This is a genomic window from Mesorhizobium qingshengii, assembly GCF_900103325.1.
Classification (GTDB): Bacteria; Pseudomonadota; Alphaproteobacteria; order Rhizobiales; family Rhizobiaceae; genus Mesorhizobium; species Mesorhizobium qingshengii.
In genome coordinates, this window is the sequence record NZ_FMXM01000012.1 from 173,015 (window position 1) to 225,773 (window position 52,759).

At 63.8% G+C, this 52,759-nt stretch carries 49 protein-coding genes and 1 pseudogene (1 of these 50 only partly in view); 26 read left to right on the top strand and 24 right to left on the bottom strand.

Going from position 1 to position 52,759, the window contains the following annotated elements; translation table 11 throughout:
* A protein-coding gene (locus BLS48_RS19935) for a TRAP transporter large permease (protein ID WP_167365158.1) crosses the window boundary here: on the top strand, nucleotides 1-625 show its end. The gene continues 1,151 nt to the left of window position 1, outside the view; the window shows 625 of its 1,776 coding nt (coding positions 1,152-1,776); the start codon falls outside the window, past its left edge; it ends in the stop codon at nucleotides 623-625.
* 19 nt (nucleotides 626-644) lie between these two features.
* Nucleotides 645-1,673: a zinc-dependent alcohol dehydrogenase family protein gene (locus BLS48_RS19940; protein WP_167365164.1), complete on the top strand. Its 1,029-nt coding sequence runs from the start codon at nucleotides 645-647 to the stop codon at nucleotides 1,671-1,673.
* 54 nt (nucleotides 1,674-1,727) lie between these two features.
* Here the strand turns inward: BLS48_RS19940 and BLS48_RS19945 are convergent, their stop codons facing one another.
* On the bottom strand, nucleotides 1,728-2,837 hold the full coding sequence (locus BLS48_RS19945; RefSeq protein WP_091580947.1) for a TRAP transporter substrate-binding protein: 1,110 nt from the start codon (nucleotides 2,835-2,837) through the stop codon (nucleotides 1,728-1,730).
* Nucleotides 2,838-3,100: 263 nt separating this feature from the next.
* On the opposite strand from BLS48_RS19945, the gene BLS48_RS19950 reads away from it, so the two are divergent.
* The gene (locus BLS48_RS19950) at nucleotides 3,101-3,874 is read left to right on the top strand and encodes a gamma-glutamyl-gamma-aminobutyrate hydrolase family protein (RefSeq protein WP_091581088.1); all 774 of its coding nucleotides are present in this window, start codon (nucleotides 3,101-3,103) and stop codon (nucleotides 3,872-3,874) included.
* Here BLS48_RS19950 and BLS48_RS19955 read toward each other — a convergent pair whose 3' ends face one another.
* From BLS48_RS19955 to BLS48_RS19975, 5 genes are all read right to left on the bottom strand, one after another.
* The gene (locus tag BLS48_RS19955; protein WP_091581091.1) at nucleotides 3,875-4,279 is read right to left on the bottom strand and encodes a hypothetical protein; all 405 of its coding nucleotides are present in this window, start codon (nucleotides 4,277-4,279) and stop codon (nucleotides 3,875-3,877) included. It lies immediately after the preceding gene.
* Nucleotides 4,280-4,361: 82 nt separating this feature from the next.
* A complete protein-coding gene (locus BLS48_RS19960; RefSeq protein ID WP_091580950.1) occupies nucleotides 4,362-5,345 on the bottom strand; it encodes a 2-hydroxyacid dehydrogenase in 984 nt (327 codons plus the stop codon).
* Complete coding sequence (locus BLS48_RS19965; protein ID WP_091580953.1) at nucleotides 5,342-6,364, bottom strand: LacI family DNA-binding transcriptional regulator; 1,023 nt, start codon at nucleotides 6,362-6,364, stop codon at nucleotides 5,342-5,344. The genes BLS48_RS19960 and BLS48_RS19965 overlap by 4 nt, the downstream gene beginning before the upstream one ends.
* 66 nt (nucleotides 6,365-6,430) lie before the next feature.
* On the bottom strand, nucleotides 6,431-7,315 hold the full coding sequence (locus BLS48_RS19970; RefSeq protein WP_167365159.1) for a DMT family transporter: 885 nt from the start codon (nucleotides 7,313-7,315) through the stop codon (nucleotides 6,431-6,433).
* Nucleotides 7,316-7,513: 198 nt separating this feature from the next.
* Nucleotides 7,514-7,921: a DUF2000 family protein gene (locus BLS48_RS19975; RefSeq protein ID WP_091580957.1), complete on the bottom strand. Its 408-nt coding sequence runs from the start codon at nucleotides 7,919-7,921 to the stop codon at nucleotides 7,514-7,516.
* Between the two features lie 51 nt (nucleotides 7,922-7,972).
* Between BLS48_RS19975 and BLS48_RS19980 the strand changes: the two genes are divergently transcribed.
* Entirely contained in the window at nucleotides 7,973-8,845 is an 873-nt protein-coding gene (locus BLS48_RS19980) for an AraC family transcriptional regulator (RefSeq protein WP_091580960.1), read from the top strand.
* A gap of 22 nt (nucleotides 8,846-8,867) precedes the next feature.
* Here the strand turns inward: BLS48_RS19980 and BLS48_RS19985 are convergent, their stop codons facing one another.
* The 3 genes and pseudogenes from BLS48_RS19985 to BLS48_RS36695 all read right to left on the bottom strand — a co-directional run.
* Nucleotides 8,868-9,338 carry a MarR family winged helix-turn-helix transcriptional regulator gene (locus tag BLS48_RS19985; RefSeq protein ID WP_032921461.1) on the bottom strand — a complete coding sequence of 157 codons (471 nt, stop codon included), beginning with the start codon at nucleotides 9,336-9,338 and terminating at the stop codon, nucleotides 8,868-8,870.
* A 213-nt stretch (nucleotides 9,339-9,551) separates the two neighbouring features.
* Nucleotides 9,552-9,758 (bottom strand): peptidase associated/transthyretin-like domain-containing protein, encoded by a 207-nt coding sequence (locus tag BLS48_RS36690; RefSeq protein WP_342028522.1) that lies wholly within the window; start codon nucleotides 9,756-9,758, stop codon nucleotides 9,552-9,554.
* Between the two features lie 36 nt (nucleotides 9,759-9,794).
* Nucleotides 9,795-10,037 (bottom strand): annotated as a pseudogene (locus BLS48_RS36695) (dioxygenase family protein); the annotation flags it as partial.
* Nucleotides 10,038-10,502: 465 nt separating this feature from the next.
* Between BLS48_RS36695 and BLS48_RS19995 the strand changes: the two are divergent.
* The 4 genes from BLS48_RS19995 (at nucleotide 10,503) to BLS48_RS20010 (ending at nucleotide 13,805) form a co-directional block, all read left to right on the top strand.
* Nucleotides 10,503-11,561 (top strand): CobW family GTP-binding protein, encoded by a 1,059-nt coding sequence (locus BLS48_RS19995; RefSeq protein WP_091580963.1) that lies wholly within the window; start codon nucleotides 10,503-10,505, stop codon nucleotides 11,559-11,561.
* 9 nt (nucleotides 11,562-11,570) lie between these two features.
* Entirely contained in the window at nucleotides 11,571-11,945 is a 375-nt protein-coding gene (imm45, locus tag BLS48_RS20000) for an Imm45 family immunity protein (protein WP_091580965.1), read from the top strand.
* Nucleotides 11,923-12,897 (top strand): WD40 repeat domain-containing protein, encoded by a 975-nt coding sequence (locus BLS48_RS20005; RefSeq protein WP_091580968.1) that lies wholly within the window; start codon nucleotides 11,923-11,925, stop codon nucleotides 12,895-12,897. The genes imm45 and BLS48_RS20005 overlap by 23 nt, the downstream gene beginning before the upstream one ends.
* A 98-nt stretch (nucleotides 12,898-12,995) precedes the next feature.
* Nucleotides 12,996-13,805, top strand: a complete 810-nt coding sequence (locus BLS48_RS20010) for a hypothetical protein (protein ID WP_091581096.1) — start codon at nucleotides 12,996-12,998, stop codon at nucleotides 13,803-13,805.
* A gap of 23 nt (nucleotides 13,806-13,828) precedes the next feature.
* Here BLS48_RS20010 and BLS48_RS20015 read toward each other — a convergent pair whose 3' ends face one another.
* Nucleotides 13,829-14,281, bottom strand: coding sequence for a hypothetical protein (locus tag BLS48_RS20015; RefSeq protein ID WP_091581099.1), 453 nt, complete (start codon nucleotides 14,279-14,281; stop codon nucleotides 13,829-13,831).
* 156 nt (nucleotides 14,282-14,437) lie between these two features.
* Here BLS48_RS20015 and BLS48_RS20020 point away from each other — a divergent pair, with 156 nt between their 5' ends.
* The 4 genes from BLS48_RS20020 (at nucleotide 14,438) to BLS48_RS20035 (ending at nucleotide 20,015) form a co-directional block, all read left to right on the top strand.
* Nucleotides 14,438-15,808: an aspartate aminotransferase family protein gene (locus BLS48_RS20020; protein ID WP_091580971.1), complete on the top strand. Its 1,371-nt coding sequence runs from the start codon at nucleotides 14,438-14,440 to the stop codon at nucleotides 15,806-15,808.
* An 11-nt stretch (nucleotides 15,809-15,819) separates the two neighbouring features.
* Complete coding sequence (locus BLS48_RS20025; protein WP_091580973.1) at nucleotides 15,820-17,226, top strand: glutamine synthetase family protein; 1,407 nt, start codon at nucleotides 15,820-15,822, stop codon at nucleotides 17,224-17,226.
* An 87-nt stretch (nucleotides 17,227-17,313) separates the two neighbouring features.
* Nucleotides 17,314-18,549 carry a putative DNA modification/repair radical SAM protein gene (locus BLS48_RS20030; protein ID WP_091580976.1) on the top strand — a complete coding sequence of 412 codons (1,236 nt, stop codon included), beginning with the start codon at nucleotides 17,314-17,316 and terminating at the stop codon, nucleotides 18,547-18,549.
* Nucleotides 18,550-18,551: 2 nt separating this feature from the next.
* A complete protein-coding gene (locus tag BLS48_RS20035) occupies nucleotides 18,552-20,015 on the top strand; it encodes a UdgX family uracil-DNA binding protein (protein ID WP_091580979.1) in 1,464 nt (487 codons plus the stop codon).
* A gap of 1 nt (nucleotide 20,016) precedes the next feature.
* On the opposite strand, the gene BLS48_RS20040 is transcribed toward BLS48_RS20035, so the two are convergent.
* The 4 genes from BLS48_RS20040 to BLS48_RS20055 form a co-directional block, all read right to left on the bottom strand.
* Nucleotides 20,017-21,282 carry a glycerate kinase type-2 family protein gene (locus BLS48_RS20040; protein WP_091580982.1) on the bottom strand — a complete coding sequence of 422 codons (1,266 nt, stop codon included), beginning with the start codon at nucleotides 21,280-21,282 and terminating at the stop codon, nucleotides 20,017-20,019.
* A complete protein-coding gene (locus BLS48_RS20045) occupies nucleotides 21,279-21,782 on the bottom strand; it encodes a heme-degrading domain-containing protein (RefSeq protein WP_091580984.1) in 504 nt (167 codons plus the stop codon). The genes BLS48_RS20040 and BLS48_RS20045 overlap by 4 nt, the downstream gene beginning before the upstream one ends.
* A 78-nt stretch (nucleotides 21,783-21,860) precedes the next feature.
* A complete protein-coding gene (gene guaD, locus BLS48_RS20050) occupies nucleotides 21,861-23,174 on the bottom strand; it encodes a guanine deaminase (RefSeq protein WP_091580987.1) in 1,314 nt (437 codons plus the stop codon).
* A 2-nt stretch (nucleotides 23,175-23,176) separates the two neighbouring features.
* A complete protein-coding gene (locus BLS48_RS20055; RefSeq protein WP_091580989.1) occupies nucleotides 23,177-24,394 on the bottom strand; it encodes a urate hydroxylase PuuD in 1,218 nt (405 codons plus the stop codon).
* Between the two features lie 137 nt (nucleotides 24,395-24,531).
* Between BLS48_RS20055 and BLS48_RS20060 the strand changes: the two genes are divergently transcribed.
* The 3 genes from BLS48_RS20060 to BLS48_RS20070 all read left to right on the top strand — a co-directional run bounded on the left by BLS48_RS20060 (nucleotide 24,532) and on the right by BLS48_RS20070 (nucleotide 27,832).
* Nucleotides 24,532-25,452, top strand: a complete 921-nt coding sequence (locus tag BLS48_RS20060; protein ID WP_091580992.1) for a LysR family transcriptional regulator — start codon at nucleotides 24,532-24,534, stop codon at nucleotides 25,450-25,452.
* A gap of 104 nt (nucleotides 25,453-25,556) precedes the next feature.
* Nucleotides 25,557-26,570, top strand: a complete 1,014-nt coding sequence (locus BLS48_RS20065; RefSeq protein ID WP_091580995.1) for an LLM class flavin-dependent oxidoreductase — start codon at nucleotides 25,557-25,559, stop codon at nucleotides 26,568-26,570.
* Nucleotides 26,567-27,832 (top strand): LLM class flavin-dependent oxidoreductase, encoded by a 1,266-nt coding sequence (locus tag BLS48_RS20070; protein ID WP_091580998.1) that lies wholly within the window; start codon nucleotides 26,567-26,569, stop codon nucleotides 27,830-27,832. The genes BLS48_RS20065 and BLS48_RS20070 overlap by 4 nt, the downstream gene beginning before the upstream one ends.
* A 12-nt stretch (nucleotides 27,833-27,844) precedes the next feature.
* Here the strand turns inward: BLS48_RS20070 and BLS48_RS20075 are convergent, their stop codons facing one another.
* The 9 genes from BLS48_RS20075 to uraH form a co-directional block, all read right to left on the bottom strand.
* Entirely contained in the window at nucleotides 27,845-29,032 is a 1,188-nt protein-coding gene (locus BLS48_RS20075; RefSeq protein ID WP_208604645.1) for a class I SAM-dependent methyltransferase, read from the bottom strand.
* Complete coding sequence (locus BLS48_RS20080; RefSeq protein ID WP_167365161.1) at nucleotides 29,029-29,670, bottom strand: DUF3726 domain-containing protein; 642 nt, start codon at nucleotides 29,668-29,670, stop codon at nucleotides 29,029-29,031. The genes BLS48_RS20075 and BLS48_RS20080 overlap by 4 nt, the downstream gene beginning before the upstream one ends.
* Nucleotides 29,667-31,325 carry a hypothetical protein gene (locus tag BLS48_RS20085; protein ID WP_244529709.1) on the bottom strand — a complete coding sequence of 553 codons (1,659 nt, stop codon included), beginning with the start codon at nucleotides 31,323-31,325 and terminating at the stop codon, nucleotides 29,667-29,669. Before BLS48_RS20085 ends, BLS48_RS20080 begins: the two co-directional genes overlap by 4 nt.
* Nucleotides 31,322-32,338: a membrane dipeptidase gene (locus BLS48_RS20090; RefSeq protein ID WP_208604646.1), complete on the bottom strand. Its 1,017-nt coding sequence runs from the start codon at nucleotides 32,336-32,338 to the stop codon at nucleotides 31,322-31,324. The genes BLS48_RS20085 and BLS48_RS20090 overlap by 4 nt, the downstream gene beginning before the upstream one ends.
* A gap of 113 nt (nucleotides 32,339-32,451) precedes the next feature.
* Nucleotides 32,452-33,285, bottom strand: a complete 834-nt coding sequence (locus BLS48_RS20095) for a PhzF family phenazine biosynthesis protein (RefSeq protein WP_091581007.1) — start codon at nucleotides 33,283-33,285, stop codon at nucleotides 32,452-32,454.
* Nucleotides 33,286-33,384: 99 nt separating this feature from the next.
* Nucleotides 33,385-34,281 (bottom strand): xanthine dehydrogenase accessory protein XdhC, encoded by an 897-nt coding sequence (gene xdhC, locus BLS48_RS20100; protein WP_091581108.1) that lies wholly within the window; start codon nucleotides 34,279-34,281, stop codon nucleotides 33,385-33,387.
* Between the two features lie 62 nt (nucleotides 34,282-34,343).
* Nucleotides 34,344-36,689: a xanthine dehydrogenase molybdopterin binding subunit gene (gene xdhB / locus BLS48_RS20105; RefSeq protein WP_091581111.1), complete on the bottom strand. Its 2,346-nt coding sequence runs from the start codon at nucleotides 36,687-36,689 to the stop codon at nucleotides 34,344-34,346.
* Complete coding sequence (gene xdhA, locus BLS48_RS20110; RefSeq protein ID WP_091581010.1) at nucleotides 36,689-38,170, bottom strand: xanthine dehydrogenase small subunit; 1,482 nt, start codon at nucleotides 38,168-38,170, stop codon at nucleotides 36,689-36,691. The genes xdhB and xdhA overlap by 1 nt, the downstream gene beginning before the upstream one ends.
* A 3-nt stretch (nucleotides 38,171-38,173) precedes the next feature.
* Nucleotides 38,174-38,548 carry a hydroxyisourate hydrolase gene (gene uraH / locus BLS48_RS20115; protein WP_091581012.1) on the bottom strand — a complete coding sequence of 125 codons (375 nt, stop codon included), beginning with the start codon at nucleotides 38,546-38,548 and terminating at the stop codon, nucleotides 38,174-38,176.
* Nucleotides 38,549-38,742: 194 nt separating this feature from the next.
* Here uraH and puuE point away from each other — a divergent pair, with 194 nt between their 5' ends.
* From puuE to BLS48_RS20170, 11 genes are all read left to right on the top strand, one after another.
* Nucleotides 38,743-40,161 (top strand): allantoinase PuuE, encoded by a 1,419-nt coding sequence (gene puuE, locus BLS48_RS20120; RefSeq protein ID WP_091581015.1) that lies wholly within the window; start codon nucleotides 38,743-38,745, stop codon nucleotides 40,159-40,161.
* Nucleotides 40,162-40,171: 10 nt separating this feature from the next.
* Nucleotides 40,172-41,035, top strand: a complete 864-nt coding sequence (locus tag BLS48_RS20125) for a bifunctional allantoicase/(S)-ureidoglycine aminohydrolase (protein ID WP_091581017.1) — start codon at nucleotides 40,172-40,174, stop codon at nucleotides 41,033-41,035.
* Nucleotides 41,032-41,523, top strand: a complete 492-nt coding sequence (locus BLS48_RS20130) for an ureidoglycolate lyase (RefSeq protein WP_091581020.1) — start codon at nucleotides 41,032-41,034, stop codon at nucleotides 41,521-41,523. Before BLS48_RS20125 ends, BLS48_RS20130 begins: the two co-directional genes overlap by 4 nt.
* A 68-nt stretch (nucleotides 41,524-41,591) precedes the next feature.
* Nucleotides 41,592-42,185: a nucleoside deaminase gene (locus tag BLS48_RS20135; RefSeq protein ID WP_091581022.1), complete on the top strand. Its 594-nt coding sequence runs from the start codon at nucleotides 41,592-41,594 to the stop codon at nucleotides 42,183-42,185.
* An 82-nt stretch (nucleotides 42,186-42,267) separates the two neighbouring features.
* Nucleotides 42,268-44,253, top strand: a complete 1,986-nt coding sequence (locus tag BLS48_RS20140) for a CocE/NonD family hydrolase (protein WP_091581025.1) — start codon at nucleotides 42,268-42,270, stop codon at nucleotides 44,251-44,253.
* 165 nt (nucleotides 44,254-44,418) lie between these two features.
* Nucleotides 44,419-46,005, top strand: coding sequence for an ABC transporter substrate-binding protein (locus BLS48_RS20145; protein ID WP_091581028.1), 1,587 nt, complete (start codon nucleotides 44,419-44,421; stop codon nucleotides 46,003-46,005).
* A gap of 16 nt (nucleotides 46,006-46,021) precedes the next feature.
* The gene (locus BLS48_RS20150; protein ID WP_091581030.1) at nucleotides 46,022-46,981 is read left to right on the top strand and encodes an ABC transporter permease; all 960 of its coding nucleotides are present in this window, start codon (nucleotides 46,022-46,024) and stop codon (nucleotides 46,979-46,981) included.
* Between the two features lie 10 nt (nucleotides 46,982-46,991).
* Nucleotides 46,992-47,816 carry an ABC transporter permease gene (locus BLS48_RS20155; protein ID WP_091581031.1) on the top strand — a complete coding sequence of 275 codons (825 nt, stop codon included), beginning with the start codon at nucleotides 46,992-46,994 and terminating at the stop codon, nucleotides 47,814-47,816.
* Nucleotides 47,816-49,471, top strand: coding sequence for an ABC transporter ATP-binding protein (locus tag BLS48_RS20160; RefSeq protein ID WP_091581034.1), 1,656 nt, complete (start codon nucleotides 47,816-47,818; stop codon nucleotides 49,469-49,471). The genes BLS48_RS20155 and BLS48_RS20160 overlap by 1 nt, the downstream gene beginning before the upstream one ends.
* A gap of 205 nt (nucleotides 49,472-49,676) precedes the next feature.
* A complete protein-coding gene (locus BLS48_RS20165; RefSeq protein ID WP_091581036.1) occupies nucleotides 49,677-51,266 on the top strand; it encodes an ABC transporter substrate-binding protein in 1,590 nt (529 codons plus the stop codon).
* 97 nt (nucleotides 51,267-51,363) lie between these two features.
* Nucleotides 51,364-52,203, top strand: coding sequence for an alkaline phosphatase family protein (locus BLS48_RS20170; protein ID WP_091581113.1), 840 nt, complete (start codon nucleotides 51,364-51,366; stop codon nucleotides 52,201-52,203).
* Nucleotides 52,204-52,456: 253 nt separating this feature from the next.
* On the opposite strand, the gene BLS48_RS20175 is transcribed toward BLS48_RS20170, so the two are convergent.
* Nucleotides 52,457-52,759: IS30 family transposase (locus BLS48_RS20175; RefSeq protein WP_143019448.1), on the bottom strand; the 303-nt coding region annotated here is incomplete at its 5' end.

The window sequence follows — 52,759 nt, forward strand, 5'->3', positions numbered from 1 at the left end:
CATCTGGGTCGAGCATCTCCTGACGTCCCTGCCGGGCGGCGAGGTCGGCTTCCTGATCGGGGTCAACCTGCTGGTCTTCTTCCTCGCCTTCTTCCTCGATTTCTTCGAACTCGCCTTCATCATCGTGCCGCTGCTGGCGCCGGCCGCCGACAAGCTCGGCATCGACCTGATCTGGTTCGGCGTGCTTCTGGGCGTCAACATGCAGACCAGCTTCATGCACCCGCCCTTCGGCTTCGCGCTGTTCTACCTGCGCTCGGTGGCTGCCCGCGTACCCTATCTCGACCGCCTCACCGGCAAGCAGATCGCGCCGGTCACCACCGGCCAGATCTATTGGGGCGCGGTTCCCTTCGTCTGCATCCAGGTCATCATGATCGGACTGACAATCGCCTTCCCGCAGATGGTGATGCACTACAAGGGCACAACCGTCGACCCAGGCACCATCGACTACAAGGTGCCGGAGATGCCCGGCCTGTCGCCACTCGGCGCACCACCGGCCGGCGGCGGCACGGCACCGGCGGCTCCCGCCGCCCCCGACCTGTCGCAGCCGCCGAGCTTTGGCGACACGCCGCCAGCCCAGCCGGCGGCACCGCAGCCGGACCTGTCGCAACCGCCAAGCTTCAACTGAAACCGGCATGGCGACGATCATGAAAGCGGTGCGGCTTGAAGCGGTGGGCAGCATTGCGCTCCGCGAGGTCGACAAGCCTGACATCGGGCCGGATGAACTTCTGGTACGCGTCGAGGTCTGCGGCGTCTGCGGCACCGACCGGCATCTGTTCCACGGCGAATTTCCGTGCACGCCGCCGGTGACGCCCGGGCATGAGTTCTCCGGGATCGTCGAAGCGATCGGAACGTCCGTCTCGGGCTTTGCCGTTGGCGACCGCGTCACCGGCGACCCCAACATCGCCTGCGGGCGTTGCGCGCACTGTCATGCCGGGCGGGTCAATCTGTGCAGCAATCTGCGCGCCATCGGCATCCATCGCGATGGCGGCTTTGCCGAATATCTCGCCATGCCGCAGAAACAGGCCTTTATCCTGCCTGCCGGCCTGAAGCCTACCCATGGCGCGTTCTGCGAGCCGCTCGGCTGCTGCCTGCATGGTGTCGACCTTGCCGAAATCAGGCCGGGCAGCTCGGTGGTCGTGCTTGGCGGCGGCGTGATCGGCCTGCTCACCGTCCAGCTGGCGCGACTGGCCGGGGCAAAGACCATCATCCTGTCGACAAGGCAAGCCTCGCGGCGCGCGCTCGCCAGGGGTCTCGGTGCCACGGCGACCGTCGATCCGACCGCCGCCGACGTCGTCGACGCCATCGCCGGGCCAGCGGGGCTGGCGCCCGGCGGTGTCGACGTCGTCTTCGAATGCGCCGGCGTGCGGGAAACCGTCGAGCAGTCGATGCGGCTGGCCCGGGCCGGCGGCACGATCGTCATCGTCGGCGTGACGCCGCAAGGCATGAAAGCGGAATTCGAACCCTTCGACCTGCTGTTCCGGGAACTCAGGGTGCTGGGCTCCTTCCTCAATCCCTACACTCATCGCCGCGCGGCCGAGCTTATCGCGTCGGGCGCGATCGAAATCGACCGGCTGATCTCCAGGCAGGTGCCGCTCGAGGACGCGCCAGCGGTGATCGCCAATCCGCCGGCTCCGGGCGAGGTCAAGGTGCTGGTGGTGCCCAGCCTGAAATGAAAGACCCCGGGCGAGCCGGCCCGGGGTCCTGCTTAACGAATGCAATGAGACGGTCTACAGCTTGCCGTTGCGCTGCTGGACCATCATGAATGTGTCGTAGTTGTACTCGGCCACCTGCGCCCAGAGATAATGCTCCTTGCGGAAGCCCTTGATCGATTCCCAGATCTTCTTGAAGGGCGCGTTGGAGGCTTCCATTTCGGCGTAGACTTCGTTGGCCTTTTCGAAGCAGGCGACCATGATGTCCTGGCTGAACGGGCGCAGCTTGGCGCCGCCGGCCACCACCCGCTTCACCGCTGCCGGATTCAAATAATCGTATTTCTGCAGCATGTTGGCATCGGCCGCCTGGGCGGCGGTGCGCAGCAGCGACTTGTAGGCCGGCGAAAGCTCGTCGTATTTCGCCTTGTTGAACATCAGATGGACCGTCGGGCCGCCTTCCCACCAGCCGGGATAATAGTAATAGGGCGCGACCTTGTAGAAGCCGAGCTTCTCGTCGTCATACGGGCCGACCCACTCGGCGGCGTCGATGGTGCCTTTTTCCAGCGCCGGGTAGATGTCGCCGCCGGCGATCTGCTGCGGCACGACACCGAGCTTCTGCACCACCTTGCCGGCAAAGCCGCCGATTCGCATCTTGAGACCGGCAAGGTCGGCGACCGTGTTGATCTCCTTGCGGAACCAGCCGCCCATCTGCACGCCGGTGTTACCGCCCGGAAGGCCGAAAAGGCCCTGCGTGGCGAGAAACTCGTTGAACAGGTCGATGCCGCCGCCATGGTAGTGCCAGGCATTCATGCCGCGCGCGTTGAGCGAGAAGGGAACCGCCGCGCCGAGCGCCCATGTCGGGTCCTTGCCCCAGTAATAATATGCCACCGTGTGGCAGGCCTCGACAGTGCCGGCCGTGGTGGCGTCGGCGGCCTGCAGGCCCGGCACGAGCTCACCAGCGGCGAAGACCTGGACCTGAAAGTTGCCGTCGGTGGCTTCCGACAGCATCTTGGAGAACACCTCGGCGCCGCCATAGATGGTGTCGAGCGATTTCGGAAAGGACGACGCCAGCCGCCATGTCACCTTGGGGTTGGACTGGGCAATGGCGGGTGCCGCCAGCGTTACGGCGGCGGCAGCGGCGCCGACGCCTGAGACGCCAGCCTTGCGGATGAATGTACGACGATCCATGAAGTTCCTCCCTTTTGGACCAACAGACCGACGTTGGGGAATCCTCGGCTCCCCGCATCGGTCGCTCGAACAATACACAGGCGAAAAGTCGAGTCCAGCGCGGTGGCCGGATTTGATGGCGAAGCCACGTGGCCCTGCAACTATAGTCTAACAGGCCGGTTCGTGGCCCATGCGACACGCTGAAACTTGCCATGGAAAAATATCCAGGGATGGCCTATTTTGGAGGCAGGACATTCCTTGCCCAGATGGAAAACAGAACCAAAATGTACCAGCCGCTCGTCGCCATATCGACCGACGTCCGTCAGTTCGACAACTACACCTGGCATGCCGCTCCGCAGCAATATCTGGAGGCGGCGATAACAGGCGCCGGCGTATTCCCGGTGCTGGTGCCATCGTTCGGCGACAGGCTCGACTTCGACGAACTTTTGTCGTCGGTCGACGGCGTCATGGTCACCGGCTCGAAATCCAATGTGCATCCCTCGCTCTATGGCGGCGATGCCAGCGAGGCCAACGGCCCCTATGACCCGGCGCGCGACGCCACCACGCTGCCGCTGATCCGCAAGGCGGTGGAGCGCGGCGTACCGCTGCTCGCCATATGCCGCGGCATCCAGGAGATGAACGTGGCGCTGGGCGGAACGCTGGCCACCGAGATCCATGAGCGCGATGGCTCGCTCGACCATCGCGCGCCGGCAAGCGACAATCAGGACGAACGTTTCGGCATCCGCCAGAAGGTGACGATCGCACCTGGAAGCTGTCTGGCGGGTGTGTTCGGTGCCGGTGACATTTTGGTGAACTCGGTGCATCGCCAGGCCGTCGACCGGCTCGGCCCGAACCTGCAGATCGAGGCCGTCGCCACCGACGGCACGGTGGAAGCGGTTTCGGTGAAGGACGCCCGCGCCTTCGCCGTCGGCGTCCAGTGGCATCCGGAATACTGGGTCAAGTCGGACGGCAACTCGGCCAAGATCTTCCGCGCCTTCGGCGATGCGGTGCGCCTGCACGCGGCGGCGAGATCCGGCGCGCGCGCCGCGGCGGAATAGTCAGTCGCCAGGCCTCAGATCACCGGTGGCCGCAAGCGACAGCAAGGGCGTGGCAGGCGCATAGGATTCGTAACCATCACCATCCGCAACCGCGAAGGTGACGATCGGATCGACGCCATTGGCGCTGAAGGCGACCGTGCCGTCCTGCTTCTCCCGCCAGAACTTTGCCCGCTCGATGCCCGGCAAGAGCCGACGGCAGGTCGGGGCGACGGTGAGCAGCGACAGGCCATCCGAAATTGCGGCGCCGCGACTGACCGCGCAGTCCGCCTCGTCGCCATTGGCGACCAGCCTGTAGCCGCTGGACGGCGTGACCTCGTCGGCGGCACTTTCACCGCTGCCGTCATGAAACAGCTGAACGCCGCCGAACAGCGCGGTGGCGGCAATCAATGCGGAAAGCGCTTTCATTCTGTTCATCCAGGCACACCGACAGGATGAAGAATGATTTCAAAGGGTTAAGCTGACGTTAATACATGTGGCAGCCCGCCACTCAGCTTCGTGCCCTGACATGCACCGTCTCGGGCACCGGTGTCAGCGGCCGGCGATCGGTGAACCAGGAGACCAGATTGTCGACGCACAGGTCGGCCATGGCGCGGCGGGTGTGGTCGGAGGCGGAGCCAACATGCGGCAACAGCGAGGTGTTCGGCGCGTCGAGCAGCGCCTTGGGCACGTTCGGTTCGTCGGCAAAGACATCGAGGCCGGCGGCGGCGATGGTGCCGTTGGCAAGCGCCGCCGCAAGTGCCGCCTCATCGACCGTGCTGCCCCGGCCGATGTTGACGAAGACGCCGTTCGCGCCAAGCGCCGACAGGATTTCGGCATTAACCGCCTTTTCCGTCGAGGCGCCGCCGGGCGCTACCGAAATCAGCGTATCGACCGCTTCGGCGAGAGCCTTCAGCGTCGGGTGGTACTGGTAGGAAAGACCGTCGACCTTGCGCCGGTTGTGGTAGGCGACAGCCAGTCCGAACGCTTCCAGCCGGCGGGCTATGGCTTGCCCGATGCGGCCCATGCCGAAGATACCGGCCGTGCGGCCACGCAAGGTCAGCCGGCTCAGCGGATAGTTGCCCTTGCGCACCCAACTGCCGTCACGCAGCCAGGTCTCGGCACGCGGCAGGTCACGGACGGTGTTGATCAGCAGCCCGATCGCGGTGTCGGCGACCTCCTCGGTCAGCACATCAGGCGTGTTGGTGACCATGATGTTTTTCGCGGCCGCATGGCCGACATCGACCGAATCGTAGCCGACCCCGAAGGAGGCGATGAGTTCGAGATTGGGCAATGCATCCATCATCGCCGCGCTGATACCGGCGAACGAAGCGATGCCACGCACGCCACGACGCATCTCATCAGTGACGAGCGCCGGATCGGGGCGCTCGATCCTGAGGCATTTGAACGTTCGGTCGATGCGCTCGACTGCGTGGTCGCTGAAGTCGCGCGGCACCAGAATGGTGACCGCTTGCAGCTGTTCGGCCTTGGTCATGCACGCTCCACCGGCTTGCCGGTCGACTGGCGCACATGCAGTTCCGGCTTGATCAATTCCTGCGAGGGCCGCACCGTCTGCCCGTTGAGCTTGTCGAGCAGCGCGCTGGCGGCGCGGCGACCAACCTCGCGCTGGCCGTTCCAGACGGTGGTCAGCGCTGGCGTCGCGATCGCCGCCTCTTCGAGATCGTCATAGCCGGTGACGGAGATATCGATGCCCGGCACCAGGCCGGCGCGCGCGATGCCGTTCATCAGGCCGATGGCGACGAGATCATTCCAGCAGCATGCCGCCGTCGGCTTGTCCTTAAGCGCCAGGAACTGCCCGGCGGCCTCGAAGCCGGCCTGCTTGGTGCGCGGACCGGCAATGCGCCAGGACGGCCTGACTTCAAGCCCGGCTGCCTCCATGGCGTTGAGGTAGCCCTGGTAGCGGTCGCGGCCGGTCGAGGTCTGGTCGGTGCCGCCAATCATGGCGATGCGCTTGTGACCGAGCGAGATCAGGTGATTGGTGGCGAGCGCGGTGCCATAGGCATCATCGCCGCGAAAGACCGGCACGTCGGCGCCCTCGACGGTGCGCGCGATCAGCACCGCCGGCAGGCCGTTCTCCTCGGCCATCAGAATGTCGGAAGCCGGCGTGCCGATGGCCGGCGACATGATGACGCCGTCGGCGCCAAGCTGCAGCAGCGTATCGATGAAGGTGCGCTGCTTCTCAAGCTGGTCGTAGTGATTGGACAGAATGAAAGTCTGCCGGCTGCGGTCGAGCTCGCTCTCGATCGAGCGCAATATCTCGGCGAAGAACGGGTTCATGATGTCGTGGACGACGACACCGACAATGCCCGAACGCGAGGTGCGCAGACTGGCGGCGCGACGGTTGTAGATATAGCCGATGGCGCGGGCATGTTCCTTGATACGGTCGCGGGTGCTGCCCGCGACCAGCGGGCTGTCACGCAGCGCCAGCGAAACCGTGGCCGTGGACACGCCAAGCGCATCCGCGATCGTCGAGAGCTTGATCTTCTGTGCCAGCGCCTGGTGCTCCCCAATCGATTTAAACTGTTTAAAGGCGGCCTTATGCCATCGATCGGGAGCAAATCAAAGTTTTTTTGCCAGCGCTTCCGCCTCGACATCCGAGGCAGCGCGGCTGCGCAGCCGAAGCCGATGCTCGCGATGGACGATGTAAAGGCCGCTGGCGACGATGATGACGGCGCCGACCAGTGTCCAGCGGTCGGGAAACTGCTTGAAGACGATCCAGCCGGAAATGATCATCCACACCATCTGCGAATAGGGATAGGGCGCCAATGCCGTGGTCGTCGCCAGCCGATAGGCCTGGACCAGCAGCCAATGGCCGACGGCGCCGAATACGCCTAGCATGAGCAGCACGAACCAATGCCAGCCATCATGCGGCAGGGAGAATGAAAATGGCAGGAGGGGCAAAAGCAGCAGCGCCGGGGCGAGCGCCGAGAACAGGATGAGGCTTTCCGGCGTCTCGGTTGCCGACATGCGGCGCGTCATGATGACGTAGAAGCAGTTCGACAGCATCGAACCGAGCGCGAAGAGGTGCCCGACACCGAAAACACCTACGCCTGGCCGGGTGATGATGAGAACCCCGGCGAAGGCAGCCAGGATCGCCAGCCAACGCCGCCAGCCGGCCCATTCGCCCAGCAGCGGACCGGCAAGTGCCGTGATCACCATCGGCCCGAAGAAATAGATCGACGTCGTCTCCGCCAGTTGCAGGGACCGCAGCGCCAGGACGTTGAAGATGGTCGAGCCGAACAGGAACAGGCCGCGCAGGACATGTGCTGGCAGGTTGCCCGGGCGAAACCGCCCCGGCTCGCGCCAGCCGCGGAGGAGCGCGCCAACCAGCACCACATGCACGGCAAAGCGCACCCAGGCGACGATCAGCACCGACACGCCGGCAAGGACGAGATATTTGCTGCTGGTGTCGAGGAAGGTGAAGCAGACATAGGTGGAAAGCATGCACAGGATCGCCACCGGCGGCGTCGCGCTTTCGACATATCGTTGGGGAGCACTCACTTGCAGGCCGGGGAAAAGCTGGGCTGGAGCCCACCTTTGCGGGAAATGTCGCTTGCCGGCAAGCCAATTGTCGCCCGCTGCCACGCCAAAGCCGGCTGGCACAACAATAGAGGCCCGCAGGCTTAGTCTAAGCTTTCCACGCTAGACATGCATGCGGGCGCCTTTGGTGATCTTGTCGACCAGTTTCTTCTCGGCGCGAAGCGCGATGCCGACCACCTTGGCGTCGTCGGGCGCGAATTCGGCAAAGACGGCGCGGTTGGCCGCGTCAAAGCCGGTCGAGAACATCTCCTCGACATAGAGCGATGCCGTCACACCGCGCTCCAGCGTGCGCCGGTGGATCGTGCCCAGCGTCGCCTGCTCGGCCGACAGCACGATGACCGGCTGGATCGACAGCGGATTGTAGTGATTGCCGGCGCGATCGCGATAGGGCTCGCCGATGATGTCCGGAAACTGGGCGATGATGCCGCTGGTCAGGAAAGCGGTGACGTTGAGTTTCTGCCATACTGGCAGATCCTCCCTGAGCACGATTGCAAACTTGGTATCGAACATGTGACATTGACCATTCGAGGTTGCGCCCCGATTTCGAGGCTGAAGGAGACGATGTCGCACGATGTAGGCAGCCAGGCCTTCGAGGGTCTTGGACGTTTGTGCGTTGATGCGGCGGAAAACTGCATCATCTCCGCCCCCGATCCTGCCGGCATGGAGAGGATCGAGGCGCGGTTCCATGGCAGCGCCTTCGAGCCGCATCGCCACGACACCTATGCGATCGGGGTGACGCTGCATGGCGTGCAGACATTTCGCTATCTCGGCGCAACGCGCCACAGCCTGCCTGGCCAGATCATCGTGCTGCATCCCGATGAGCTACACGATGGCGGCGCCGGCACCGAGGACGGCCTGCGCTACAGGATGCTTTATCTGGAGCCGTCGCTGATGCTCGATTGCCTTGGCGGTGCATCACTGCCCTTCGTCCGGGACGGCGTGGTGACGGATGGCGCCTTCTGCGCAACGCTGCTTTCGGCACTGGGGCCGCTGGAACAGGAACTCGATGAGTTGTTCGTTGCCGACTTCCTCGCCCAACTGATGCAAGGCCTGACCCGGCATGCCGGCCAGCCGGCCAAGCCGATCGCGAGGACGGCGTGGCGGGCGGCGACGCTAACGCGCGACTATCTCGCGGAGAACTTCGCCCGCCAAGTGCATTCCGGCGAACTGGAGGCGATCACCGGGCTCGACCGCTATGCCTTGTCACGGCATTTCCGCGCCGCCTTCTCGACCAGCCCGCATCGCTTCCTGGTGATGCGCCGGCTTCAGCGCGCGCGGCGGATGATCGCGACTGGCGAACCATTGGCGCAGATCGCCATCGAGGCCGGCTTCAGCGACCAGAGCCATTTTATCAGGCAATTCAAGAAGGCGTTCGGCATGACGCCGGGACGCTGGGCGTCGCTGATCCATGCATCCGCCGCGGCGGCAGCTTGAGAGTTGCGCCAGGATCAGGCGATCATTCGTCGGACTCGGCGTCGTCGTCGATCAACACCAGTTCCTCGTTCGAGAGGTTGGCCTCGATGCGGGCAAGCAGCTTGAACAGCGCCTTCTGGTCCTTTTTGTCGAGGCCCTTGAGCGCCTGCTTTTCGGTCTTCTTCACCGATTTCTCGATGGCGTGGATGATGTCGCGGCCGGTGTCGGTGAGGAAGATATGCGCCTGGCGAGCATCGGCCGACGAGGCGCGCTTTTCCAGGAAACCCTGGGCCTGCAGCCGGTTGATGGTCTTGGTGATGGTCGGCGGGCGCACGCCGAGACGGCCCGCGAGATTGCCCGGCGTCTGGCCGTCTTCACGGTCGAGCGCCAGCATGATCTGATCCTGGCCGGCGTAGAAGCCGTGCGCCAGCAGCCGCGCCGCCAGCGCGGTTCTTGCCAGCCTTGCCGCCGAATGCAGCCGGCTCATCGTCGCAGTCTTGTCCGCCTTGGCCATGGTCATCCCTCTTCGGCCGTACCGGTGCGGGCAGCATAGAAGCTGCCAGCCGGTTGGCAATCGACGATAAAAACAATCCGGCGTCCCAAACAGCTTTGCCGGCAAGCATTGCGGTGTCCGCCGTGGCTAATGCCAGATGATTATTTCAGTTAGATGACAAACGAGTTTCATGGCCGGAGTTTTCGCCGCAGGCGAAGTTCCGGCGCGTACCGCTCATCGGGGCTTCACCGCAATGATCATCAGCGCCTGATAGGCATCCGCCGCTTCGCGCAGCGCCGCCTGCGACCGCGGTCCGGCCTGCCTGGCGATACCGTCGCTGGCGTTCGACGTGTCACGCTTGCCGGGCCGGTCATTGTAGGGCGCGACGGTGGTGAAGATCTGCTCGCTGAGACTGTCGGGGAAAAACAACTGGCCGGTCATCACCGAGCTTTCATCAGGGAAGGCCTTGAAGTGGATGTGGGTGGTGCGGCCGCGATACCAGCCGGGATAGATGGTGGCGAAGGAAACGATGCCGCTGGCGTCGGTCTTTTGCCAGCCACGCAGGAAGGCCTGGCCCGACGTATCGACATCCCTGCCGTCGGCTTGTCCCGGGTAGCCCGAATAGGCGCCTTGCGCGTCGCAATGCCAGATGTCGACACGGGCGCCGGCAAGCGGGCGGCAGGCCGCGTCGACGACCTGCAGCCTGACGGTGAGGGCAATGCCCTTCTTGCCCTCGGTAACATCGGCACGTTCAAGCTTTGGATCGAATAGAACGGTCCCTCGGTCACCTCAGGCGTAATGGTGCAGACGCCGGCGCCGGTTTCGAACAGGGCCAATCCGGCATAGGGCGAGGACTCCGAAGACTGGGCGGCCATTGCCGCGGCCGGCAGGAAGGCACCACCGCCGGCGGTCACCGCGATCAGGCCGAGCGCCTTGCGCCGGCTCAGCAGGAAAGAGGATGGCTTACCGGACATATCGTGCCTCTCGAATTGGCCGCGCATTGCCTCCCGTGTCCTGATCCAGGTTGTGACAGCCGCTGTCACCAATGAAAATCAGGCAATGGCGGCAAGCCTGTTTGGCCCATCGGTTTGCCTCGTGCAAAAGAACGGCACACATCCTATATGGAGCCGACAATCCCTTTTTCGAGGGCCGGATTTTTCGAGGCCCAAATTCTTCGAGGCAGCCATGAGCGACGCACAGACGCAGATTCCCGTAACCGTTCTCACCGGCTATCTCGGCGCCGGCAAGACGACCCTGCTCAACCGCATCCTGTCGGAAGACCACGGCAAGCGTTACGCCGTCATCGTCAATGAATTCGGCGAAATCGGCATCGACAATGACCTGATCGTGGAATCCGATGAGGAAATCTACGAGATGAACAATGGCTGCGTCTGCTGCACGGTGCGCGGCGACCTGATCCGTGTCGTCGAGGGCCTGATGCGCCGGCCGGGCCGCTTCGACGCCATCGTGGTGGAAACGACAGGTCTCGCCGATCCGGTGCCGGTGGCGCAGACCTTCTTCATGGACGACGACGTGCGCTCCAAGACCAGGCTCGATGCGGTGGTGGCGCTGGTCGACGCCAAGCATCTGCCGCTGCGGCTCAAGGATTCCAAGGAAGCCGAGGATCAGATCGCCTTCGCCGACGTCGTCGTGCTCAACAAGACCGACCTCGTCACCCCCGAAGAGCTCGCCAAGGTCGAAGCAACGATCCGCGCCATCAACCCGGCGGCGAAGATTCACCGCACCACCCGCGCCGGTGTTGCCCTGTCCGAAGTGCTCGACCGAGGCGCCTTCGACCTGTCCAGGGCGCTGGAAAACGATCCGCATTTCCTCGAAGCGCATGACGACCACGATCATCACGATCATGATCATGATCACGACCACCATCACCATGATCATGACGGGCATGATCATCACGATCACGCGCATCCGTCCGACATCCATGATGTGACGGTGCAGTCGGTGTCGCTGCGCGGCGGCGAGATGGACCCGAAGAAGTTCTTCCCGTGGATCGAGAAGATCACCCAGATGGAAGGCCCGAACATCCTGCGGCTGAAGGGTATCATCGCGCTCAAGGGCGACGATGAGCGCTATGTCATCCAGGGCGTGCACATGATCATCGAGGGCGACCACCAGCGTGCCTGGAAAGACGGCGAGAAACACGAGAGCCGGCTGGTGTTCATCGGCCGCGAACTCGACGCCGAGCGGCTGAAGAAGAGTTTCGATGCCTGCCAGGTCGCCTGACCGCAACCAATGCCGCGTTTGCTCGATCTCTCCGATGATTTTCTGATCATCGGAGACGTTATCCGACTTTGCGACAATTACGATCTCGGGCCGGGCTCCGGCCCGGTCGATCTGCTGATCTTCGATCCCCGCGAAAACGATGCCGGACTCGGTCTCATGGTGACATCCGGCTACAAGGCAGGTCTGGTCTTCGCGGTGCTGCCCGAGGAAAGCAGGTTCGAGAAAAAACCTGGACTTTCGAAAGCCTGGCTGATCGAAAACTGGGACAAATGGTTCGTCTTCACCTATCAAGGCGGCCCGGTTCCGATCGAGGGGACCGTCATCCTGCGCTGGAACGAACGAATGACTGTTGAAACCCGCCATGCCGACCGTCGCCCCGCTTGATCTCGAAGGCCATTGCGTCGCCGCCGTCTTCCTCGGCGACGTGCCGCATTTCGCGCTGGCCGACGGCGCCGTCCATCGGCTCGACCATGGCCACAAGACAATTCAGGCCAATGACGGGCTGCTCGCCGCCTTCCATGATGCGGCCAATGACCGGCTGATCACCGGCGGCGAGGACGGCAAGGTGTTTGCCGTTACCGCAGGCGGCAATGCCGCCGAGTTGGCAAGCGCCGGCAAGAAATGGGTCACTAGCGTCGCCGCCGGGCCGCAGGGCGCCATCGCCTATGCGACGGGCAAGACGGCCTTCGTGCGCTTCGCCGACGGCAAGACCCGGGAATTCGTCCATCCGCGCTCGGTCGAGGGGTTGGCCTTCTCGCCCAAGGGCATGCGCTTCGGCGTTGCCCGTTACAACGGCGCGACGCTGCATTTCCCCGCCGCCGAGGGCAAGCCGGTCGAACTCGAATGGGCCGGCGCCCACACCGGCATCACCTTCTCGCCCGACGGCGCCTTCCTCGTCACCACGATGCAGGAAAACGCCTTGCATGGCTGGAAGCTCGCCGACGGCAAGCACATGCGCATGACCGGCTATCCCGGCAAGGTCAAAAGCCTGTCGTGGAGCGTGAAAGGCAAGTGGCTGGCGAGTTCCGGCGCACCGGCGGCGATCGTCTGGCCGTTTTCAGGCAAGGACGGGCCGATGGGCAAGGCGCCGCTGGAACTTGGCACGCGCGGCAATGCCATGGTGACGACGGTCGCCTGCCACCCGAGCCAGGATGTCGTCGCCGTCGGCTATGACGACGGCATGGTGATGGCGGTGCGTTTTGCCGACGCAAAGGAAGTGCTGTTGCGGCGACCGGGCAAGGGCGCCATCACCTCGATGATGTGGGACAAGGATGAACGCCGCGTCGCCTTCGGCAGTGCCGCTGGCGACTGCGGCGTCATCGACATTTCGGCCTGAAACCCGCGCCATCGGGGTCAAACGCGACACCATGCTTGCGCGCTGCCCTTCTTGAGCGCATCCTTTTTCATTGGACAAGCTTCCGATGGGAGGAGACCTTGCCAAGCACGGTTACGCTTCATGCCTGGGCGACGCCGGCATTTGTCGGTGGCTCGCCGGTCGACCATACGTGGGTCACCACCTACAACAACCAGCAGCACCACTACGCCAATGCAGCCGCTGTCGCCGCCGCCGGCAAGGACTACTGGTTCTGCTGGGGTAGCTACCATCCAACCGGTGGAACGCCCGGTAATCAGACGGGAACTCTCGGTAAGCAGTCCGGACATCTGGCGCTGGCACGATGCCTGGTACAGTCGAATGCGGATTCGGCGACAGTTCCCGCCGCCCAGGGAACCATACTGATCTACGGCATCGATGGCGTCTGCCACCAGCTTGCCAATCAGGTGCTCTACGCGACCACCGGGACGCTGCTGACGGTGAAGAAAGCGCGTGGTTATGGGGCGAGCAGCTTCCTATATGGAACCTATGGGCTGCGGCACGCGGCATGGGCCAGCAAGATCCAGCATTGCCTGGGAACGAGTGCGCTGGTGGCCGGTGGGGCAGGCGGAGTGACCAAGATGCAAGGATTGCCCGACGATTTCGAGGAGCACGCACGATCGGTGCTCGGGGACGAGGAACCAGAACTGCTGGCCAAGCTCCTGTCGCTGAAGGGCGAGGTGCAGAATTTCACAGCGCAGCGAATTCCAGGCTTTGCGCCGCCAAGCGCGGAAACGATCAACGCGCGCAACCAGCATTTGATCGATCAGGCAGCCTTGCTGCTTGGCCCCAAGCACTTCGAACGCGTGTTCGGCTTTCCGCCCGGCGAAAAGATCAATCTCGTCGATCCGTCGGTGACCTCCCGGAAATAATGCGGCTGCCGCATCCGATCGATCTATTCGGCGCCGCAGGATACTGTCCCGCTCAGATTTGCGGGTTTGCCGTCGGCGTCCTTGTCCGCCGTGCTGTCATAGACGGCAAGCTTGTACTGTCCATCATAGACGCCTTCGTCGCTGGCCTTGGTCAGGATCGTGAGTTCGACGGAACTGTAGGTGTTTGCGACCTGATGCTCGCGGTAGATGTTCAGCCGCAGTTCCTTGTTGTCGAGCCAGTACTGGGTAAGGTTGGAATTCTCGAACACCGTCTTGCGCAATTCATTGCCGGCGGGCCTTGCCTTGATTTCGAGGTCGCCGCGAAAATTGAAGGTCGGGCCGCCCATGCCGGTGGTGACGCCGGCATCGACCTGGAATTTCACCACCGCATCGTCGACGGAACACCAGATGCCGCCGGTGGCGAAGGCCGTGCCGGCCGACAGGAACAGCCCCAAACCGCAGATGATCGACCGCATTTTCGCCCACGCCGCCCATTGCCCGTCCGCATTGACGCCGACTTCGCCAACCGGGTCAAGCGCCACCGCTGGCGGCTGAGCCAATGCAGGGCGCACGCGCGGCCAATTGCGGTTACGGACACGGATTGGCTAAGAGTGACGGACAAGAGGGGTTCCATGCACAGCAGCAACACTTCAAGCACGTCCATTGGCGGCATCGGCCGTGATCGCATCGCCGATCTTCGCGAGACCGAAGGGGCAGCCTTCCGCAAGGCACGGCCACGATCGCAAGCGAAGGTTGGCAACGGCCTGCCGGGTTTCTTCGGCGGCGTGCCGATGCACTGGATGAACGACTGGCCGACGCCGTTTCCGATCCTGGTCGACAGCGCCAAAGGCGCAACCATCACCGACATCGATGGTATCAGGCTTGACGATTTCTGCCTTGGCGACACCGGCTCGATGTTCGGCCACTCGCCGCCACCGGTGGCGCGCGCCATCCGCCGCCAGGCCGGACGCGGCCTGACCTATATGCTGCCTTCGGAAGACGCGCTCGCCATCGGGCCGCTGCTGCAGCAGCGCTTCGGCCTGCCGTTCTGGCAGATCGCGACGACGGCGACCGATGCCAACCGCTTTGCGCTGCGCGTTGCCCGCGCCGTCACCGGCCGCGAAAAGATCCTCGTCTTCAACGGCTGCTATCACGGCTCGGTCGACGAGACGATGGTGCGGCTGATCGATGGCAAGCCGGTCAACCGGCCGGGACTGGCGGGCGAGTTCCGCGACCTGACCCGCACGGCGAAGGTGATCGAGTTCAACGATGTTGCCGCGCTGGAAACCGCCCTGAGGGACAAGGACGTGGCTTGCGTCATCGCCGAGCCGGTGTTGACCAATTCCTGCATGGTGCTGGCCGATCCGGGCTTCCATGATGCGCTGCGCAGACTGACGCGCGCGGCCGGCACGCTGCTGTTGATCGATGAGACGCATACGATCTCGACCGGCCCCGGCGGCTACACCAGAAAGCATGGGCTGGAGCCGGACCTGTTCGTGCTGGGCAAGCCGATCGCAGGCGGTGTGCCGGCGAGCGTGTGGGGCATGAGCGATGACGTTGCCTCGCGCTATGCCGCCTACAACAGGAGCAAGGAACCCGGCTATTCCGGTATGGGCACGACGCTATCAGCCAACCCGCTGCAATTCGCGGCGATGCGCGCCACGCTCGAAGAGGTGATGACGGTTGAGAATTATGACCGCTGGCGGCGGCTCGATGCCGGACTGACCGGGGTGATCGACCGCTACCGCCTGCCCTGGCATGTTGCCCGCGTCGGCGCCCGCGTCGAGTTCATCTGCGTACCCGGCCCCTTGCGGAATGGTGCCGAGGCGGAAGTGGCGCATGCGCCGGAACTAGAGGCGGCCATCCATGTCGCGCTGGTCAATCGCGGCGTGCTGATCGCGCCCTTCCACAACATGATGCTGATCTCGCCGGCGACGTCAGGTGCCCAGGTCAACCGTCTGATCACCGCCTTCGGCGCGGTTGCGGCAAAGCTTGCGGCATGAGACAAGCGGCCATGGACAATCCCAATGCCATCGTGAGCTCACCTTCGGGCTCGACGCCCACCGAGGCGCAAGCCTTTCTCGACGCTCATCCCGAGATCGAAGCCTTCGATATCGTGCTGACCGACGCCAATGGCGTCGGTCGCGGCAAGATCGTGCGCCGGCACGAGTTGAAAAGCATCTTCGAGGGCGGCCGCCATATGCCGATCTCCATCCTCGGCCTCGACATCACCGGCGAGGACGTGCACGAGACCGGGCTGATCTGGACGACCGGCGACGGCGATCTCAGGGCATGGCCGATCCCCGGCACGCTGGTCCCGCTCTACGGCACAAACCCGCCGCGCGGCCAGTTGCTGATGGCGATGTACATGCTCGACGGCCGGCCGATGTCCTCCGATCCGCGGCTGGCGCTGGCCCGGCAGGTCGACATATTGGCATCCAAGGGCCTCTATCCGGCCGGCGCCTTCGAGCTCGAATTCTTCCTGCTGGCGAATGAGCGCGATGCCGATGGCAAGGTGCAGCCGGCGCGCGCCGTGCTCGACGGCCGCGTCTCGGGCAAGACCGAGGTCTATTCCGTCGATCATCTGCACGGCATGGAGCCGCTGTTTTCCGACATCTATGCCGCGGCCAAGGCACAAGGCATCCCGGCCGAGACCGTCATTTCCGAGTATGCGCCCGGCCAGTACGAATTGACGCTGCACTACCGCAAGGACGTGATGCGGGCGGCCGACGATCTCGTCATGCTGAAGCGGCTGGTGCGGGCGCAGGCGCGCCGCCATGGCGTCACCGCCTGTTTCATGGCCAAGCCGATCGAGAAATATGCCGGCTCGGGCATGCATTTCCACGTCTCGTTGCAGGACAGAGCCGGCCGAAACGTCTTTGCCGAATCCGGTGGCGAGAGCTGGTCGCTGCCGCTGCTGCAGGGGCTCGGCGGCCTGATCCAGACGATGGCGGAATCGATGCTGGTGTTTGCCCCGCACGCCAATTCCTGGCGGCGTTTCGTCTCGCAATCCTATGCGCCGGTGGCGCCGACCTGGGGCGTCAACAACCGCTCGGTGGCGCTGCGCGTGCCGGCGGGCGATGCCAAGAACCGGCGCATCGAACACCGGCCGTCGGGCGTCGACGCCAACCCCTATCTGATCGCGGCGACCGTGCTCGCCGGCATCATCAAAGGTCTCGACGAAGGTCTCGATCCCGGCCCGGAAACAACCGGCAATGGCTATGAGGCCGCGGTCACGCGCACGACGATGCCTGTCGACTGGCGCGCCGCGATCGAAGCGGCCAGGGGTTCGGCGTTCCTGAAAGAGGCGCTCGGCGAGGACCTGCACCGCACCTTCGTGGCGATCAAGCAGTCCGAATATCTGCGCGTGGCGCGCACGGTCAGCGAACTGGATTACCATCTCTATCTGCACGAAGTCTGATGGCTGAATGATCCGGCGGCGATCACTTTTTCGCCGCCGCCATCAAATGAGGTAGCGCGCCGGTCGTCTGGAACATATCATGAACATATGTCCGCACTCACTGTTCACGAAAAGCTGGCGATTCTCTCTGATGCCGCCAAATATGATGCATCGTGCGCTTCATCGGGTTCGGCCAAGCGCGATTCGCTGAAGTCTGGCGGCATCGGCTCGACCGAAGGCATGGGCATCTGCCATTCCTACGCGCCGGATGGCCGCTGCATTTCGCTCCTGAAAATCCTGCTCACCAATTTCTGCATCTACGATTGCAGCTATTGCATCAACCGCTCGTCGTCCAATGTACGGCGCGCCCGCTTTACCGTCGACGAAGTGGTGAAGCTGACCATGGATTTCTACCGGCGCAACTATATCGAAGGGCTGTTCCTGTCCTCGGGCGTCATCCGCTCGCCCGATGAAACCATGGGCGAGATGGTCGAGGTGGCGCGGCGGCTGCGGCTGGACGAGAAGTTCGGCGGCTACATTCATCTGAAAACCATCCCGGAATGTTCGCAGGAACTGGTCGAGAAGGCAGGCCTCTATGCCGACAGGCTGTCGATCAATGTCGAGTTGCCGACCGACGAAGGCGTGAAGAAGCTGGCGCCGGAAAAGAAGCCGGAAACGATCCGCCTCTCGATGGCCAGGCTGCGCCGGAAGATGGAAGAAAAAGCCGAGCCGACGCTGCGGACCAAAAAACGCGAACGCTTCGCGCCGGGCGGGCAATCGACGCAGATGATCGTCGGTGCCGACAGGACATCCGACGACGGCATCCTGCACACCAGCGCGCGGCTCTATGGCAGCTACCATCTGCGACGCGTCTACTATTCCGCCTTCAGCCCGATCCCGGATTCGTCGTCGTCCCTGCCATTGCAGAAGCCGCCGCTGCTGCGCGAGCACCGGCTCTATCAGGCCGACTGGCTGATGCGGTTCTACGGCTTTTCGCAGCCGGAAATCCTGGCCGGCAGCAGCGACGGCATGCTCGACCTCGCCATCGACCCAAAGCTGGCCTGGGCGCTGCGCAACCGGGGACAGTTCCCGGTCGACATCAACCGTGCCGACCGAGAAGCGCTGCTGCGCGTGCCGGGTCTCGGCACCCAGGTGGTGGCGAAAATCCTGGAGACCCGCCGCCATCGGCGCATGCGGCTCGAAGATCTTGGGCGGGTTTGCCAGTCGATCGCAAAATTGCGGCCGTTCATCATCGCCGAAGGGTGGTCTCCGGGCGCGCTCACCGACAAGGCGGGTCTGCGCGACAAGATCGTGCGGTCTTGCGAACAACTGTCGCTGTTTTGACCATGCAGCCGGCTGGGTTCGATCTTGCCAGATACAATGTACGGCTCGACAGCGAGACCGATTTTCCCGGTTGGCGCGACGCGGCACGGCGGCTGGCGCTGAACGAGGTCAGTCCCGAGGATATCAGCTGGCATGTGGCGGCCGATTCCGACCAGCCGCCGAGCGATTTGCCGGCTGTGCCAGGGGGCAAGCAGCTTGTGGTGCCGCGAGAGTTCATCGGGCATGCGGAGACAGCCTTCTGCCATTCCGACCCCACCCGGTTCGCCTTTCTCTACCGGTTGCTGTGGCGGCTGCGCACCGAGCCCAGACTGCTGGCGATCGCGTCGGATCCCGACACCAGGCGCCTCGAAGCCATGGAGAAAGCGGTGCGGCGCGACAGCCACAAGATGCGCGCCTTCGTGCGCTTCCGGAAGATCGGTGACGGCGACGAGGAGCGCTATGTCGCCTGGTTCGAGCCCGATCATTTCATCGTCGAGCGCAACGCGGATTTCTTCGTCAGGCGCTTCACCGGCATGCGCTGGACGATTCTGACGCCGCATGCCTCCGCCGACTGGAATGGCGAAAGGCTGGCGATCGGGCCGGGCGCCGCCAGGAGCGATGCCCCGGCGCAGGACGACACCGAGTCGCTGTGGCGGACCTATTTCGAGAACATCTTCAATCCGGCACGGCTGAAGGTGAAGGCCATGCAGAAGGAGATGCCGAAGAAATACTGGCGGAACCTTCCCGAGGCCTCGCTCATTCCAGATCTGATAGCAGGAGCGGACAAGGCCGCCACAGCCATGATTGCCAGAATGCCAACGACGCCAGCGCCGCATCACGCCAAGGTGCAGGCTAAACACTGGCCAACGCGTGAGCCAGCCGTGATGGGCGATGGCGCCCACACGATCTCCGAATTGCGCGAGGCGGCGAAGGGTTGCCGCCGCTGTCCGCTTTGGCGCGACGCGACACAGACCGTGTTCGGCGAAGGGCCAGATGATGCCAGGGTGGTCTTCGTCGGCGAACAGCCAGGCGATCAGGAGGATCTTGCCGGCAAACCTTTCGTCGGTCCGGCGGGCAAGGTGTTCGACGCCATACTGGATGACGCGGGCGTCGACCGCCAGAAAGTCTACGTCACCAATGCGGTCAAGCACTTCAAGTTCGAGCCGCGCGGCAAGCGCCGCATCCATTCCAAGCCGAATGCCGGCGAGGTTCAGGCCTGCCGCTGGTGGATCGACAGGGAACTCGCGCTGATCATGCCGGATCTCGCCGTGGCGCTCGGCGCGACGGCGGCGCTGTCCTTACTCGGCAAGGCGATCCCGGTGACAAAGATGCGCGGCCAGGTGATCGAGCGCGAGGATGGCTTGCGCGTGTTCGTCACCATCCATCCCTCCTTCATCCTGCGCATCCACGAGCCCGCGGACAAGGACGCCGAACGCGAGCGGTTCCTGCACGACATGAGGCAGGTCAAGCGGCTGATGACCGCCTGAACTACCTGATCAAGATGGCTCTCAGATCGTTGACATTCGTGCCCGTCGGGCCGGGCACGAAAAGATCGCCAACGGCATTGAAGGCCGTCCAGGCGTTGTTGCCGGCCAGCATCGCCTTGGCGTCCACACCCGCCGCGCGCATGCGCGAAACAGTCGAGCCGTCGGCGAAGGCGCCGGCATTGTCTTCCGAACCGTCAATGCCGTCCGTGTCGGCGGCCAACGCGTAAACACCTCCAGAGCCGTTGATGCCAATGGCGAAGGCAAGCAGGAACTCCGAGTTGCGGCCACCCTTGCCCTTGGCACGCAAGGTCACGGTTGTTTCGCCGCCGGACAGGATCAGCACCGGCTTTGGGAATGGCCGGTTGCGCGTCACCACTTCGCGCGCGATTGCCGAATGCACGCCGCCGACCTCGCGCGCCTCGCCCTCGATGGCATCGGAGAGGATAACAGCTTCGATGCCTTGCCGTTTCGCTTCCGCTGCCGCCGCTTCCAGCGATACACCGGCCGAAGCGATCAGGTGCACCTCGTTGCGTGAAAAGCGCTGATCATCCGGACTTGGCGCATCGGCGGCCGGCGAGCCGATGTGTGCCATCACCGCGGCCGGGAGCTTCATGCCGTAGGTGGCGATCGAGGCGAGCGCGTCCTCGCGGCTGCCTATATCGGGAACGGTCGGGCCGGAGGCGACCAGTGCGGGGTTGTCGCCCGGGATGTCGGATACGACTAATGACACCACCCTGGCCGGCCAGGCGGCCGCGGCGAGCCGGCCACCCTTGATGGTGGAAACATGCTTGCGGATGGTGTTCATCGCCGCAATCGGCGCGCCGGAGGCGAGCAGCGCCTCGTTGACCGCGATCTCGTCGGCCAGCGTCAGGCTGCCGGCCGGTGACGGCAAGAGCGCCGAGCCACCACCGGAAATCAGCGCGACGACCAGATCATCCGCTGTCAGCCCCTGGACTTTTTCGAGCAGGCGTCGCGAGGCCTCAAGCCCGGCGGCATCCGGCACCGGATGCGCCGCCTCGATGATCTCGATGCGCTCGCAGGCCGCGCCATAGCCATAGCGGGTGACGACCAGCCCTTCGATCGGCCCGTCCCAGACCTTCTCGAAAGCCGCCGCCATCTGCGCCGAGCCCTTGCCCGCGCCAATGACGATGGTGCGACCCTTGGGCTTGGCCGGCAAATGATCGCGGATGGTCCGCTCAGGATCGGCAGCAGCGACGGCGGCGTTGAAGATGGATGTGAGGAAGGCCTTGGGATCGATATCGGTCATTTCGCTTCCGGCGGCAACGCAAGCTCTTGGCAATCGATACCCAGGTAGTCGCACAGCGCATCGACCACGACGCCGTGATCCTCGCGCTCCGGCAGGCCCGACACCGCGATCACGCCGATGACACCAGCGCCCTTGACCGTGACCGGAAAGCCGCCGCCGGCCAGTACAAAGTCCGATATTTCGAGGCCTTCACCGACCTTGAAGGCGCGGTCGGGGCGCTGCTGCTCCAGCACCATGCGGTAGGTGCTTCGCAGGAACCGTTTGACGACATTGATCTTGCGCCGGGCCCAGTCGGGATTGGAAGCGTTCGAGCCCGGCATCGCGGCATAGAACAGCGGCCGGTCGAAGGTCCTGATGTCGACGATAACCGGCAGGTTCCCGGCGAGCGCGCGGTCGCGGATGGCTGAACCGATCTTGAAGGCAACCGCCTCATCGAAGGCTGGAAAGACAAGAACCTCTTCCTGTCTCTTGATCAGAGCGATGTCGTCAGCAACGGCCATGTCGTTCCCCTGTCAACTTCGCCGCACGCTTTGGCCGATGGTTGCCGCCGGGTCAAGCGAGGAACACGTCGCAGTGTTCTAAATCGCCATGTCGGCCTTGGCCGGTCGCCCGGCCACATAGACCTCGCGCACGGCGCGGTCGTCGCCGAGCGTCTGCAAAAGAAACAGTTCCTGCGCCAACGTCTCGACCGTTTCCATCCTGAGCCGCATCGCCGGTGTTGCCCTGGCATCCAGCACGACGATATCGGCATCAGTGCCTTCGTCCAGCGTGCCGATCTTTTCCGCCACCGACAGCGCCTCGGCATTGCCGCGCGTCATCTGCCAGAAGGACTGGAACGGGTTGAGCTTCTCGCCGTTCTGCGCGATTACCTTGTAGCCCTCGTCCATGGTGCGCAGCATGGAATAGTTGGTGCCGCCGCCGACATCGGTGGCGGCGGCGATCCTGATCGGCTTGTCGCGGCGGCGAAAGCGCTGATAGTCGAACAGGCCGGAGCCGAGGAACAGGTTGGAGGTCGGGCAGAACACCGCCACCGAGCCGCTGTGCGAAAGCGCATCGGCCTCACGCTCGGACAGATGGATGCAATGGCCGAACAGGCTCTTCTTCCCCAACAGCCCGTAGTGTTCGTAAACGTCGGTGTAGTCGCGCGACCACGGATAGAGCTCCTGCGTGAAGGCGATTTCGGCATGGTTTTCCGACAGATGCGTCTGCATGTGCAGGTCGGGATGTTCGCGGCACAGCGCGCCGGCCATCTCCATCTGTTGCGGCGATGAGGTGATCGCGAAGCGAGGGGTAATGGCATAAAGCTGCCGTCCCTTGCCGTGCCATTGCGCGATCAGCGCCTTGCTATCCTCATAGCCGGACTGCGGCGTGTCGAGCACGCCGTCGGGCGCATTGCGGTCCATCATCACCTTGCCGGCGATGTTGAGCATGTTGCGATCATGCGACTCGGCGAAGAAGGCTTCGGCCGACGCCTTGTGCACCGAGCAATAGGCGGTGACCGTCGTGGTGCCGTGGCGCACCATCTCGTCGAGGAACAGCCGCGCGATGCGGCGACCATGCTGCGCGTTGGCGAACTTCGTCTCTTCCGGGAAGGTGTAGGTGTTCAGCCAGTCGAGCAGCTCCGCGCCGTAGGAGGCGATGACCTGCATTTGCGGGAAATGCACATGAGCGTCGATGAAGCCCGGCAGCAGCAGATGCGGCCGGTGGTCGATTCTTTCCGCCCCTTCGCCGGCCTGTTTCTCGACTTGCGCATAGGCGCCGGCGGCGACAATCCGGCCATCGCGGATCAGCAGGCCGCCATCCTCCTCGTAGCGCCAGGCGGAATGGTCATCGATGGTCTCGGGCCAGCGTACGAAGGACAGCGTTCGGCCGCGCAGAAGTGTCGAGGTCATGCTTACTTTCCCGCGCCTTCGAACCAGGCCACCAGCAGCGCCCGCTCCTTGTCGGTAATCTGCGAGACGTTGGCGGGCGGCATGGCGTGGGTGCGGCCGGCCTGCAGATAGATCTCGCGGGCGTGGTTGGCGATTGCCGCGTCGGTGTCGAGCATCACGCCCTTGGGGGCATGGTAGATGCCTTCATAGACAGGCTCCGCCGCGTGGCACATGGAGCAGCGGCCGAGCACGGTGTCGCGCACGGCGGGGAAATGCGCCGAGGCGACATAGACCTGCGCCGCCGCCGATTCCTTGGGTTCGCCGGTCAGCACCTTCGGCACGGTCGACAGCCAGATGATGATGATGAACAGGACGAGGGCGCCCAGCCAGGTCCAGTGCGGGTTGCCCTTGCGCGCATGGACGCTGTTGAAATAGTGCCGGATCAGCACCCCAATGATGAACACCAGCGAGGCGATGACCCAGTTGAATTCAGTGCCGAACGCCAGCGGGTAGTGGTTCGACAGCATCAGGAACAGCACCGGCAGCGTCAAATAGTTGTTGTGGAGCGAGCGCTGCTTGGCGATCTTGCCGTATTTCGGGTCGGGTTTGCGGCCGGCGATGAGGTCGGCGACGACGATCTTCTGGTTGGGGATGATGACCATGAAGACATTGGCCGACATGATCGTGGCTGTGATGGCGCCCAGATGCAGGAATGCGGCGCGGCCGGTAAACAGGTGGGTCAGCCCCCACGCGATGAACACCAGCACGCAGTAGAGCACCAGCATCAGGCCGGTGTCGCTCTTTCCCAGCGGCGAGCGGCACAACAGATCATAGACCACCCAGCCGACGCCGATTGTCGCCAGCGACAGCAAGATGCCGACAGGTACCGACATTGGCAGTACATTGGGATCGATCAGGAACAGATCGGCCCCGGCATAGTAGACGACGCACAGCATGGCGAAGCCGGACAGCCAGGTGGCGTAGGATTCCCATTTGAACCAGGTCAGGTGCTCGGGCATCTCGGCCGGCGCAACCAGATATTTCTGGATGTGGTAGAAACCGCCGCCATGCACCTGCCATTCCTCGCCAAAGGCGCCGACGGGCATGCCCGGACGCTGGCGCAGGCCGAGATCGAGCGCGACGAAATAGAAGGACGAGCCGATCCAGGCGATGCCGGTGATGACGTGCAGCCAGCGCACGGCGAAACTCAGCCATTCCCAGAAAATCGCGAAATCCATCATTGAAGTCGTCCCTGCCGATCACGCGACTTTACGGGCTGGAGCGCAAACGGAAAGAGGCGAGGTGCACGATGACTTTCAAAAAAAAATGGAAAATACTAGGCTGTTCCCGCGCAGCCGCATGAGAGCCACGAAACAGCATGGCCTATCTCGACAACATCGCCGTCTTCGTTCGCGTCGTCGAACTCGGCAATCTGTCGGCGGCAGGGCGCGACATGCGCATTTCGCCGGCGGTCGCCTCCAACCGCATCAAGGAACTGGAGAAGCATCTTGGTGTCAGGCTGTTCAACCGTACGACACGGCAGTTGATGCCGACCGAGCACGGCACGGTCTTTTACTCTGGCGCCAAGCAGGTGCTTGAGGCGATCACCGAGGCGGAAGCGGCGGTCTCGGCCCTGTCCGGCCAGCCACGCGGCACCATCCGCGTCACCGCGCCGCTTGGCCTCGGCCGGCGGCTGGTGGCCTCGGGCATCCCCGATTTCCACGACAAATATCCTGACATCGAGGTGCGGCTCAGGCTTTCGGACCACAATGTCGACATCATGAAGGAAGGCATCGACGTCGCCTTCCGGCTCGGCATCATCGAGGATTCCAGCCTCAGGATGCGCGGCATCATGGAATGCGAACGCGTGCTGGTGGCGGCACCGAAATATCTGGAGGCGCGCGGCGAGCCTACGGAACCGCAGGAACTGATCGGCAAGAAGCACGACTGCCTGATGCTGCGCTATTCCGGCGCGCGCGAATATGTGTGGACGCTGCAGACCCCCACCGGTCCGCAGAAATTCGAGGTGCATGGTCCGTATGATACGGACGATGGCGATGTGCTGACCGGCTGGGCGCTGTCCGGGCGCGGCATCATCAACAAGCCGCGCTTCGAGGTCGAGCCGTTCATCCGCGACCAGCGGCTGAAAGTCATCCTGAGCAGCACGCCGCCGACGCCGGTACAGTTTGCCGCCGTCTATCCCCACAAGAAGCTGCAGGACCCGAAAGTGCGGCTGCTGCTCGACTTCATGGCCGAGCGCTGCCAGCGGCTGATCAACGACCTTCTCGCGGGCAAGTGATAGCTGGCCGGCAAGAGACCGGCGGTTGGCCCAGTGCCGGCGGTTGCCATCCTGGGAAGCGGCGAACATAGTTCCGGACGTATGTCGTCTTGCAGGGACCATCGATGGACAACGGCGCCACAATGCATCTTGCCGTGTCGCTGTTTTCGGGAACCGCCGATCCATCACCCGAGCCGGAATTCGATCGTCTGGCGCGGTTTGCGCAAAAGGCCGAAGCCGCCGGCCTGGACATGGTGCTGCTTGCCGATGCCGCGCCGGCTTCCAGCAGCGATGCGGCGAACCGACAGGTGCCCTTCGAGGCGACGACCTTGCTGGCCGCCCTGGCGACGGTGACAAGCAGGATCGGCCTCGTCGCAATGGCCTCGACGATCGCCCACCAGCCCTACAATCTGGCACGCCGTTTCGCCTCGCTCGACATTATCAGCCACGGCCGCGCCGGCTGGCATGCGACGATGGTGCAGGCGCCACGCGAAGCGGCCAATTTCAGCCGGCCGGAGGGGTTTTCATCAGCCGATTTTCGCCGCCGCACGGAGGAATATATCGGCATCGTTCAAGGCTTATGGCAGGGCTGGGACGCAGACGCGCTGTTGTTCGACAAAGGCGGCGGCCGCTTCCACGATCCCGAAAAGATGCATCTGCTTGACCACAAGGGCGAATTCTTCTCCGTGCGCGGGCCGCTGAACGTCGCGCGATCACCGCAGGACATGCCGGTGCTGGTGCTGTCCGGCTTCTCGGAGCACGACCTGTATGTCGCCGCCCGCACCGCTGATGTCATCCTGCTGGACGAACGGTCGGCGGAAGACACCAAGGCACGCCATGACGATCTGAGGCGCCGCGTCGCCGCCCGTGGGCGGGACCCGGATGCCGTGAAGGTGCTGATAAACGTCTCGCCCGTCACCGGCGGGAAGCCGGCCGCCCTCGCCGACAGGTTGGAGGAACAGTTCCACTCGACAAGCTGCGACGGGTTCAACATCCTGATGCCGGCACAGCTTTCAGCGCTCGACGACTTGGTCGATCTGGTTTTGCCGGAGCTGCGGCGACGTGGCCTCTTTCGAGCGGGCTATCGCGGGACAACGTTGCGCTCGCATCTCGGACTTGCCGGCGGAGGCGACCAATGACTCGCCAGATGAAGCTCGGCGCCTTCCTATGGGCGACAGGCCACCACATCGCCGCCTGGCGTCACCCGAAGGCACATGTGACCGCCGGCATCGACATTGACCACTACATCCGGCTGGCGCGCACGGCGGAAGCGGCGAAATTCGACCTGCTGTTCTGCGAGGACGCCGCCGGCCTGCGCGAGGCCAATGTCGGCATCGCCAGCCAGACGTCACGCTCGATCGGTTTCGAGCCGATCAGCCTGCTGTCGGCTCTCGCCGTTCAGACCAGCCGCATCGGTCTCGTCTCCACCGCCTCGACAAGCTACAACGAGCCTTACGGGCTGGCGCGGACCTTCCTGTCGCTCGACCATCTGAGCGGCGGCCGTGCCGGCTGGAACCTGGTTACATCAGCCAGCCAGATCGAAGCCGCCAATTTCGGCTCGACCGGCTTGCGCCCACACGCCGACCGCTATGAACGGGCGAGGGAATTCGCCGAAGTGGTGACCGGGCTTTGGCACGGCAAGCTCGACGGGGCTTCCGGATCCGGTGGTCACGATGGCCAGAGCTTTTCGGTTCGGGACCCGCTCGACCTGCCGCGTTCGCCCCAGGGCGCGCCGGTCATGGTGCAGGCTGGCGCCTCGGATGTGGGCCGCGACCTTGCCGCCCGCACCGCCGACGTGGTGTTCACGGCGGCGCAGACTTTCGAGGAAGCGAAGGCCTTCTACGACGATCTCAAGGGGCGTCTGGCGGCCTATGGGCGCGAGCGGGACGACATCAAGATCATGCCGGGCGTCGCGCCCGTGGTGGCGGAAACGGAAGCGGAAGCCCGGGAAAAATACGAGGAATTGCAGGAACTGATCCCCGATGATGTCGGCGTGGCGCTGCTGTCCAGCTATCTCAGCATCGCCGACCTGTGGCGCTATCCGATTGACGGGCCGCTGCCGGAGTTGCCGGCGACCGAGGGCATGCAGAGCCGGCAAGCGCTGGTCATCGAGCAGTCGCGCCGCGACAACCTTTCCATTCGCCAGTTGGCCCGCCATTTCGCCGGCGCGCGTGGCCATTGGCGCATCGCCGGAACAGCGGTCCAGGTCGCCGACGCGTTGCAGGCGCGATTCGAGGGAGGCGCGGCCGACGGGTTCAACGTCATACCCTCTTACTTCCCCGGCGAACTCGATGCCTTTGCCACACTGGTCGTGCCGGAACTGCAGCGGCGCGGGCTGTTCCGCAAGGATTATGATGGCCGTACGCTGCGCGAGCATCTCGGGTTGAAACGACCGCTATAGCGCGACGAGCGCTCACGACGCCTTGCTGATGACCATGAAGCAGTGGACGTAATCCATGGCGTGCCCCTGCGGGGCGCGCGCCACTTCGGCCTGATAGGCGCCATAGAAATCATCGACGATGGCGGCCCGCTCGTCCGCTGGACGCGACGGATCCAGAGCGCCGGCAAACACCGTTTCCGACCATGAGCGCAAGGTCGGCACATAGGCTTCAGCGAAGCGAGCAGCGTCTCCGTGGCGGCGAAAATCGGCTGCGTAGGGGCAAGCCGTCACGGTGGTGGAGACATGGTCGAGCCGCAAGCCGGCCCGCGAGACCGCCGAGTTCGCGTCGGCGAAGGGTGCCGCGAATTCCACCTTGCTCTTGTAAAATTGCTGGAAGGTGGCGTTGCGGTATTCGGCGGCACTGATCCGGCCAGACGCGTGCAGTTCGCGCCAGTGCCTGGCAAAGGTGTCGAACATGTTGACGCCGCCAGTGTTGCCGAGATAGCGGCCTTCCTCGTCGACGCAGAAATTGGCCAGCACCAGCCTGCCGCCGGGCCGCAATTCGCGGGCGCGGTGGAGCAGGATGGTCTCCCAGTCGGCCATGGCCTGGGCGCGGAACCGCGCCTGCTCCCGCGGCGTCGCGCCGACCGCCTGCACATGATCGGCGATCATTGTCGGCCGGCTGCTCAGCCAGTGCATGGCGGTGGCCGAAAAGCCGAGCGACAGCGTACCGCTGGCCAGAATCTGACGATAGAAACTGGTGCCGCTGCCGAAGATGTAGACATCAGGCATGCCCGCCAGCGGCGCATCGGTCGGCGCGCCGAGCAGGCCCTGGGTCAGCCGGAACAGAGCGGCGAAATCATTGTGCGGCAGGTCGGTATAGGTGATCGCAATCTCGCGATCCGGTTCCCTGGCGCGGACGAGGCCAACGATCCGGCGCATCAGGTCAAGCGATGTGCCGCCGTCGGCGGCGCCGAAATCGGCCACTGTAAACGGCACTCCTCCGGCGAGCGGCTGCATGGCGGCGATGGCCCCGGCGACAAGATCGCCGGCACGGTCGATCACCGCCTTGGCCCCGACCGTGTTGGACGAGTAGTAACCCGCCCCGCGCATCGAGATCACTGGCATCGCGGCCTTGACGTTCATGCCCTTGCCCTTTCCGGTCTGGCTGAACTGTCCATCATTACGGCGCGCGCGCCGCTCATCGTCAAGTCTTGTCATTCGTCATCGGTCCTGCTGCCGCCGGCGCCGGTGGCTCGGGAACTGGCCGAAGCCGGCACGTAGGTTCTCGCCGCCATGGCGCCGAGTGCTTCGAAAACCGTGGGATCGATGCTGGCACGTCGGCGCCGGTCCGGCTCCCGAACGTCGTCCGGGCCACCGCTTATCGTGACGTCGGCATCCGGCGCCAGCCAGCCGGCGTCGCCGGCTTTTGCGGCGATGGCGCCGCCAGCGACATCCGCGCACGCGCCCCTCCACGACACGTGCACCCGCACATCCCAGAGCGCGGCGAAGCCGACCAGCCATAGGGGATGGGCCACCCGGTCGATCCGCAGCGGATGGCCCATGAGCAGGCCGGGCCTATCCGCGATCAGCGCCCCGGTACGGATTGGGCAAAGGCAAGAACCATCGGTGGGCGCCGAAATCGCCGATCCCGCCTCTGCCGGGAACGACAGAGTTGGCGCGGCCAGGGACGGACTATCCCGCGCCAGTGCCAGCAGGGACGGTGCCCAGGGCAGCCCGCCGGCGGCAAGCGCCCTGGCGCATTTGCCGATGTCGTCACAAGGTCCCCAATTGAAACCGGCGCCGCGCGCGGCCTTCGCCGCCAGCATCTCGACCTCGTTCAGCGACAGCTCGATCACGATATCGCCCTGGCCGGCTTCCGCGCGACAATGTCCTCGGGAAAGGGCGCGCCCGCAAACAACGAGATGCGCAGCCATCGGTCGGAACGCGGATCGAAGCGACTGGCGCCGAAGAAGGCGAGCTTCGAGCGCAGCAGGTCGATCGGCCGCATCGTTGCATCGATCAGATTGCCGCGGATTTCCGTGTAGGGATTGCCGGCGGCCAGTTGCACCCGGCGCACGACGTGGCGCCATTGCGGCTGCCCCAGCAGCAGGTTCGCGACCGGGCTCTCCGACGGCTCGGCCTCCAGCACGGCGGCCAGACGGCAGATGTCGCGAGCCACCGCCAGCGGCTGCTCGCGTTCGGCACCCGGCTCGCTGTGCCGCTCGCCAAGGCGTGGCTCGAGCTTTTCCTCGGAAACATACCAGAAGCGAGCATCGGCTTCGGCCGAGCCGAAGTCGTAGGCCAGAGCCCAGCCATAGTGCGTTTCGATCAGCCCGCGCAGCGCGCCGCAGCTCATGGCGCCATCGATCCGGTAGACCGCCGCCTCGTCACAAGCCATGGTGTCGGCGAGTTCGTCGACCAGCGCGCCGTGCGGCTCCAGCATCAGGGCGACCATCGCTTCCTGCCCTTCGAGCGACAGGTTCTGCTCGGCGAAGCGATAAAGAGCTTCCCAGGGCTGGGCTTCGCCAGCCAGAATGCTACCGGCCTTACCGCTGATTTGATCGCAGTCGGCCGCCAGCCGCAGAAGCGCTGCCCCCTGCGCCGTATCTTCCGTCTTCCAGCGGCGGATGTTGTCCTGCATCGCGGCCAGGGCTGCGAGAAACCCGTCAATGCTGCCGCGGTCGGCCGCCGCCAGCGAGCGGACGCGCGCCAGCGCCGTCTCGCGCGCCAGCATCCAGCGGTGCAGCAGGAAGGGATGGCGCACCAGAAACGGCGCCATGCCGAGGCCGGTGGAATTGCCAACACCGAGTTGGCGGCGCAATTCAGGATCGAGCATCGCAGCGCGACCGGGCGCGCGCCGTCGGGCCATGTGTTCGGCCAGCGCGATGGTGAAGGATCGGATGAGCCAGACGGTCAGCATTTCTGCACGGAACGGTCCGGCAAATTCCGGTCTTTGCGAAATGCGGTCGCGGTCGGCAATGCCGAACTTGCCATTGCCGTAGACCGCCGTGGTGCGCATCAGATAGCCGACATTTTCGATCTGGACGGCGTCGGGCTGACGGCCTTCGGCCAGCCTTTCGACGACATGGGCAAACAGCCTGACGCTCTTGTTGGCGCGCGACAGGATCAAGTCGCGTTCACTGAATCGTCCCGCTTCCTGGAGCGGCACATTGGCGGCGAGCCGCGCGATCTCGGCCGCGTCGGGCACGCCGTCATAGAGCACGTAGCTGGTGTCCCACGCCTCGGCGATGACCCGGTCGGTGCGCATGGCATCGGCCAGCGGCGTCGAAAAGGCGACCAGCGAATAGGTTCGCATCGGCATGTCGACCCGGATGACCGCATGGCCGAAACCGTCGTTATCGAGTTCCCACGCAGCAGGCGCGACTTTCCATGCTTCCCGTTCGGCTTGCCGCATCATTGCCCGCAGGAAGCTCAACCGCGTCGGATGCGAGGCCCCCATGCGGTCCAGCCGCATGACGACGTCAGGCGGCCGCAGGGCGATGGTGTTCACGGTGAGGCGCCTGAAGATTTTTCGCCGCGAAACACCCGTTGCATCAGCCGTACCCAATTCCCGCCCATGATGCCGTCGGCTTCGGTTGGCGAGAACCCCGCCCGCAGCAGGCCGGTGCGAATGCCTGGAAAGTCCCGATTGGACGAAAACCACGCCGGTTGGGCTGGCAGCACCGCCGGCCCGTTCGGATTGTCGGCCGACGCAAGCGTCCAGCGTCCGTTGCGCATCCATCTGATCACCGAATCGTCGTGGCCCTGACAAAGGTCGGAACCGATGCCGATCCGATCCACGCCGATCTGTCCGGCAAGTCTAGCTGTCATCGCGCAGAAGGCCTCGAGCGTGCAGGCACTGCCGCCGGCCAGATGATGCGGATACAGCGACAGGCCCAGCATGCCGTCATTGGCGGCGAGCGCGTCGATCACCCTGTCGGAGACGTTTCGGGCCGTATCGCGCCACCAGCGCGGATTGGCGTGCGTGACCGCGACCGGCGCGTTGGAAGCCTCGATGGCATCGAGTGTGGTGGCTTCGCCGGCATGCGACATGTCGATGACCATGCCGAGGCGGTTCATTTCCCGCACCACTTCCCGGCCCATCCGGGTCAGGCCGCCATCGTAGCTCTCCTGCCAGCCGGTCCCGAGCAGCGACTGGTTGTTGTAGGTCAGCTGCATGAAGCGCAGGCCAAGATCGTAGAGAATGGAAACAAGCCCGAGATGGGCCTCAATCGGCGACGGATTCTGCACGCCGAACAGGATCGCCGTGCGTCCGCTTTGCCTGGCTGCGGCGATGTCGGCAAGGCTCGACGCCTTGACGATCAGATCGGCATTGTCGGCAAAGCGCCGGTCCCAGGCAATGATGCGGTCGACCGTCTCGCGGAAGTTCTCGTGGTAGGCGATCGTCGCATGGACCACGTCGACACCGCCGTCGCGCATCTCCTCGAAAATCGCGCGCGACCAGTTGCAGTATTGCAGGCCATCCATGACCAGCGAAGCCTGGGGATCGAAGCCGTCTGCCAAATGCGGACACTCACCGTGGCTAGGGCTGCGCTGACGAAAGCAGCCGCTCCCCAGAAGATCGGATCATTGGCCAGGTTGCAATCCGATTGTTCTGAGCCAGGGGCGAAATCGGCTCAGGGATGCATCATCCGGGCGGTGCCCGAGACCCTGATCGAGCTGCCCGGCGTCGGCGGAATGTCGGCATGCAAACGCGAGCGCATGCCCATGTCCTCGCCCTGCACGATATCTATCGCACCGCCATGCGGCCAGCCAATGTCGCGCAGATAGCCGGCGAAGGCGGCCGTCGACGCTCCCGTTGCCGGGTCCTCATACACGCCACCGGAGGCGAACGGATTGCGCGTGTGGAACAGCCGAGGCGTTTCGGCATGGGCGAGCAAGATCGTCACCAGCCCTTCGCGCCGCATCAGGGCTTGTCCGGTTTTCAGATCGTAGCGCATGGCGGCCAGCGCCTCGCGCGACGTGAGCACCAGCACAAGATGGTCCGCGCCGCCATGGATCAAGGCCGGTGGAATGGCGGGGTCGAGATCGCCTGAAGTGTAACTGAACAGCGCCAGTGCCTCGGCAATCAGTTCCGGCGGCGCCGGCTTGCTGCGTGTCGGCGGAGACTGCAGGGCGGCGGCGACGTTCGCGCCATCACGGAACCCTTCGACGGTGATGCTCGCCTGGTTGAGGGTCAACGGGAAAATCCCATCGCCAAACTGCCCGACCAGCGCCGCACCGAGGGCGATGGTGGCATGGCCGCAGAAGGGAACTTCCGATTCCGGCGAGAAATAGCGGACCCGCCAGCCATTGCCGTCGGGCGCGGCAAAGGCGGTTTCCGAGAACCCGACTTCGGCCGCCATGCGCTGCATCGCGGCTGCATCGGGCAAGACATCGCCTATCAGGACTCCGGCGGGATTGCCGCCGGCATCGCCATCCGAAAAGGCCGCGATTTTCAGTACGTCCATCTGCTTCCACCTCGTACTGCCAAAGCGCGCAGGAAACACCTTCCCAGGTGATTTGAGAACCGAAGAAATCGATGAGCAGCTGTGACCTGACCGATGAGGTTAGCCGGCTGTCACCTTGTCACACGGCGCCTGAAGGTCGGCATTTGACGCGGCTGTGTGAGCGACCAGCGCCGTCATGATCTCGGCGGCCGCGAGCGCCGCGATGACTTGCGGGCGCTTGTCCTTGACGCCATCTCCGCCGATCGGCGAGACGAGGCGGGCGAACTCCACTTCGCTGCCATCCGCCGATTTCAGGAACCAGTTCCTGAAGGTGGCTTTCTTGGTCTTCGAGCCGATCATGCCGACATAGGCGGTGTCGCCGCGTTTCAAGGCTTCGGCGACAATCAGGAAATCCAGCGCGTGGTCGTGGGTGAGGATGGCGAATGCGGAACCGGCCGGAGCGTTTCGCAGCTCGGCCTCAGGCATCGGCGTCAACCGCGTCTCGATGGTTTCCGGCATGCCTTCCAGCGCCTCGGCCCGCGTCTCGATGACGACGCCGTGCACCGGAAGAAGTGCGATGGTCGAGGCCAACGCCTGACCGACATGACCACCGCCGAAGATGTAGACATGCGGCAGATGTGCCTCTTCGGCCTCCGCCGCAGCAATCAAATCGGCTGCACGTGCGGCATCGACGAGCCGGATCAGGACTTCGACGCGCCCGCCGCAGCACTGGCCGATCTCGGGGCCGAGCGGCACGTCGAGCGTCGCGCAGACCTCCCCAACCTCGATGCGGCTATCCCGCCCTCTTGGGGAGGAGAAAAGCATCTGCCGTGCCTTGTCGATGGCCATGTATTCGAGCTGGCCGCCGCCGATGGTGCCAAAGATCGCCGCTTGCGAGACGAGCATGAAGGCGCCCTTCTCGCGCGGTGTCGAGCCTCTGGTGCCCGCCACTTCGACCAAAGCGATGCGGCCTTGACCAGCAAGGAAGTCTTTCAGACTCTGCACTTTCGAGTTCATCATTCGCATTCCCGTGAGGGAAACATAGGCTTTTTCGGTCTGAATTGCACGTTCTGCCAGCCTCAGGCCTTGGCCTCGCCTTTCAGCCGCTCGATCGCCATCAGCACGCGTTCGGGTGTCGCGGGGGCATCAAGGCGCGGACAGATCTTGTGGTCGGCGACGCTCGCCACCGCGTCCGACAGCGCATGCAGCACCGACATGCCGAGCGGGAAGGGCGGCTCGCCGACCGCCTTGGAGCGGTGGATCGTCGGCTCGCTTGCTTCCGGCCAGTCGGCCAAGGTCACGTTGAAGATCTTCGGTCGGTCGGAGGCGAGCGGGATCTTGTAGGTCGACGGCGCGTGGGTGCGCAGCCGGCCCCTCTCGTCCCACCACAGTTCCTCGGTGGTAAGCCAGCCCATACCCTGGATGAAGCCGCCCTCGACCTGGCCAAGGTCGATGGCGCGGTTCAGCGAGCGGCCGGTCTCGTGCAGGATATCGGTGCGCTCGACCATGTACTCGCCGGTCAGCGTGTCGACCGAGACTTCCGAGCACGAAGCTCCATAGGCGAAATAGTAGAAGGGACGGCCCTCGCCCTTGTCGCGGTTCCAGTGGATTTTCGGCGTCTTGTAGAAGCCCGCTGCTGAGAGCTGGATGCGGGCCATGTAGGCCTGCTTGACGAGGTCGGCGAAAGCGATCTCCTGGTTACCGATGCGCACCCGGTTGGGTAGGAATAGCACCTGGTCGCGCGGCACCTGGTATTTTTCAGCGGCGAAATCGGTCAGCCTATCCTTGATCTGGCGGGCGCCATTCTGCGCCGCCATGCCGTTGAGGTCGGTGCCGGACGACGCCGCCGTGGCCGAGGTGTTCGGCACCTTGCCGGTGGTGGTCGCGGTGATCTTCACCTGGTCGAGGTCGATCTGGAATTCTTCCGCCACCACCTGTGCCACCTTGACGTAGAGGCCTTGCCCCATCTCGGTGCCGCCATGGTTCAGATGCACCGAACCGTCGTTGTAGACATGCACCAGCGCGCCGGCCTGATTGTAGTGCGTGGCCGTGAACGAGATGCCGAACTTGACCGGCGTCAGCGCCAGCCCGCGCTTGATGAAGCGGCTGTTGGCGTTGAAGGCCGATATCTCGCGTCGCCGCCGCGCATAGCTGGCGCTTTCCTCCAGCTCGGCGACGATGCGCTGGATGATGTTGTCCTCGACCGTCTGATGGTAGGGCGTGATGTTGCGGTCCGAGGTGCCATAAAAGTTCTTCTTGCGGATCTCGAGCGGGTCCTTGCCGACGGCAAAGGCCACTTCGTCGATGACGCGTTCGGCACCGACCATGCCTTGCGGACCGCCGAACCCACGAAAGGCGGTGTTCGACACGGTGTTGGTGTAGAGCGGCGCCGACTGGGCATGCACCGCCGGCCAGAAATAGGTGTTGTCGCAGTGGAATAGCGCGCGGTCTGTGACCGGGCCCGACAGATCCGCCGAGAAACCGCAGCGTGCGGCGAACATGAAATCGACGCCCAGAATGCTGCCTTCATCGTCGAAGCCGACCTCGTAGTCGATGAGGAAATCATGCCGCTTGCCGGTGGCGATCATGTCGTCGTCGCGGTCGGGCCGGATTTTCACGGCGCGACGGTGTTTCTTGGCAGCGATGGCTGCAAGCGCGGCAAACTGATTGCCTTGCGTTTCCTTGCCGCCGAAACCGCCGCCCATGCGGCGGATTTCCACCGTGATGGCGTTGCTCGGCACGCCGAGCGCATGGCTGACCATGTGCTGGATTTCGCTCGGATGCTGGGTCGAGGAATAGATGGTGACGTCCTGATCCTCGCCGGGAACGGCCATGGCGATATGGCCCTCGAGATAGAAATGCTCCTGGCCACCGACGCGCATTTTTCCTTTCAGCCGGCGCGGCGCCTGACGGATCGCTGTAGCGGCATCGCCGCGCTTCAGCGTGAGTGGGGGCGTGACGAGCTTGCCCTTCTTCGGATCGAGCGCGCCGATGTCGGTGACGAAAGGCAATTCCTTGTACTCGACCTTGGCCAGCCTGGTGGCACGTCGCGCCTGCTCGCGCGTTTCGGCAATGACGCAGAAGATCGGCTGGCCGAAGAACTCGACCTTACCGTCGGCGAGCACCGGCTCGTCGTGGCGGCCGGTCGGCGAAATGTCATTCTCGCCCGGCACGTCCTTTGCCGTCAGCACGTCGACGACTCCGGGGGCTGCACGCACCGCCGAAAGGTCCATGCGTGTGATGGTGGCGTGCGCGGCAGCCGAAAGACCGAGGCAGCCATGCAGCGTGCCGGCAGGTTCCGGCATGTCGTCGATATAGACGGCGGTGCCGCTGACATGCTTGTGCGCGGAGTCATGACGCTGATCGGTGGCGACGCCGCCGGCGATCTTCTGCGCCTTCATATTGGGGGTGGCGTGCTTGTTCATCATGCCGCCTCGTGCCTTGAAACCTGGATCGGCGCCCTGGTTCCGCTGGTCTCGGCGAAGAAACGCAGCAAAAGGTTACGCGCCGCCAGCGCCCGGTATTCGGCCGAAGCCCGCATGTCGGTCAGCGGCGTGAAATCCGTGGCATACTGCGCCATCGCCGCCTCGACCGTCTGTTCGGTCCATGGCTTGCCGAGCAGCGTTTTTTCGACAGAAGACGCCCGCTTCGGCGTCGCCGCCATGCCGCCATAGGCGATGCGGACGTCCGCGACCGTGCCGTCCCTGGCCAGTGACAGGAAGAAAGCGCCGAGTGCCGCCGTGATGTCCTCGTCGCGGCGCTTGGTGATCTTGTAGACAGCGAATTTCGTTGCCTTGGCCGGCACCGGCACATGCACCGCCTCGACGAATTCGCCTGATAGGCGGTCCTGCTTGCCATAGGCAATGAAGAAGGTTTCCAAGGGGATCGTGCGCCGCTTCTTGCCCTTGCGCAGCGTCAGACGCGCGCCGAGCGCGATCAAGGGTGGCGGCGTGTCGCCGATCGGCGAACCATTGGCGATGTTGCCGCCGATGGTGCCCATGTTGCGGACCTGTTCGCCGCCGATGCGGTCGAACAGCGGCCCCAACGCCGCGATGCGCTTGGCCAGCGTCGAGAATGCTTCGGTGTAAGTAACGCCGGCGCCGATCGAGATAACGCCCTTGTCTTCCGAGATGGTGCAAAGCCCGTCGAGATCGCCGATGAAGACCACCGGAGAAATATCGCGCATGTGCTTGGTCACCCACAGGCCGACATCGGTCGAGCCGGCAACGATGGTGGCGCCGGGTTCCTTGTCGAGCACGGCGGCGAAATCGTCGACGTTGGCCGGCACGACGAGGCGCGCCTTGCCGGCGCCGATCTCGACCCGCGCGCCGTCATGCATAGCCTCGAGCCTTGCCGTGATCGCCTTGCGCTCCACCGCCAACGGATCCTTCGCGGCCTTGCCGTAGCTGGAGATGGCATGCGCCGCGCGCATGATCGCCTCGTAGCCGGTGCAACGGCAGAGATTGCCCTGCAAGGCCTTTTCGATAGCGGCGTTCGATGGGTTGGGCGATTTCATCCACAGGCCATAGAGCGACATAACGAAGCCCGGCGTGCAGAAGCCGCATTGCGAGCCATGGCAATCGACCATCGCCTGCTGCACCGGGTGCAGCTTGCCAGCCTCACCACGCAGGTGCTCGACGGTCACGACATGGGTACCGTCCAGCGAGCCGAGGAAGCGGATGCAGGCATTGACACTTTCATAGACCGGCCCGTTGGCCGAAAGCTTGCCGACCAGGACAGTGCAGGCGCCGCAATCGCCTTCGGCGCAGCCTTCCTTGGTGCCGCGCAGCGACCGGTTGAGCCGCAGCCAGTCGAGCAAGGTCTCGTCGGGCGCCACCTTTGCGAGCGTGACGTCCTCGCCATTGAGGATGAAGCGGATTTCGTTGCGGATATTGACCTTGGCCACGCCTCAGCTCCCCCTGTAGGTCGAATAGCCGTAGGGCGAGACGAGCAGCGGCACATGGTAGTGCACCGGCTCGGCCATGCCGAAGCGGATCGGCACGCTGTCAAGGAAGGCCGGCTCCGGCAGCTTTGTTCCCTGCCGCCGCAGATAGTCGCCGGCAGCGAACACCAGTTCGTATTCGCCGGTGCGGAATTCCGCGCCCGCCAGCAGCGGCGCGTCGCAACGGCCATCGGCATTGGTGACAACAGTCTTCAGATGTGTCCGCGCGTCGCCGTTTAGGTGAAAAAGCGCGATCGACAGCCCCGCCGCCGGCTTGCCGGTCGCCGTGTCGAGGACATGGGTCGTCAGACGCCCGCCATCGGCTTTCGACGTTTCTGCCATTGGCCGCCTCCCATTTCCAGTATGAACGAATTGGCCCGATACAATCGAACATAGTGATGAATTGTGCGCCAATTAAAGGCCATGCATAAGTCCTGGTCGAGCGGAGCGCGACAAAAACACTTTCAAAAATTTTCGGGGGAATGCGCTGGCAATCCTTTCGACTATCCTCACCCCAATATCCGGCAGGAGTGACAATGCGTTACGAACGGGACATGCGCGGCTACGGAGCCAATCCACCGGATCCGAAATGGCCTGGTGGTGCGCATGTCGCCGTACAGTTCGTCGTCAACTACGAGGAAGGCGGCGAGAACTGCGTGCTGCACGGCGACAAGGCTTCGGAAGCCTTCCTGTCGGAAATCGTCGGCGCCGCACCCTGGGTGGGGCAGCGCCACTGGAACATGGAATCGATCTACGAGTACGGCGCCCGCGCCGGTTTCTGGCGGCTCCATCGCCTGTTCACCGAGGCCAAGGTACCCGTAACCTGCTACGGCGTCGCCACCGCGCTCGCCCGGTCGCCCGACCAGGTCACGGCGATGCAGGAAGCCGACTGGGAGATCGCTTCGCATGGGTTGAAATGGATCGACTACCGCGACCACAGCGCCGAGGACGAGCGCCGCGATCTCGAAGCGGCGATCAAGCTGCATTATGAGGTGACGGGGACACGCCCGACCGGCTGGTACACGGGCCGCACCTCGGTCAACACGGTGCGGCTGGCGGCGGAAGAAGGCGGCTTCGACTATGTGTCGGACACCTATGACGACGAACTGCCTTATTGGTTCGAGCACGAGGGCGGCACACAGCTCATCATTCCCTATACGCTCGACGCCAACGACATGCGCTTCGCCACGCCGCAAGGGTTCAATTCGGGCGACCAGTTCTTCGCCTATCTGAAGGACAGCTTCGACACGCTCTATGCCGAGGGCAAGGAAGGGCGGCCGCGCATGATGAACATCGGCCTGCATTGCCGCCTCGTCGGGCGGCCCGGCCGGGTGGCGGCGCTGAAACGCTTCGTCGACTATGTGAAGTCGCACGACAAGGTCTGGCTGGCGCGACGCATCGATATCGCCAAGCACTGGCAAGAGGTCAATCCTTACCAGCCGGCGGAACTGCGTCCGTCGAAGATGGAATTCGAGACCTTCGTTCACACCTTCGGCGGCGTGTTCGAGCATTCGCCATGGATCGCCGAACGCGCCTATGAGCTGGAACTGGGCCCGGCGCACGACAGCTCAGGCGGCCTGCACAATGCGCTTTGCCGCATCTTCCGCGCCGCGAGCGAGATTGAGCGGCTCGGCGTGCTCAACGCCCATCCCGACCTTGCCGGCAAACTGGCAAAAGCCAAGCGGCTGACGGCGGAATCGACCAGGGAACAGGCCTCGGCGGGCCTCGACGCGCTGACAGACAAGGAGCGCGAACTGTTCTCCAAGCTCAATGCCGCCTACGTCACCACCTTCGGCTTCCCTTTCATCATCGCGGTGAAGGGCAAGACCAAGGAGGAAATCCTGGCGGAGTTCGAAACGCGCATCGGCAACAGTCGCGGCGTCGAATTCGAGACCGCCTGCAAACAGGTCGAGCGCATAGCGCTGCTCCGCCTCAAGGACATGCTTCCACAATAGGTTTGAACCCATGGATACGATCAGGATGCCCGAGCGAACCTATTACGCGCCGCATGGCGGCCATTCCGGCCAGAACGAGCTGCTGACCGGGCGCGCCGTCTTCACCGAGGCTTATGCCGTCATCCCCCGGGGGGTGATGCAGGACATCGTCACCAGCGCCTTGCCGTTCTGGGACAAGACCCGCGTCTGGATATTGTCGCGACCGCTGTCCGGTTTTGCCGAGACGTTCTCGCAATACATCGTCGAGGTCGAGCCCGGCGGCGGCAGCGAGCGACCGGAACCCGATGCCGGCGCCGAGGGCGCCCTGTTCGTGGTCGAGGGCGAACTGACGGTTCTGCTCGCCGGCAAGAAGCATAGTTTGAGGCCCGGCGGGTTTGCCTTCCTGCCGCCGGCAAGCGGCTGGACGGTTCGCAACGAAGGCAAGGCCGATGTCCGCTTTCACTGGATTCGCAAGGCCTACGAAGCCGTCGATGGCTTGGAGACACCTGAAGCCTTCTTCACCAACGAACAAGAGATCGCGCCGTCGCCGATGCCCGGCACCGAAGGCCGTTGGGCAACGACGCGTTTCGTCGATCCGGCCGATTTGCGCCATGACATGCATATGACCATCGTCACGCTCGAGCCGGGCGCCGTCATTCCTTTCGCCGAGACCCATGTCATGGAGCACGGCCTCTATGTGCTGGAGGGCAAGGCGGTCTATCGCCTCAACCAGGACTGGGTCGAGGTCGAGGCCGGCGACTATATGTGGCTGCGCGCCTTCTGTCCGCAGGCCTGCTATGCCGGCGGCCCGGGGAAATTCCGCTACCTGCTCTACAAGGACGTCAACCGGCACGCCAAGCTCGGCGGGGCGGGCCTCGGGGATCGCACGCGGTGACCCGCATCGTCGCGCGGCCGCTGACCCGCGAGAGCTTTGCCGAGTTCGGCGACGTCATCGACATGAGCGGCAGCAATCACTACCCTATCAATGGCGGCAAGGCCGAGCGCTACCACGATCTCGCCACCGCGGAAGCGGCAGGGCCGAACGCCCGCGTGCTGATCTCGATGGTGCGCGGCAAACCTTACGAATTGCCGCTGAAGCTGAGCATGGTCGAGCGCCACCCCCTTGGCAGCCAGGCCTTTATCCCGCTGTCGCCGCGCCCGTTCCTGGTCGTCGTCTGCCATGACGGCGACGAGGGACCGGGCGAGCCGCACGCGTTCATCACCGCGCCCGGACAAGGCATCAACTATTCCCGCAATCTCTGGCACGGCGTGCTGACGCCGATCGGCGAGACGCAGGATTTCCTGATCGTAGACCGTGGCGGCGACGGCTCCAATCTCGAAGAATTCCATTTCTCGCACGCCTACGAGATCCATCTCCCATAATTTTTTGTGCATGTCGTTACCCCAAAACCGAGGGCACTTTTGGGCGACATGCAGCAGGAGACCCGAAAATGACCGACATTTCGCTGATCGACCGCCTGCTCGACGTCATCGAGCACGACATCGTGCCGAAGACGGCAGAAGGCGTTGCCCATGGCAACAAGCTGTTCGGCGCGGCGATTCTGCGCAAGGACGACCGTTCGCTGGTGCTGGCCGAGACCAACAACGAGGTGGAAAACCCGCTCTGGCATGGCGAGGTGCATTGCCTGAAGCGTTTCTACGAAATGCCGAAGGCCGAGCGCGTCGATACCAGGGACGCCATTTTCCTCGCCACGCACGAACCCTGCTCGCTGTGCCTGTCGGCGATCACCTGGACCGGCTTCGACAACTTCTACTATTTGTTCAGCCACGAGGATTCGCGCGACAGCTTTGCCATCCCGCATGATCTCAGGATCCTGAAGGAGGTCTTCACCCTCGACCCCGGCGGCTACAACGCCGAGAATGCCTATTGGAAGAGCTTTTCGATCCGCAGGCTGGTGCGGTCGCTGCCCGAGGCCGAGCGCCAGCGGCTGGAAACGCGCATCGGCAGGATTTCGACCCTCTACGACGACCTGTCCGGAGCTTATCAGGCGAGCAAGGCTGAAAACGACATTCCGCTGAATTGACGCGGATTGACCAGTCGAATTCGTTGGCTGGCCCACGACGCGACCCCACCGGCTCCATCATCTGGCGATCCTGGAGTCCCTCATGAAAACCGTCACCGAATTTCCCCGCAAGGTCGTCGAATTTCCGGACATGGCCATCGTCATGCCGGATGGCTGCCGGCTGTCGGCGCGGGTGTGGATGCCGGAGGATGCCGGCGATGAGCCGGTGCCGGCGATCCTCGAGCACCTGCCCTACCGCAAGCGCGACGGCACGATTTTTCGCGATCAGCTGACGCATCCCTATTTTGCCGGTCACGGTTATGCCTCGATCCGTGTCGACATGCGCGGCAATGGCGATTCCGAAGGGTTGATGGACGACGAATATTCCGAGCAGGAATTGCAGGACGCCTGCGACGTCATCGCCTGGGCGGCAAGCCAGCCCTGGTGCAACGGCAATGTCGGCATGATGGGCATTTCCTGGGGCGGCTTCAACTGCCTGCAGGTGGCGGCCAAGCAGCCGCCGGCGCTGAAGGCGGTGATCAGCCTGTGCTCGACCGTCGACCGCTATGCCGACGACATCCACTACAAGGGCGGCTGCCTGCTGATCGAGAATTTCGGCTGGGCATCGACGATGCTCTCCTATTCGTCGCGGCCGCCGGACCCGCTCTTGGCCGGCGACGTCAGGTGGCGCGATCTCTGGCTGACAAGGCTTCAGAACCAGCCCTTCCTGGCACCGCTATGGCTGAAGCATCAGCACCGCGACGCCTACTGGAAACGCGGCTCGATCTGCGAGGATTTTTCCGCCGTCCATGCGGCGGTGCTGTCGATCGGCGGCTGGCATGACGGCTACCGCAACACCGTCTCGCATCTCGCCACGAACATCGAAGCCCCGGTCAAGGGCATCATTGGTCCCTGGATTCACAAATACCCACACTACGCGGCACCCAAGCCCGCCATCGGTTTCCTGCAGGAAGCGCTGCGCTGGTGGGACCATTGGCTGAAGGGTATCGATACCGGTGTCGAAGCCGACCCGACCTACCGTGCCTATGTGATGGACAGCGTGCGCCCGGCACGCTGGCACCCCCAGCGGCCGGGCCGCTGGGTGGCGGAACAGGAGTGGCCATCGCCCACCATCAAGACTCAAGTGATTGAGCTTGTTCCGGAGGGCAGCAAGGCGGCGATCGTCGCCTCGCCGCAGAGCTGCGGCCTCGCGGGCGGCGAGTATTTTCCGTTCACCTTCGGCCCGGAACTGCCGGGCGACCAGCGCCCCGACGATGCGCTGTCGGTGTGTTTCGACCAGCCGCCGCTCACCGAGGCGATCGACATCGTCGGCGCGCCCGAAGTCGAGGTCCACCTATCCTCCGACCGTCCGCAGGCCAACATCGCGATCCGGCTGTGCGACGTGCATCCCGATGGCGCCTCGGAACTGATCTCCTATGGTGTGCTCAACCTGACGCACCGCAACTCGCACGAATTCCCGCAAGCGCTGGTGCCCGGCGAAACCGTGTCGGCGCGCGTGGTGCTCGATCAATGCGCCTATCGCGTGCCAGCAGGCCACCACCTGCGTATTGCCGTTTCGAACGCATATTGGCCGATGATCTGGCCGTCGCCAGAACCGGTTCAGCTCACCATGTCGGCCGCGACGCTGTCCTTGCCATTGCGCCCGTTGGCGACAGGCGCCGAAGTGACGTTCGCCGAACCGGAAGGCGCCACCCCCTGGGCAACGGAAACCGTCCGCGCCACCAGTTCCGAGCGCCATGTCGATCGCGACGAGAAGAGCGGAATTGTCACGCTTTCCATAGTGGACGATTTCGGCGAAGTGCGCGATCTCGCCCATGGGCTGGTCAATGGCAGCATTGCCCGCGAGACCTGGACGATCCATCCCGACGATCCGCTATCGGCCTCGGGAAAGACGCACTGGACGCAAACCCTGTCGCGAAATGGATGGTCGGTGCGCACGGAGACATCGGCGGAAATGCGATCCGATGCGCAAAACTTCATCGTCAGTGCCAGAATCGAGGCCTACGAGGGCGAAATGCTCGTCTTCGAGCGCAATTTCGAGGAAAAGGTGCCGCGCGCACTCCTTTGAGCCTCGATTGAGGCTCGCTTTCATTGGTCCAAATGCGACGCGCGATTTACGCCACGGCATGTCGCATTCGGTCTTGCTTACCGCTTTCCCTTGCGGTCATTATTCTCCTCACAAGAAACAAGAAAATCGGCCGCAGAGTCGAACCAACAGAGTGAGGAACTCAACATGTCAAACGAACTGGAATTCCTTAGCCGGCGTGTCGCGTCGGGCAAACTGAGCCGTCGTGATTTTCTCGGTCGGGCGGCGGCGCTCGGCGTCACCGCGACCTTCGCTAACTCCCTGCTTTCAGGTGCGGCGCGGGCGGCTGGCCCGGTCAAGGGCGGCACGCTCAAGGCCGGCCTAGTCGGTGGCGAATCCACCAACAGCCTCGACCCGGCTCTGTTCATGACGCAAGTGCCGTTCGCCTTCGGCAAGATGTGGGGTGAAATGATCGTCGAGCTGTCGCCGGAGGGCAAGCTCGAGAACCGCATCGCCGAGGAGATCGGCTCATCCGACGACGCCAAGGTGTGGACGCTGAAGATCCGCGACGGCGTTGAATTCCACAATGGCAAGACGGTGACCGCCGAGGACGTGGCCGCCACGCTCGAGCGCCATTCGGACGAAAAGTCGAAGTCCGGCGCACTCGGCTACATGAAGGGCATCGAGACCATCAAGGCCAGCGGCAAGGAAGTCGTGCTGACACTGAAGGAGCCGAATGCCGATCTTCCCTACCTGCTCAGCGACTATCACCTGATTGTCCAGCCCAATGGCGGCAAGGACAAGGCCGATGCAGGTATCTCGGCCGGCCCCTACAAGGTCACCACCAACGAGCCCGGCGTGCGCCATGGCGGCGAACGTTTCGCCAACTACTGGCAGGGCGACAAGATGGGCCATGCCGACCAGATCGAGATCATCGTCATCAACGATGCGACGGCGCGCACGGCGGCCCTGCAGGGCGGCCAGGTCAACATGATCAACCGCGTCGAGCCGAAGATCGTCGACCTGATCAAGCGGGTGCCGGGCGTGACCATCCGCAACCATTCCGGTCCCGGCCACTACGTCTTCATCATGCATTGCAACACGGCGCCGTTCGACAACAACGATTTGCGCATGGCGCTGAAGCTGGCGATCGACCGCGAGGAGATGCTGAACAAGGTACTGCGCGGCTACGGCTCGCTCGGCAACGACTTCCCGATCAACGCGGCCTATCCGCTGTTCACCGAGATCGAGCAGCGCAAGTACGATCCCGACAAGGCCAAGTTCCACTACAAGAAGTCGGGCCATGACGGCTCGATCCTGCTGCGCACCTCGGATGTCGCCTTCCCCGGTGCCGTCGATGCCGCGCAGCTCTTCCAGCAGAGCGCGGCCAAGGCCGGCATCACGCTCGAGGTCAAGCGCGAGCCTGGCGACGGCTACTGGTCGGAAGTCTGGAACAAGCAGCCCTTCTGCGCCTCCTACTGGGGCGGACGCTCGACACAGGACCAGATGTATTCGACCGCCTATCTGTCGACGGCGGACTGGAACGACACGCGCTTCAAGCGTCCCGATTTCGACAAGATGGTGCTGGCGGCGCGCGCCGAGCTCGACGAAGCCAAGCGCAAGGCGATGTACCACGACATGGCCGTCATGGTGCGCGATGAAGGTGGTCTGATCCTGCCGATGTTCAACCAGTTCATCGACGCGACCGGCGCCAAGGTCGACGGTTGGGTCGATGATCCGCATCAGGAATTGATGAACGGGTATGCCCTGGCGAAGTGCTGGCTCCAGGCTTGAGCCCGGCTTTGCGGATATGTCTTCACCCATCCTGAAGCTAATTGCCCAGCGCATCGCGCTGGGCATTCTCTTGTTGCTGGCCGTTTCGGTCCTGATTTTCGCCGGCACCCAGATCCTGCCCGGCGATGTCGCGCAAGCCATTCTCGGACAATCGGCGACGCCGGAGTCGCTCGCCAATCTGCGCGAGCAGCTCGGGCTCAACGATCCGGCCTATATCAGGTATTTCCGCTGGCTCGGCGGCGTGCTGACCGGCGACCTCGGCACGGCGATGTCGAGCGGGCAGGATATCGCAACGTCGATCAAGGGACGGTTGTGGAACACGCTGTTCCTCGCCTTCTGGGCTGCCATCGTCGCGGTACCGCTGGCGATCATCCTGGGCCTGATCGCGGTGCGCTACCGCAATGGCTGGGTCGACAAGCTGATCTCCGGACTGGCGCTCGCGTCGACCTCCTTCCCCGAATTCTTCATCGGCTACGTGCTCGTCTATTTCTTTGCCGTGAAATGGCAGATCTTTCCGGGCATCTCGACCGTCTATGACGGCATGCCGTTCGGCGAGCGCATGCAGGCCATCGCCTTGCCGGCGACGGCGCTGACGCTGGTGGTGCTGGCCCACATGATGCGCATGACGCGGGCGGCGATCCTCAACGTCATGCAGTCGGCCTATGTCGAGACAGCGGAACTGAAGGGCCTGTCGGCCTTCAACGTCATCCGCAAGCATGCCTTCCCCAACGCGATTGCGCCGATCATCAATGTCGTCATGCTCAACCTCGCCTATCTCATCGTCGGCGTTGTCGTGGTCGAGGTGATCTTCGTCTATCCCGGCATGGGGCAATATCTCGTCGACCACGTCACCAAGCGCGACGTGCCGGTGGTGCAGGCGGTGGGGCTGATCTTCGCCGCCGTCTATATCGGGCTGAACATCATTGCGGACATAGCGGCGATCGTCGCCAATCCGCGCCTTCGGCATCCAAAGTAAGGGGGCGGGTATGCTCGATATCAAACGCATCCCCATCCCGGCGCTGATCGGCATAGTCCTGACCGCCTTGTTCGTCCTGGCGGCGATCTTCGCGCCGTGGATCGCGCCGCATGGCAATGGCGAGATCGTCGGCGACGTCTGGGAACCGATGTCGGCGACGCATTGGCTGGGCACCGACAATCTCGGCCGCGACCTGCTGTCGCGCATGATCTACGGCGCCCGCATCACCCTGTTCATCGCGGTGCTTGCCACAGCGCTGTCGTTCTCGCTGGGCGCCATCCTCGGTTTCTCGGCGGCGGTGTTCGGCGGCTGGTTCGACACGCTGCTGTCGCGTCTCGTCGACTTGCTGATGTCGATCCCGACGCTGATCATGGGCCTCGTCGTGCTCTCCGTGCTGCCGTCCAACCTGGTGACGCTGATCCTGGTGATGGGCATTCTCGATTCGACCCGTGTCTATCGCCTGTCGCGAGCGGTCGCCGTCGACATCAATGTCATGGACTATGTCGAGGCGGCCAAGCTGCGCGGCGAAGGCAGCGCCTGGATCATCTTCCGCGAGATCCTGCCCAATGCGCTGTCGCCGCTGGTTTCGGAACTCGGCCTGCGCTTCATCTATGCCGTGCTGTTCCTGTCGACGCTGTCCTTCCTCGGCCTTGGCGTGCAACCGCCGGATGCCGACTGGGGCGGCATGGTCAAGGAAAACAAGGACGGCATCGTTTTCGGCATCGGGGCTGCACTAATCCCGGCTGCGGCGATCGCCATGCTGGCGATTTCGGTCAATCTTGTCGCCGACTGGGTGCTCAACCGCACGACAAGCCTGAAGGGAGGACGCGGCTGATGGCCGACAGCAAAGCGAAGCCTGGCGTGCTGCTCGACATCCGCAATCTGCGCATCGAGGCCACGGTGTATCCGCCCGGCGAGCCGCCGAAGACGATCACCCTCGTCCACGACGTCTCGCTGACGCTGGAGAAGGGCAAGGTGCTGGGGCTGATCGGTGAATCCGGCGCCGGCAAGTCGACGATCGGCCTGTCGTCGATGGGCTATGGCCGCGGCGGCGTGCGCATAACGGGCGGTGAGGTCATCCTCAACGGCCGCGACATCCTCAAGGGCGGCAAGGAAGGCTTCCGCAAGCTGCGCGGCCGCGAGGTCTGCTATGTCGCGCAATCGGCGGCGGCCGCCTTCAACCCCGCGCACAGGCTGATGGACCAGGTGGTGGAAGCCACGCTGCTGCACGGCACGGCGACGCGGGCCGAGGCCGAGAAACGCGCCGTCGCGCTGTTCAAGAAGCTCAGCCTGCCGAACCCGGAAACCATCGGCGAACGCTTTCCGCACCAGGTGTCGGGCGGCCAGCTGCAGCGCGTGATGACGGCGATGGCGCTGTGCTCCGAGCCGGACCTGATCGTCTTCGACGAGCCCACGACGGCGCTCGACGTGACGACGCAGATCGACGTGCTGGCTGCGATCAAGGACGCCATCCGCGACACCCATGTCGCGGCGCTCTACATCACCCATGACCTTGCCGTCGTCGCCCAGGTCTCCGACGAGATCATGGTGCTGCGCCATGGCCGGCTGGTCGAATGGGGGGGCACGCGCCAGATCATCAAGGAGCCGCGCCAGGAATACACCAATGCGCTGGTGTCCGTACATGAGATCGAACATGCCGAACAGAAGCCAGGCACGACGCCATTCCTGTCGGTAAAGAACGTCACCGCCGCCTATGGCGGCGGCCACGTCAAGGTGCTGAAGAACGTCTCGGTTGACATCTATCCAGGCCAGACGCTGGCCGTCGTCGGCGAATCCGGTTCGGGCAAGTCGACGCTGGCGCGCGCCATCACAGGGCTTTTGCCGCCCGAACAGGGCACGGTGACCTTCGACGGACGCCCGTTGGCCAACCGGCTGGCCGACCGGCCGAAGGAGGATCTGCGCCAATTGCAAATGATCTACCAGATGGCCGATGTGGCAATGAACCCGCGCCAGACCGTCGGCACCATCATCGGCCGGCCGCTGGAGTTCTATTTCGGTATGCGCGGCAAGCAGCGCGACGCCCGCGTCGCCGAACTGCTCGACAAGATCGAGATGGGCAAGGGTTTTATCGACCGCTACCCGGCCGAGCTTTCGGGCGGGCAGAAGCAGCGCGTCTGCATCGCCCGTTCGCTTGCCGCCAAGCCAAAGCTGATCATCTGCGACGAGGTGACGTCGGCGCTCGATCCGCTGGTGGCGCACGGCATCCTCGAGCTCCTGCTCGAATTGCAGAAGGAGGAGAACGTCGCCTATCTGTTCATCACCCATGACCTCGCCACGGTGAAGTCGATCGCCGATTCGATCGCCGTGATGTATCGCGGCGAGGTGGTACGCTATGGGCCGAAGAGCAAGGTGCTGACACCGCCCTTCGACGCCTATACCGACCTTCTCCTGTCATCGGTCCCAGAGATGGAGATCGGCTGGCTGGAAAAGGCGATCAAGGGACGGCGCATGGCCAGCGCGGGGAACTAGAACAATTCCAGGAAAAACATGAAACGGTTTTCCCGGGAAAAGCGCGTAGCGATTTCCCTAGGGAATTGCGCCAAAACAAAGGGATGGACCTGACCCGCCGGCCAGGGAAGACGGCTGCCGTCATCCGCATGCAACACTCCAGCGCCACACGTCCTTCTGGGCGGGCGCGCCGCTCGTGTGAAATTGTTTCAAAGGGGGTAGAAAAATGAAAACTGAACTCGACCATCTCGCTGAACTCGCCGGCCAGGGGCGGATATCGCGGCGCGACTTCCTCGGCCGCACCGCGGCACTGGGCGTATCTGCGGCGCTGGCGACGACACTGGCGGGAAAAGCCTTCGCGCAGGCGCCGGTCAAGGGCGGCATCCTCAAGGCCGGCCTGCAAGGCGGCGAATCGACCAACAGCCTCGATCCGGCGCTCAACCTCAGCCAGGTCACCTACAGTTTCGGCAAGCAATGGGGCGAATACCTGGTCCGGCTGATGCCGGACAACAGCCTGACAAACATGATCGCCGAGGAGATCGGCGCCGCCAAGGACGCCAGGACCTGGACGATCAAGGTGCGCGACGGCATCGAATTCCACAATGGCAAGACCGTTACCGCGGAAGACATCGCGGCCACTATCGAACGCCATGCCGACGAGAAATCGAAGTCGGGCGCACTCGGCATCCTCAAGAACATCAAGGGCGTCAAGGCGAGCGGCAAGGAAGTCATCGTCACGCTTGGCGACGCCGATGCCGACTTCCCCTATCTGATGGCCGACTACCATCTCGTCATCCAGCCGAATGGCGGCAAGGACAATCCGAATGCCGGCATCAGCGCCGGCCCCTACAAGGTCACCGTCAACCAGCCGGGCGTGCGCCATGGCGGTGAGCGCTTCGCCAATTACTGGCAAGGCGACAAGATGGGCCATGCCGACCAGATCGAGATCGTCGTCATTAACGACGCGACCGCAAGGCTTGCCGCCCTGCAGGGCGGCCAGGTGCACATGATCAACCGCGTCGAGCCCAAGGTGGTCGACCTAGTCAAGCGCATTCCGGGCGTCACCATCGAGAACGTGTCGGGCAAGGGCTACTACCCGTTCAACATGTTCTGCGACACCGCCCCATTCGACAGCAACGACCTGCGGATGGCGTTGAAACTCGCCATGGACCGCGACGAGATGCTGGAGAAGATCCTGCGCGGATATGGCTCGGTCGGTAACGACTTCCCGATCAACGAAGCCTATCCGCTGTTTTCCAGCGACATCGAACAGCGCAAGTTCGATCTGGAAAAGGCAGCTGCGCTCTACAAGAAGTCCGGCCATAGCGGCTCGATCGTGCTGCGCACCTCGGATGTCGCCTTCCCCGGCGCCGTCGATGCCGCCCAGCTCTACCAGCAGTCCTGCGCCAAGGCCGGCATCAAGATCGAGATCAAGCGCGAGCCGGGCGATGGCTACTGGTCGGAAGTCTGGAACAAGCAGCCCTTCTCGCTCTCCTACTGGGGTGGGCGCGCCACGCAGGACCAGATGTACTCCACCGGCTACGTTTCGACCGCCGACTGGAACGATACGCGGTTCAAGCGGCCGGAATTCGACAAGATGCTGTTTGCGGCGCGCGGCGAGCTCGACCAGGCCAAGCGCAAGGCGATCTACCACGACATGGCGGTGATGATGCGCGATGAAGGCGGGCTGATCGTGCCCTTCTTCAACCAGTTCATCGACGCCGCCGCCACCAACAAGATCGGCGGCTTCGCCAAGAGCCCGATCGGCGAAATGATGGATGGTTATGCGTTGGCTGAGTGCTGGCTGAACGCATAGTCAAATCATGCTCGTTTGATTCACCTGCAGGAACGCCGTGTGCCCGGAACGGCACGCGGCGTTCCCTTATCAACTGCCAAACCGCATGGAGCAGCCCATGGCGCTCAAATCCAAGCTCTTGCTGATCATCCTCGATGGCGTGCCTTACCGGAACTGGCGCCGGCTGATGGGCAATCTCGAAGGCTGGGTGCAATCGGGCGAGGCGCGGGTCTGGACGATGCGCTCCGTGCTGCCGTCGACCTCCGCCTGCTGCTACGCCTCGATCCACACCGGCGTATCGCCACAGGTGCACGGCATCCTGTCCAACGAGAACCGATTCCGCGTCGGGCAGCCCGACATCTTCTCCGAAGTCAGCAAGGCCGGCGGCAAGACCGGCGCCGTCACCCATTCCTACTGGTCGGAATTCTTCCGCGCCTATCCGTTCGACCTGGTCGAGGACATGGAATACGATGAGCCGGGCGGGCCGATCACGCATGGCCGGTTTCACACCATGACCGGCTACAACGCCCGCAACCAGATGACGCCAAGCGACGTCGACCTATTCGCGACGCTGACCATGCTGACCAGGCGCCATGGCATCGACTACGGCATCCTGCACACCTGCACGCTGGACTCGATGGGCCACCGCTTCGGCCACGACTGCCACGAGATGGACCATGCCGTCTATGCGATGGATGGCATGCTGGCGGCTTTCCTGCCGCGTTGGATCGAAGCCGGCTACGAGGTCATGGTCACCGCCGACCACGGCCAGACCGATCGTGGCCACCATGGCGGCCATGACGAGGAGATGCAGGATTTTGCGTTGTACTATTTCGGTCCAGGCCAAGGCCCACAGGCCGACACGCTGCTCGACCAGCTGCAACTGGCGCCGACCATCTTGAGCCGCCTCGGGGTGCCTGTGCCGGCGACGATGAAGGCGAAGCCGTTCCTGAGCTGAGTGCGGTCTTCCCTTCTCCCCTTGTGGGAGAAGGTGGCCTCACGAAGTGAGGTCGGATGAGGGGTGTTCCAGCTTGGCGCCGACGGCACTCCGTCACCCACCCCTCAACCGTCTCGGCGCTGCGCGCCGATCCACCTTCTCCCACAAGGGGAGAAGGGAAGACCCTGCCACTGGCAACACTTCCTTTCTTCGGTTAGCCTCCCCAGAATTCCTTGGCGGAGGATGAACCTTTTTGGACGGTGGGTTCAATAGGTCATTGCAACACCTTCTGTAGCCTATCGGCGGGCGTTTCGAAGTCCAGGATTTTTCGGGGGCGCTGATTGAGCCGCAGGGCAACGGCGTTGAGTTGGTCCTGCGAGACGTGGGAGAAGTTGGTAGCTCTGGGGAAATACTGCCTGAGCAGACCGTTGGTATTTTCGTTGCTGCCGCGCTGCCAGGGACTGCGCGGATCGCAGAAGTAGACCTGTAGGTCGGTGGCAACGGTGAAGCTCTTGTGCCGAGCCATCTCCTTGCCCTGGTCCCATGTCAACGAGCGCCGCAACTCTTCGGGCAATGT

What these genes read in the sequence shown, in the direction of transcription:
- BLS48_RS20060 (WP_091580992.1), top strand. Translation starts at nt 24,532, where the DNA reads ATGGCCTATCTCGACAACATCGCCGTCTTCGTTCGCGTCGTCGAACTC.
- BLS48_RS20020 (WP_091580971.1), top strand. Translation starts at nt 14,438, where the DNA reads ATGCACAGCAGCAACACTTCAAGCACGTCCATTGGCGGCATCGGCCGT.
- BLS48_RS20055 (WP_091580989.1), bottom strand. Translation starts at nt 24,394, where the DNA reads ATGATGGATTTCGCGATTTTCTGGGAATGGCTGAGTTTCGCCGTGCGC.
- BLS48_RS19960 (WP_091580950.1), bottom strand. Translation starts at nt 5,345, where the DNA reads ATGACCAAGGCCGAACAGCTGCAAGCGGTCACCATTCTGGTGCCGCGC.
- guaD (WP_091580987.1), bottom strand. Translation starts at nt 23,174, where the DNA reads ATGACCTCGACACTTCTGCGCGGCCGAACGCTGTCCTTCGTACGCTGG.
- BLS48_RS20165 (WP_091581036.1), top strand. Translation starts at nt 49,677, where the DNA reads ATGAAAACTGAACTCGACCATCTCGCTGAACTCGCCGGCCAGGGGCGG.
- BLS48_RS20160 (WP_091581034.1), top strand. Translation starts at nt 47,816, where the DNA reads ATGGCCGACAGCAAAGCGAAGCCTGGCGTGCTGCTCGACATCCGCAAT.
- BLS48_RS20095 (WP_091581007.1), bottom strand. Translation starts at nt 33,285, where the DNA reads ATGGACGTACTGAAAATCGCGGCCTTTTCGGATGGCGATGCCGGCGGC.
- BLS48_RS19985 (WP_032921461.1), bottom strand. Translation starts at nt 9,338, where the DNA reads ATGGCCAAGGCGGACAAGACTGCGACGATGAGCCGGCTGCATTCGGCG.
- BLS48_RS19980 (WP_091580960.1), top strand. Translation starts at nt 7,973, where the DNA reads ATGTCGCACGATGTAGGCAGCCAGGCCTTCGAGGGTCTTGGACGTTTG.
- BLS48_RS20065 (WP_091580995.1), top strand. Translation starts at nt 25,557, where the DNA reads ATGGACAACGGCGCCACAATGCATCTTGCCGTGTCGCTGTTTTCGGGA.
- BLS48_RS19955 (WP_091581091.1), bottom strand. Translation starts at nt 4,279, where the DNA reads ATGAAAGCGCTTTCCGCATTGATTGCCGCCACCGCGCTGTTCGGCGGC.
- BLS48_RS20125 (WP_091581017.1), top strand. Translation starts at nt 40,172, where the DNA reads ATGGATACGATCAGGATGCCCGAGCGAACCTATTACGCGCCGCATGGC.
- BLS48_RS20140 (WP_091581025.1), top strand. Translation starts at nt 42,268, where the DNA reads ATGAAAACCGTCACCGAATTTCCCCGCAAGGTCGTCGAATTTCCGGAC.
- BLS48_RS19975 (WP_091580957.1), bottom strand. Translation starts at nt 7,921, where the DNA reads ATGTTCGATACCAAGTTTGCAATCGTGCTCAGGGAGGATCTGCCAGTA.
- BLS48_RS19970 (WP_167365159.1), bottom strand. Translation starts at nt 7,315, where the DNA reads ATGCTTTCCACCTATGTCTGCTTCACCTTCCTCGACACCAGCAGCAAA.
- BLS48_RS20135 (WP_091581022.1), top strand. Translation starts at nt 41,592, where the DNA reads ATGACCGACATTTCGCTGATCGACCGCCTGCTCGACGTCATCGAGCAC.
- imm45 (WP_091580965.1), top strand. Translation starts at nt 11,571, where the DNA reads ATGCCGCGTTTGCTCGATCTCTCCGATGATTTTCTGATCATCGGAGAC.
- BLS48_RS20025 (WP_091580973.1), top strand. Translation starts at nt 15,820, where the DNA reads ATGGACAATCCCAATGCCATCGTGAGCTCACCTTCGGGCTCGACGCCC.
- BLS48_RS20075 (WP_208604645.1), bottom strand. Translation starts at nt 29,032, where the DNA reads ATGACAAGACTTGACGATGAGCGGCGCGCGCGCCGTAATGATGGACAG.
- BLS48_RS20170 (WP_091581113.1), top strand. Translation starts at nt 51,364, where the DNA reads ATGGCGCTCAAATCCAAGCTCTTGCTGATCATCCTCGATGGCGTGCCT.
- BLS48_RS20150 (WP_091581030.1), top strand. Translation starts at nt 46,022, where the DNA reads ATGTCTTCACCCATCCTGAAGCTAATTGCCCAGCGCATCGCGCTGGGC.
- uraH (WP_091581012.1), bottom strand. Translation starts at nt 38,548, where the DNA reads ATGGCAGAAACGTCGAAAGCCGATGGCGGGCGTCTGACGACCCATGTC.
- puuE (WP_091581015.1), top strand. Translation starts at nt 38,743, where the DNA reads ATGCGTTACGAACGGGACATGCGCGGCTACGGAGCCAATCCACCGGAT.
- BLS48_RS19945 (WP_091580947.1), bottom strand. Translation starts at nt 2,837, where the DNA reads ATGGATCGTCGTACATTCATCCGCAAGGCTGGCGTCTCAGGCGTCGGC.
- BLS48_RS20035 (WP_091580979.1), top strand. Translation starts at nt 18,552, where the DNA reads ATGCAGCCGGCTGGGTTCGATCTTGCCAGATACAATGTACGGCTCGAC.
- BLS48_RS19940 (WP_167365164.1), top strand. Translation starts at nt 645, where the DNA reads ATGAAAGCGGTGCGGCTTGAAGCGGTGGGCAGCATTGCGCTCCGCGAG.
- BLS48_RS20040 (WP_091580982.1), bottom strand. Translation starts at nt 21,282, where the DNA reads ATGACCGATATCGATCCCAAGGCCTTCCTCACATCCATCTTCAACGCC.
- BLS48_RS20030 (WP_091580976.1), top strand. Translation starts at nt 17,314, where the DNA reads ATGTCCGCACTCACTGTTCACGAAAAGCTGGCGATTCTCTCTGATGCC.
- BLS48_RS20155 (WP_091581031.1), top strand. Translation starts at nt 46,992, where the DNA reads ATGCTCGATATCAAACGCATCCCCATCCCGGCGCTGATCGGCATAGTC.
- BLS48_RS20005 (WP_091580968.1), top strand. Translation starts at nt 11,923, where the DNA reads ATGCCGACCGTCGCCCCGCTTGATCTCGAAGGCCATTGCGTCGCCGCC.
- BLS48_RS20015 (WP_091581099.1), bottom strand. Translation starts at nt 14,281, where the DNA reads ATGCGGTCGATCATCTGCGGTTTGGGGCTGTTCCTGTCGGCCGGCACG.
- BLS48_RS20070 (WP_091580998.1), top strand. Translation starts at nt 26,567, where the DNA reads ATGACTCGCCAGATGAAGCTCGGCGCCTTCCTATGGGCGACAGGCCAC.
- BLS48_RS19950 (WP_091581088.1), top strand. Translation starts at nt 3,101, where the DNA reads ATGTACCAGCCGCTCGTCGCCATATCGACCGACGTCCGTCAGTTCGAC.
- BLS48_RS20145 (WP_091581028.1), top strand. Translation starts at nt 44,419, where the DNA reads ATGTCAAACGAACTGGAATTCCTTAGCCGGCGTGTCGCGTCGGGCAAA.
- BLS48_RS19995 (WP_091580963.1), top strand. Translation starts at nt 10,503, where the DNA reads ATGAGCGACGCACAGACGCAGATTCCCGTAACCGTTCTCACCGGCTAT.
- xdhB (WP_091581111.1), bottom strand. Translation starts at nt 36,689, where the DNA reads ATGAACAAGCACGCCACCCCCAATATGAAGGCGCAGAAGATCGCCGGC.
- BLS48_RS36690 (WP_342028522.1), bottom strand. Translation starts at nt 9,758, where the DNA reads ATGACCGGCCAGTTGTTTTTCCCCGACAGTCTCAGCGAGCAGATCTTC.
- xdhC (WP_091581108.1), bottom strand. Translation starts at nt 34,281, where the DNA reads ATGAACTCGAAAGTGCAGAGTCTGAAAGACTTCCTTGCTGGTCAAGGC.
- BLS48_RS20045 (WP_091580984.1), bottom strand. Translation starts at nt 21,782, where the DNA reads ATGGCCGTTGCTGACGACATCGCTCTGATCAAGAGACAGGAAGAGGTT.